69 protein-coding genes and 3 riboswitches (2 of these 72 only partly in view) are annotated in these 56,975 nt (G+C 31.3%); of the genes, 18 read left to right on the top strand and 51 right to left on the bottom strand.

Annotation, left to right across the window (positions count from 1 at the left end):
- The 11 genes from HALHA_RS06515 to HALHA_RS06465 all read right to left on the bottom strand — a co-directional run.
- On the bottom strand, positions 1–73 hold the 5' end (the start) of the coding sequence (locus HALHA_RS06515) for an MFS transporter (RefSeq protein ID WP_015326991.1). It extends 1,217 nt beyond the left edge of the window; 73 of the gene's 1,290 nt are visible here — the first part of the coding sequence; it begins with the start codon at positions 71–73; its stop codon lies off the left edge, out of view.
- Positions 74–190: 117 nt separating this feature from the next.
- The gene (locus HALHA_RS06510; RefSeq protein ID WP_015326990.1) at positions 191–1,021 is read right to left on the bottom strand and encodes a carbohydrate ABC transporter permease; all 831 of its coding nucleotides are present in this window, start codon (positions 1,019–1,021) and stop codon (positions 191–193) included.
- Positions 1,022–2,002 (bottom strand): carbohydrate ABC transporter permease, encoded by a 981-nt coding sequence (locus HALHA_RS06505; protein ID WP_015326989.1) that lies wholly within the window; start codon positions 2,000–2,002, stop codon positions 1,022–1,024.
- Positions 2,003–2,062: 60 nt separating this feature from the next.
- Positions 2,063–3,361, bottom strand: a complete 1,299-nt coding sequence (locus HALHA_RS06500) for an ABC transporter substrate-binding protein (RefSeq protein ID WP_015326988.1) — start codon at positions 3,359–3,361, stop codon at positions 2,063–2,065.
- A gap of 367 nt (positions 3,362–3,728) precedes the next feature.
- Complete coding sequence (locus HALHA_RS06495; protein ID WP_015326987.1) at positions 3,729–4,754, bottom strand: aldose epimerase family protein; 1,026 nt, start codon at positions 4,752–4,754, stop codon at positions 3,729–3,731.
- Positions 4,755–4,825: 71 nt separating this feature from the next.
- Positions 4,826–5,887, bottom strand: coding sequence for a glycoside hydrolase family 43 protein (locus HALHA_RS06490; protein WP_015326986.1), 1,062 nt, complete (start codon positions 5,885–5,887; stop codon positions 4,826–4,828).
- A 26-nt stretch (positions 5,888–5,913) separates the two neighbouring features.
- The gene (locus HALHA_RS06485; RefSeq protein ID WP_015326985.1) at positions 5,914–8,571 is read right to left on the bottom strand and encodes a glycoside hydrolase family 2 protein; all 2,658 of its coding nucleotides are present in this window, start codon (positions 8,569–8,571) and stop codon (positions 5,914–5,916) included.
- Positions 8,572–8,599: 28 nt separating this feature from the next.
- A complete protein-coding gene (locus HALHA_RS06480) occupies positions 8,600–9,430 on the bottom strand; it encodes a carbohydrate ABC transporter permease (RefSeq protein ID WP_015326984.1) in 831 nt (276 codons plus the stop codon).
- Between the two features lie 13 nt (positions 9,431–9,443).
- Positions 9,444–10,334, bottom strand: a complete 891-nt coding sequence (locus tag HALHA_RS06475; protein ID WP_015326983.1) for a carbohydrate ABC transporter permease — start codon at positions 10,332–10,334, stop codon at positions 9,444–9,446.
- A gap of 65 nt (positions 10,335–10,399) precedes the next feature.
- Positions 10,400–11,722, bottom strand: coding sequence for an ABC transporter substrate-binding protein (locus HALHA_RS06470; protein ID WP_015326982.1), 1,323 nt, complete (start codon positions 11,720–11,722; stop codon positions 10,400–10,402).
- A gap of 489 nt (positions 11,723–12,211) precedes the next feature.
- On the bottom strand, positions 12,212–13,144 hold the full coding sequence (locus HALHA_RS06465) for an ArsR/SmtB family transcription factor (protein ID WP_015326981.1): 933 nt from the start codon (positions 13,142–13,144) through the stop codon (positions 12,212–12,214).
- A gap of 159 nt (positions 13,145–13,303) precedes the next feature.
- Positions 13,304–13,424: riboswitch (SAM riboswitch) on the top strand.
- Positions 13,425–13,464: 40 nt separating this feature from the next.
- Here HALHA_RS06465 and HALHA_RS13025 point away from each other — a divergent pair.
- The 3 genes from HALHA_RS13025 to HALHA_RS06450 are packed head-to-tail and all read left to right on the top strand — an operon-like array spanning position 13,465 to position 17,515.
- Positions 13,465–14,160: a vitamin B12 dependent methionine synthase gene (locus HALHA_RS13025; RefSeq protein WP_015326980.1), complete on the top strand. Its 696-nt coding sequence runs from the start codon at positions 13,465–13,467 to the stop codon at positions 14,158–14,160.
- A gap of 47 nt (positions 14,161–14,207) precedes the next feature.
- Entirely contained in the window at positions 14,208–16,622 is a 2,415-nt protein-coding gene (locus tag HALHA_RS06455) for a homocysteine S-methyltransferase family protein (protein ID WP_015326979.1), read from the top strand.
- Positions 16,623–16,654: 32 nt separating this feature from the next.
- On the top strand, positions 16,655–17,515 hold the full coding sequence (locus HALHA_RS06450; protein WP_015326978.1) for a methylenetetrahydrofolate reductase: 861 nt from the start codon (positions 16,655–16,657) through the stop codon (positions 17,513–17,515).
- A 70-nt stretch (positions 17,516–17,585) separates the two neighbouring features.
- On the opposite strand, the gene thiE is transcribed toward HALHA_RS06450, so the two are convergent.
- The 5 genes from thiE to thiS are packed head-to-tail and all read right to left on the bottom strand — an operon-like array spanning position 17,586 to position 20,917.
- The gene (thiE, locus tag HALHA_RS06445; RefSeq protein ID WP_015326977.1) at positions 17,586–18,215 is read right to left on the bottom strand and encodes a thiamine phosphate synthase; all 630 of its coding nucleotides are present in this window, start codon (positions 18,213–18,215) and stop codon (positions 17,586–17,588) included.
- A complete protein-coding gene (gene thiF / locus HALHA_RS06440; protein ID WP_015326976.1) occupies positions 18,212–18,826 on the bottom strand; it encodes a sulfur carrier protein ThiS adenylyltransferase ThiF in 615 nt (204 codons plus the stop codon). Before thiF ends, thiE begins: the two co-directional genes overlap by 4 nt.
- A 13-nt stretch (positions 18,827–18,839) precedes the next feature.
- A complete protein-coding gene (gene thiH / locus HALHA_RS06435) occupies positions 18,840–19,940 on the bottom strand; it encodes a 2-iminoacetate synthase ThiH (protein ID WP_015326975.1) in 1,101 nt (366 codons plus the stop codon).
- A gap of 2 nt (positions 19,941–19,942) precedes the next feature.
- Positions 19,943–20,713 (bottom strand): thiazole synthase, encoded by a 771-nt coding sequence (locus HALHA_RS06430; RefSeq protein ID WP_015326974.1) that lies wholly within the window; start codon positions 20,711–20,713, stop codon positions 19,943–19,945.
- Positions 20,714–20,716: 3 nt separating this feature from the next.
- The gene (gene thiS, locus HALHA_RS06425; protein WP_015326973.1) at positions 20,717–20,917 is read right to left on the bottom strand and encodes a sulfur carrier protein ThiS; all 201 of its coding nucleotides are present in this window, start codon (positions 20,915–20,917) and stop codon (positions 20,717–20,719) included.
- An 87-nt stretch (positions 20,918–21,004) separates the two neighbouring features.
- A riboswitch (TPP riboswitch) is annotated at positions 21,005–21,106 on the bottom strand.
- Positions 21,107–21,228: 122 nt separating this feature from the next.
- Between thiS and HALHA_RS06420 the strand changes: the two genes are divergently transcribed.
- Positions 21,229–21,876 carry an undecaprenyl diphosphate synthase family protein gene (locus HALHA_RS06420; RefSeq protein ID WP_015326972.1) on the top strand — a complete coding sequence of 216 codons (648 nt, stop codon included), beginning with the start codon at positions 21,229–21,231 and terminating at the stop codon, positions 21,874–21,876.
- Between the two features lie 20 nt (positions 21,877–21,896).
- On the opposite strand, the gene HALHA_RS06415 is transcribed toward HALHA_RS06420, so the two are convergent.
- Positions 21,897–23,210, bottom strand: a complete 1,314-nt coding sequence (locus HALHA_RS06415; RefSeq protein ID WP_015326971.1) for a cation:proton antiporter — start codon at positions 23,208–23,210, stop codon at positions 21,897–21,899.
- Between the two features lie 371 nt (positions 23,211–23,581).
- Between HALHA_RS06415 and HALHA_RS06410 the strand changes: the two genes are divergently transcribed.
- Both HALHA_RS06410 and HALHA_RS06405 read left to right on the top strand, forming a co-directional pair.
- On the top strand, positions 23,582–23,797 hold the full coding sequence (locus HALHA_RS06410) for an alpha/beta-type small acid-soluble spore protein (protein ID WP_015326970.1): 216 nt from the start codon (positions 23,582–23,584) through the stop codon (positions 23,795–23,797).
- Between the two features lie 58 nt (positions 23,798–23,855).
- Positions 23,856–24,071, top strand: a complete 216-nt coding sequence (locus tag HALHA_RS06405; protein ID WP_015326969.1) for an alpha/beta-type small acid-soluble spore protein — start codon at positions 23,856–23,858, stop codon at positions 24,069–24,071.
- Between the two features lie 47 nt (positions 24,072–24,118).
- Here HALHA_RS06405 and HALHA_RS06400 read toward each other — a convergent pair whose 3' ends face one another.
- The 6 genes from HALHA_RS06400 to thiT form a co-directional block, all read right to left on the bottom strand.
- Positions 24,119–24,346 (bottom strand): hypothetical protein, encoded by a 228-nt coding sequence (locus HALHA_RS06400; RefSeq protein ID WP_015326968.1) that lies wholly within the window; start codon positions 24,344–24,346, stop codon positions 24,119–24,121.
- A gap of 92 nt (positions 24,347–24,438) precedes the next feature.
- Complete coding sequence (locus tag HALHA_RS06395; RefSeq protein WP_015326967.1) at positions 24,439–25,788, bottom strand: FAD-dependent oxidoreductase; 1,350 nt, start codon at positions 25,786–25,788, stop codon at positions 24,439–24,441.
- A 128-nt stretch (positions 25,789–25,916) separates the two neighbouring features.
- Complete coding sequence (locus HALHA_RS06390) at positions 25,917–26,096, bottom strand: hypothetical protein (protein WP_015326966.1); 180 nt, start codon at positions 26,094–26,096, stop codon at positions 25,917–25,919.
- 63 nt (positions 26,097–26,159) lie between these two features.
- On the bottom strand, positions 26,160–26,351 hold the full coding sequence (locus HALHA_RS13925; protein ID WP_425402048.1) for a 4Fe-4S binding protein: 192 nt from the start codon (positions 26,349–26,351) through the stop codon (positions 26,160–26,162).
- Positions 26,352–26,474: 123 nt separating this feature from the next.
- Positions 26,475–27,125, bottom strand: a complete 651-nt coding sequence (locus tag HALHA_RS06385) for a thiamine diphosphokinase (RefSeq protein WP_015326965.1) — start codon at positions 27,123–27,125, stop codon at positions 26,475–26,477.
- On the bottom strand, positions 27,125–27,691 hold the full coding sequence (gene thiT, locus HALHA_RS06380; protein WP_015326964.1) for an energy-coupled thiamine transporter ThiT: 567 nt from the start codon (positions 27,689–27,691) through the stop codon (positions 27,125–27,127). The genes HALHA_RS06385 and thiT overlap by 1 nt, the downstream gene beginning before the upstream one ends.
- A gap of 56 nt (positions 27,692–27,747) precedes the next feature.
- Positions 27,748–27,856: riboswitch (TPP riboswitch) on the bottom strand.
- Positions 27,857–27,986: 130 nt separating this feature from the next.
- On the opposite strand from thiT, the gene HALHA_RS06375 reads away from it, so the two are divergent.
- Complete coding sequence (locus tag HALHA_RS06375) at positions 27,987–28,370, top strand: hypothetical protein (RefSeq protein WP_015326963.1); 384 nt, start codon at positions 27,987–27,989, stop codon at positions 28,368–28,370.
- A 25-nt stretch (positions 28,371–28,395) separates the two neighbouring features.
- Here the strand turns inward: HALHA_RS06375 and lnt are convergent, their stop codons facing one another.
- The 8 genes from lnt to HALHA_RS06335 form a co-directional block, all read right to left on the bottom strand.
- A complete protein-coding gene (lnt, locus tag HALHA_RS06370) occupies positions 28,396–29,868 on the bottom strand; it encodes an apolipoprotein N-acyltransferase (protein ID WP_015326962.1) in 1,473 nt (490 codons plus the stop codon).
- Positions 29,869–30,351 (bottom strand): ECF transporter S component, encoded by a 483-nt coding sequence (locus HALHA_RS06365; RefSeq protein ID WP_015326961.1) that lies wholly within the window; start codon positions 30,349–30,351, stop codon positions 29,869–29,871.
- A gap of 84 nt (positions 30,352–30,435) precedes the next feature.
- The gene (locus HALHA_RS06360) at positions 30,436–31,098 is read right to left on the bottom strand and encodes a cell wall hydrolase (RefSeq protein WP_015326960.1); all 663 of its coding nucleotides are present in this window, start codon (positions 31,096–31,098) and stop codon (positions 30,436–30,438) included.
- 135 nt (positions 31,099–31,233) lie between these two features.
- The gene (locus HALHA_RS06355) at positions 31,234–32,037 is read right to left on the bottom strand and encodes an esterase/lipase family protein (RefSeq protein WP_015326959.1); all 804 of its coding nucleotides are present in this window, start codon (positions 32,035–32,037) and stop codon (positions 31,234–31,236) included.
- Complete coding sequence (glgB, locus tag HALHA_RS06350; protein ID WP_015326958.1) at positions 32,018–34,237, bottom strand: 1,4-alpha-glucan branching protein GlgB; 2,220 nt, start codon at positions 34,235–34,237, stop codon at positions 32,018–32,020. The genes HALHA_RS06355 and glgB overlap by 20 nt, the downstream gene beginning before the upstream one ends.
- Positions 34,238–34,392: 155 nt before the next feature.
- Complete coding sequence (locus HALHA_RS06345; RefSeq protein ID WP_015326957.1) at positions 34,393–34,656, bottom strand: zinc ribbon domain-containing protein; 264 nt, start codon at positions 34,654–34,656, stop codon at positions 34,393–34,395.
- A gap of 44 nt (positions 34,657–34,700) precedes the next feature.
- Entirely contained in the window at positions 34,701–35,696 is a 996-nt protein-coding gene (locus tag HALHA_RS06340) for an AIR synthase family protein (RefSeq protein ID WP_015326956.1), read from the bottom strand.
- Positions 35,697–35,713: 17 nt separating this feature from the next.
- Positions 35,714–36,232, bottom strand: a complete 519-nt coding sequence (locus tag HALHA_RS06335) for an ECF transporter S component (protein WP_015326955.1) — start codon at positions 36,230–36,232, stop codon at positions 35,714–35,716.
- Positions 36,233–36,461: 229 nt separating this feature from the next.
- Between HALHA_RS06335 and HALHA_RS06330 the strand changes: the two genes are divergently transcribed.
- The 3 genes from HALHA_RS06330 (at position 36,462) to HALHA_RS06320 (ending at position 37,613) form a co-directional block, all read left to right on the top strand.
- On the top strand, positions 36,462–36,707 hold the full coding sequence (locus HALHA_RS06330; protein ID WP_015326954.1) for a DUF1657 domain-containing protein: 246 nt from the start codon (positions 36,462–36,464) through the stop codon (positions 36,705–36,707).
- Between the two features lie 20 nt (positions 36,708–36,727).
- A complete protein-coding gene (locus HALHA_RS13715) occupies positions 36,728–37,255 on the top strand; it encodes a DUF1657 domain-containing protein (protein ID WP_015326953.1) in 528 nt (175 codons plus the stop codon).
- Between the two features lie 145 nt (positions 37,256–37,400).
- Positions 37,401–37,613 (top strand): hypothetical protein, encoded by a 213-nt coding sequence (locus HALHA_RS06320; protein WP_015326952.1) that lies wholly within the window; start codon positions 37,401–37,403, stop codon positions 37,611–37,613.
- A 23-nt stretch (positions 37,614–37,636) separates the two neighbouring features.
- Here the strand turns inward: HALHA_RS06320 and HALHA_RS06315 are convergent, their stop codons facing one another.
- From HALHA_RS06315 to HALHA_RS06295, 4 genes are all read right to left on the bottom strand, one after another.
- Positions 37,637–38,008: a hypothetical protein gene (locus HALHA_RS06315; protein ID WP_015326951.1), complete on the bottom strand. Its 372-nt coding sequence runs from the start codon at positions 38,006–38,008 to the stop codon at positions 37,637–37,639.
- 130 nt (positions 38,009–38,138) lie between these two features.
- Entirely contained in the window at positions 38,139–38,720 is a 582-nt protein-coding gene (locus HALHA_RS13710) for an alpha-helical endospore appendage domain-containing protein (protein ID WP_015326950.1), read from the bottom strand.
- A 35-nt stretch (positions 38,721–38,755) separates the two neighbouring features.
- Positions 38,756–39,040 carry an alpha-helical endospore appendage domain-containing protein gene (locus tag HALHA_RS06300; RefSeq protein ID WP_015326949.1) on the bottom strand — a complete coding sequence of 95 codons (285 nt, stop codon included), beginning with the start codon at positions 39,038–39,040 and terminating at the stop codon, positions 38,756–38,758.
- Positions 39,041–39,201: 161 nt separating this feature from the next.
- Positions 39,202–39,486 (bottom strand): alpha-helical endospore appendage domain-containing protein, encoded by a 285-nt coding sequence (locus HALHA_RS06295; protein WP_015326948.1) that lies wholly within the window; start codon positions 39,484–39,486, stop codon positions 39,202–39,204.
- 188 nt (positions 39,487–39,674) lie between these two features.
- On the opposite strand from HALHA_RS06295, the gene HALHA_RS06290 reads away from it, so the two are divergent.
- The gene (locus tag HALHA_RS06290) at positions 39,675–40,955 is read left to right on the top strand and encodes a glycosyltransferase (RefSeq protein WP_015326947.1); all 1,281 of its coding nucleotides are present in this window, start codon (positions 39,675–39,677) and stop codon (positions 40,953–40,955) included.
- A gap of 43 nt (positions 40,956–40,998) precedes the next feature.
- Here HALHA_RS06290 and HALHA_RS06285 read toward each other — a convergent pair whose 3' ends face one another.
- Positions 40,999–41,913: an NAD-dependent epimerase/dehydratase family protein gene (locus HALHA_RS06285; RefSeq protein ID WP_015326946.1), complete on the bottom strand. Its 915-nt coding sequence runs from the start codon at positions 41,911–41,913 to the stop codon at positions 40,999–41,001.
- 34 nt (positions 41,914–41,947) lie between these two features.
- Entirely contained in the window at positions 41,948–42,616 is a 669-nt protein-coding gene (locus HALHA_RS06280; protein WP_015326945.1) for a galactosyltransferase-related protein, read from the bottom strand.
- A 176-nt stretch (positions 42,617–42,792) separates the two neighbouring features.
- Here HALHA_RS06280 and HALHA_RS06275 point away from each other — a divergent pair, with 176 nt between their 5' ends.
- Entirely contained in the window at positions 42,793–43,524 is a 732-nt protein-coding gene (locus HALHA_RS06275) for a protein kinase domain-containing protein (protein ID WP_015326944.1), read from the top strand.
- 42 nt (positions 43,525–43,566) lie between these two features.
- On the opposite strand, the gene HALHA_RS06270 is transcribed toward HALHA_RS06275, so the two are convergent.
- Together HALHA_RS06270 and HALHA_RS06265 are read right to left on the bottom strand one after the other, a co-directional pair.
- Entirely contained in the window at positions 43,567–43,932 is a 366-nt protein-coding gene (locus HALHA_RS06270) for an alpha-helical endospore appendage domain-containing protein (protein ID WP_015326943.1), read from the bottom strand.
- 12 nt (positions 43,933–43,944) lie between these two features.
- A complete protein-coding gene (locus HALHA_RS06265) occupies positions 43,945–44,430 on the bottom strand; it encodes an alpha-helical endospore appendage domain-containing protein (RefSeq protein ID WP_015326942.1) in 486 nt (161 codons plus the stop codon).
- Positions 44,431–44,542: 112 nt separating this feature from the next.
- On the opposite strand from HALHA_RS06265, the gene HALHA_RS06260 reads away from it, so the two are divergent.
- Complete coding sequence (locus HALHA_RS06260) at positions 44,543–45,001, top strand: DUF3794 domain-containing protein (protein WP_015326941.1); 459 nt, start codon at positions 44,543–44,545, stop codon at positions 44,999–45,001.
- Between the two features lie 30 nt (positions 45,002–45,031).
- Here the strand turns inward: HALHA_RS06260 and HALHA_RS06255 are convergent, their stop codons facing one another.
- Positions 45,032–45,580 (bottom strand): hypothetical protein, encoded by a 549-nt coding sequence (locus HALHA_RS06255; protein WP_015326940.1) that lies wholly within the window; start codon positions 45,578–45,580, stop codon positions 45,032–45,034.
- Between the two features lie 19 nt (positions 45,581–45,599).
- Positions 45,600–45,824 (bottom strand): hypothetical protein, encoded by a 225-nt coding sequence (locus HALHA_RS06250; RefSeq protein ID WP_015326939.1) that lies wholly within the window; start codon positions 45,822–45,824, stop codon positions 45,600–45,602.
- A 355-nt stretch (positions 45,825–46,179) separates the two neighbouring features.
- Here HALHA_RS06250 and HALHA_RS06245 point away from each other — a divergent pair, with 355 nt between their 5' ends.
- The 4 genes from HALHA_RS06245 to HALHA_RS06235 all read left to right on the top strand — a co-directional run bounded on the left by HALHA_RS06245 (position 46,180) and on the right by HALHA_RS06235 (position 48,373).
- Positions 46,180–47,178: a hypothetical protein gene (locus HALHA_RS06245; RefSeq protein ID WP_015326938.1), complete on the top strand. Its 999-nt coding sequence runs from the start codon at positions 46,180–46,182 to the stop codon at positions 47,176–47,178.
- Between the two features lie 123 nt (positions 47,179–47,301).
- Positions 47,302–47,454, top strand: coding sequence for a hypothetical protein (locus HALHA_RS13460; RefSeq protein WP_015326937.1), 153 nt, complete (start codon positions 47,302–47,304; stop codon positions 47,452–47,454).
- Positions 47,455–47,520: 66 nt separating this feature from the next.
- On the top strand, positions 47,521–48,024 hold the full coding sequence (locus HALHA_RS06240) for a hypothetical protein (protein WP_015326936.1): 504 nt from the start codon (positions 47,521–47,523) through the stop codon (positions 48,022–48,024).
- A 1-nt stretch (position 48,025) separates the two neighbouring features.
- The gene (locus tag HALHA_RS06235; RefSeq protein WP_015326935.1) at positions 48,026–48,373 is read left to right on the top strand and encodes a hypothetical protein; all 348 of its coding nucleotides are present in this window, start codon (positions 48,026–48,028) and stop codon (positions 48,371–48,373) included.
- Positions 48,374–48,424: 51 nt separating this feature from the next.
- Here the strand turns inward: HALHA_RS06235 and HALHA_RS06230 are convergent, their stop codons facing one another.
- The gene (locus HALHA_RS06230) at positions 48,425–48,739 is read right to left on the bottom strand and encodes a hypothetical protein (RefSeq protein WP_015326934.1); all 315 of its coding nucleotides are present in this window, start codon (positions 48,737–48,739) and stop codon (positions 48,425–48,427) included.
- A 145-nt stretch (positions 48,740–48,884) separates the two neighbouring features.
- Between HALHA_RS06230 and HALHA_RS06225 the strand changes: the two genes are divergently transcribed.
- Positions 48,885–49,943: a hypothetical protein gene (locus HALHA_RS06225; protein ID WP_015326933.1), complete on the top strand. Its 1,059-nt coding sequence runs from the start codon at positions 48,885–48,887 to the stop codon at positions 49,941–49,943.
- Positions 49,944–49,981: 38 nt separating this feature from the next.
- Here HALHA_RS06225 and HALHA_RS06220 read toward each other — a convergent pair whose 3' ends face one another.
- The 9 genes in view from HALHA_RS06220 to hemC are tightly spaced (at most 46 nt apart) and all read right to left on the bottom strand, a layout consistent with a single transcriptional unit that may run on beyond the window.
- Positions 49,982–50,236 (bottom strand): hypothetical protein, encoded by a 255-nt coding sequence (locus HALHA_RS06220; RefSeq protein WP_015326932.1) that lies wholly within the window; start codon positions 50,234–50,236, stop codon positions 49,982–49,984.
- A 46-nt stretch (positions 50,237–50,282) separates the two neighbouring features.
- The gene (locus HALHA_RS06215) at positions 50,283–50,648 is read right to left on the bottom strand and encodes a hypothetical protein (protein ID WP_015326931.1); all 366 of its coding nucleotides are present in this window, start codon (positions 50,646–50,648) and stop codon (positions 50,283–50,285) included.
- A 10-nt stretch (positions 50,649–50,658) separates the two neighbouring features.
- Positions 50,659–51,333 (bottom strand): Crp/Fnr family transcriptional regulator, encoded by a 675-nt coding sequence (locus HALHA_RS06210; RefSeq protein WP_015326930.1) that lies wholly within the window; start codon positions 51,331–51,333, stop codon positions 50,659–50,661.
- A 24-nt stretch (positions 51,334–51,357) separates the two neighbouring features.
- A complete protein-coding gene (locus HALHA_RS06205) occupies positions 51,358–52,080 on the bottom strand; it encodes a class I SAM-dependent methyltransferase (RefSeq protein ID WP_015326929.1) in 723 nt (240 codons plus the stop codon).
- Positions 52,081–52,091: 11 nt separating this feature from the next.
- Positions 52,092–52,451, bottom strand: a complete 360-nt coding sequence (locus HALHA_RS06200) for a sirohydrochlorin chelatase (protein ID WP_015326928.1) — start codon at positions 52,449–52,451, stop codon at positions 52,092–52,094.
- Between the two features lies 1 nt (position 52,452).
- The gene (gene hemL / locus HALHA_RS06195; protein WP_015326927.1) at positions 52,453–53,748 is read right to left on the bottom strand and encodes a glutamate-1-semialdehyde 2,1-aminomutase; all 1,296 of its coding nucleotides are present in this window, start codon (positions 53,746–53,748) and stop codon (positions 52,453–52,455) included.
- A gap of 28 nt (positions 53,749–53,776) precedes the next feature.
- Complete coding sequence (gene hemB, locus HALHA_RS06190) at positions 53,777–54,754, bottom strand: porphobilinogen synthase (protein ID WP_015326926.1); 978 nt, start codon at positions 54,752–54,754, stop codon at positions 53,777–53,779.
- A gap of 1 nt (position 54,755) precedes the next feature.
- Entirely contained in the window at positions 54,756–56,270 is a 1,515-nt protein-coding gene (gene cobA, locus HALHA_RS06185) for a uroporphyrinogen-III C-methyltransferase (RefSeq protein ID WP_015326925.1), read from the bottom strand.
- Positions 56,270–56,975: the 3' portion of a hydroxymethylbilane synthase gene (hemC, locus tag HALHA_RS06180; protein ID WP_015326924.1), read on the bottom strand. 221 nt of this gene lie beyond the right edge of the window; only the last 706 of its 927 coding nucleotides appear in the window; its start codon lies beyond the right edge, outside the window; the stop codon is at positions 56,270–56,272. Before hemC ends, cobA begins: the two co-directional genes overlap by 1 nt.

Here is a 56,975-nt window from a genome sequence, read left to right as displayed (position 1 = left end):
TGCTCATTCTAGAATTAAATTTATAGTTCTTTTCTATTTTTTCTTTTATTTCTTTGCGGTTAGTGTCAGTCATTTCTATGCTCCTTCTATAATATGATTTGCCATTAGTTATCTTTATAGTTTTTACCACTACTTATGCAATGATTTCAAATAAAAAACCACCCCCTTTTAAAAGGAGTGGTTTGAAGATTTAACCTTTAACAGAACCAGCTAAAAGTCCTTCAATAAAGTATCTGCCAAATAATATATAGATAATTAATGTAGGAAGAGCTGCTACTAATGCTCCACTCATTTGAACATTCCATTCTACGACTTGACTTCCGGCTAGATTAACTAAAGCTACAGTAATTGGTTGGTTAGCAGGACTATTGGTTATAGTTACTGCAAATAAAAACTCATTCCAAATATTTGTGAATTGCCAAATAACAACTACTACAAAACCAGGTAGAGAGATTGGAAAAAAGATATGTCTATAGATACCTACAATTCCTGCCCCATCTACTTGAGCAGCATCAGTTAAACTTGAAGGAACTTCGGCATAATAATTTCTAAACATTAAAGTAGTTATTGGAATTCCATAAATAACATGCACAAAAATAAGTCCTGGCATGGACCCATAAAGATTGATTTCCTGCAAAAACTTCACTAAAGGTATTAAAATACTTTGGTAGGGAATAAACATTCCAAATAACAATAAAGCAAATAAAGTATCTGATCCTTTAAACTTCCATTGGGATAGAATGTAACCATTAAATGAACCTAGTATAGCTGAAAAAAAAGTAGCCGGAATAACCAAATAAAAACTATTTAATAAGTGAGGACCTAGCTTTTTTAATGCTGTCATAAATCCTTGCCAAGAAAATTGGGTTGGTAAATCCCACATATTGCTAATAGAGGCTTGACTAAAAGATTTTAAACTAGTTGTTAATAGTATATAACCAGGAAGTAGAAAAAAACAAGCAAATAAAACTAAGGTTGTATAAGCTATAAATTTATTTTGTTTAGATTGAATTAGGGTCATTTAATTCTCCCCCCTATTGTAATTATAAATTAGATACGGAATGATTAGGACACCAACTAAAGCTAGTAAAATAATAGCTATACTAGCTCCTGCAGAGTATCGATTAGCTTGAAAGGTAGCTTCAAACATGTAGACTGCAGGAATATCTGTTACATTACTGGGTCCGCTTCCTGTCATAGAGTAAATCAGCGCAAATGCTTTTAGAGAAATATGGGCCAAGACAATAATAGCCGATAAAGTAACTGGACGTAACATAGGAAATAATATTTTGGTGAAGATCTGCCATTTAGAAGCACCATCAATTCTAGCAGCTTCTATTAACTGCTGGGGAACTCCTTTTAATCCTGCTAGCCACATAGCCATTGTATAACCAGAAAATTGCCAGATAGCAGCAATTAAAACAGGAATTAAAGCTATATTAAAACCAAATAGATTAGTAGTGCTAGTAAACCACCCCCACTGTAAATTGCTTAGACCTAGATTTTCTAATAATAGATTTAAGCCATAAGGATTATCAGGTAAATTACCAGGAGCAGTAATCCATCTCCAGACAGTACCTGTGACCACAAAAGATAAGGCAAAAGGGTATAAATAAAGATTTTGAAAAAAATATGCCCCCTTAGGAATATTATCCACTAAGACTGATAAAAGTATTCCAACGAATAAACAACCTAATATAAAAAATAAGGTAAAATATAATGTATTCCATAAATCAGTCTGAAATCTAGGATCCTGAAATAAATTTATGTAATTTTTCAAACCTATATAATTTTTCTTTCCTTGTAATAGCTTTGCAAAAGTATTCCAATTTAAAAAAGAAACTTGAATTGTACGAGCAATAAAGCCATAAACAAATATAAAAACTGCAATTATTGATGGGGCTAAAAAGCCTAAAGAAATAAGCGTTTGTTTGGTTTTTCTGTTAGATAATGATGAAAGTGTAGGCAAGAAAGCAAGAGATTCTTTGATTTTTCTTTTCACTTTTACTTCACCTCCGGGGTTTAAATCTAGCCCCTCACTATATCATGAGGGGCTAGTGAATTATTTTAGATATTTATTAGCAGCATCTTGAATTGCTTTTAGTGTGGCATCTACATCTTGGACAGTTACAAAGGCATTAATAGCATCATTTAAAGCAGTAACAAATCCAGGAGCTGCTGCTGAACCATGTACTATAGAAGGTGCTAGAGTAGTAGAAGCAAAATCTTTCATTGAATCAGTTAAATACGGATCAAAATTACTTCGGTCAGCATCAATTCTAGCTGGGATAGCTCCTTTGATTTTATTGAAGGTAACTTGGCCCTTAAGTGAAGCAACTGTTTTTAACCATGCTTTAGCTCCTTTAGGATGAGGAGCTTTTTTAGGAAGCCCAAAGGTATCTGTAACTACCATGAAATTACCTTTACTACCAGGAGTAGTTAGCCAACCAAAATCTTCATTTGGTTTCCAACCCAGTGTTTTAAAGTAGCCTTCTGCCCAATCTCCCATCACATTAAAGACGGCTTCTCCATCATAAACACGTTTAGTAGCATCTTGCCAGGTCAAAGCAGCATGATCATCATTAACATAATCCATTATTTTACCAAACTTTATAAGAGCCTCTCTAACTTTAGGATGATCAAAACTTGTTGTTCCTTCCCATAAACCATTATATTTTTTAGCTCCTAATGTAGCAAGTAATACATCCTCAAAAAGATGAGTTGCTGTCCATTTATTCTTATCTCCTAAAGCTAAAGGAGTATGATTACCTTGTTTATCTATTTTCTCAAGAGCAGCTATGAAAGAAGAAAGAGTTGTAGGGGGTTGGATATTATACTTTTGTAGTAAATCCTTGTTATACCATAACACATTCCCACGGTGTACATCTAATGGAATAGAATAAATTTTTCCTTTATAACTACACATTTCAAGAATTTGTTGATTAAATTTATTTTTGACCCCCCATTTTTCTAGCAAACCAGTAAGTGGCTGCATCAATCCTGTTTTAACATAGTTTTCAATCAATTCTGCTCCACCATGAACTTGGAAAGAATCAGGAGGGTTGCCACCAACCATTCTGGTTTTAAGTACAGCTTTTGCATTAGAACCAGCTCCACCAGCTACTACTGCATTAATGATCTTGATATTAGGATTCTTTTTCTTAAAAACATCATACAAAGCTTGTAGTCCTTCTTCTTCTCCTCCTCCAGTCCACCAACTGAAAATCTCTACTTTTTTTGCTGTTTCTTTTTCATCATCACCAAAAATCCACCAAGCATTTGCCTTACTATTAGTAAATACCAAACAACTTACCAATAAAACTAATGTCAATGTAATTGCAGTAATTTTTTTGTTAATCATTAATTTACCCCCTTTTATAATGGAAATTTGATTAAAACAGTTTAACAAAGACTGCTCTGTTTTTTATCACCCCCTTAAAAAGTAGAACCTGCTATACCTATCTTTTAAAGATAAGCAGTTAGCAGGCTTGTAGATTTATAGACTTATGCTCTATTTTTAGTTTTAAAATAAAAATAGCCAGAGAAAGACATAGTTATACACTAAAGGAGTTTGATAAACAGAATTTACTCTTTTAATGTGTTTCTATATCTTCCCCTGGCTAATGCCTAATCGAATTAGTAACACACCAGTTTAGATATTATGATTTTAATTAACTTATATATAAATTATACCATTAGATGCATTAAATTTCAAGTTATGTTTTTTATTACAAATCAAATTTATACTTTGTTCTAGCAGTATAAATTTGATTTGGTGTATAAGTTTTAGTAGGAAAATTATCCACATTTATTGCATTAGGATAGTCCTGAGTTTCCAAACAAAGGCCCAATCTTTTTCTTGCCTGTACTCCACTATTTAATAATCCTTCATTAGCAAGTTGATTTCCAGCGTAAAATACTGCAATTGGCTGATCAGTTGTGATACTTAAAGCTCTTTTAGATTCTTCTTCTTTAAGGATTATACTTTCTTTTGTATCTTTTAAAATAAAGGGATGATCATAACCATCTGTAAATGTAAGCTGTTTATAATCTGCTTTTATTTCTTGGCCAACTTTTTTAAAGTCCCTAAAATCAAAGGGCGTTTCTTTTACTTTTTTTACTTCCCCTGTAGGAATTGATTCTTGATTAAGAGCTAAAAATTCTTCAGCTTCTATCATTAATTGGTGACTTAAAATATCTTTTTTAGTATTCCCTGATAAATTAAAATAGGTGTGATTGGTTAAATTAATAATAGTTTCTCTATCTGGTTTAGCCTGATATTCTATGATTAATTCATTATCTTTAAGTAAATATTTAACTACAAACTCTACATTAGCTGGGAAACCTTCTTCTAAATGAGGACTAAAGTAGGTTAATTCAATCCCATTTTTTATTTCTTTGACATTCCAGATTTTTTTATCAAGTCCAATTTTTCCTCCATGCAAATTATTTTGACCATCATTGTGGGCCAACTCATAAGTTTTTCCTTTGAGAGTAAACTCTGCGTTGCCAATTCTACCAGCATGTCGACCTATAATAGCCCCAAAATAAGGAGACTTTTCCACATAGTCTTCTAGGTTGTCATATCCTAAAACTATATTCTCCATTCTTCCTTTTTGGTCTGGAGCATAAATTTCTGTAATAATCCCTCCATAATTAAGCACATTGACCTGTAGCTGATCATTAATTAATAGATACTTAATTACTTCTTGGCCATCTTTTAGCCTGCCAAAATTTTGTTCTTTAATTTTCATTTTATTCCTCCTCGTTTTAAAGTTGGATATTATATAGAACTACCCCTGCAATATATTACAGGGGAAAGTTTCTAATTGTTAGGCATAGGTTGAGGAGAGCGAGTTGGCCCATCAACCTTCAATATACCATCCTCAAAATACATTAAATCTATATTAACGGTCCTATTACCACTAGGAAACTTAGGGTAAGTATGAGTATGATAGACAATATACATTTTACTTCCATCTAAAGAAGTAGTGACACTATTATGACCGGGGCCTGATATACCTTTTTCCATATTTTTAGATAAAATTGGATTTTTATTATACTTTTTCCAAGGACCTAATGGAGAAGGAGCAGTTGCATAACCAATTGCATAATCAGAAGAACTATAAACATTAGCTGAATACATTAAATAATAAATCTCATTATGTTTTAAGACATAGGGACCTTCATTCCATTGCCAATCCTTTTTTATACCTTCCCAACTTTGACTAGGCTCAATAGCTAAAGTTGGTTCTCCTTTTAAAGTTGTTAAATCTTTGCTCATTTCTTGAACATAAATCTGGCTAATATGCTTGCCATTAATAATATTTTCTGAACAATCTTTTACATAGTATAAGTAAGGAGTTCCATCATCATCTACAAAAATATGACCATCAATATAAGACTTCCCTCTATTAAACAAAGGGGCTTTAACATTTTTAAATGGTCCTAGTGGATTATCACTAGCAGCCAATGCTATTTGCAAATGCCCCTTCTTATCTCTGGCACTATAAGTCATATAAAATTTACCTTGATAGTATTCTACTTCTGGAGCCCAAAAATCACCTCTACCCCACTTATTACCCTTCAAAGAAGAATCAAGGGCCAACCCTTTTTCTTTCCAATCCACTAGATTCTTTGAAGTCCAAACTTTAAATCCAATACTAGGAGCAGAAGTAGCGTATAAGTAATATCTCCCATTATACTTTAAAACATAAGGATCCCCAATATTTGTAATCCCTCCTACAGGATTAGTATAAGTTTTCTCCATTTTATCCCCTCCGGTAAATATATCAAATAACCAAAAACCATGTATTGTATTAGAAAAACTAAATACTAATAAAGTACAAATTACCATACTTAATTTAATAGTAAACTTTTTACTCATACTGTCCCCCTTTTAAATCAATCTAATTATATAATTTCTGTTAACTCATTAAATAATAAGGTACCAATAGGTTGGTTGTTATATTCTTTAGCCAATTTTAAAGTAGTAACGATTAAATTTCCTTTACCTACAGATCTTTTTAATAAAGAAGCACCAAATTGCCCAATCCATCCTTTAAATGATCCAGCTAAAACAACATCATATTTAATATCAGTTAAGTTATTGATTGTATAGCTAGGAAACAAATTTGCTAATTCCCAACCTGAAATTTTATTTAGTGGTAATTCGTTAAAATAATCTGGATTTATATAATTAAATGATGCTGCTTTATCCCAACTTTCACCATCTTCAAGCCTTTTAAAGTTAATCATTCCTTTTTCTTTGATCTTGGCCCCTTCTTCAGCTAAAAATATTACTTTCCCTCCTTGGCGCAAGTAATTAATAACTGCAGGAGTTAATTTAGAGGTAATACATAAAGAAGTAAAGTTTTCTTTGATTTGATAACCATTATCTCTTAAATTTTGTGTTAAATCCTGGTTTAAATTTACCGTACTAATTACTTTATCATTTACCTGAGTAGCATCTTTGTTAGTAAATGTTAATTCCTCTTGGTTTTTAGCAATTATTTTTTCGCCTACCTGCAAACTGTATTTTAATCTTAAGGCTTGAGATCCTTCTATTTCTGGAACCACAAATGATATCTGATTATTTAATTCTGTAACTGAATATTTATTTAAGTTAACTTTTAATTCGCCACTTATATCAGTCTCCTCCACTTTCCAAACTAAAGTTCCTTCTATAGGATTACAAGTGTTATTAACTAATTTTACTTCTGCAACAAACTTTTCAGCAGTCCACAAATTTCTTTTTTTGATATCTAACATAGCACTAATTTTCCCATTATAATCAACTATATTCTTATATTCTTGTTTTGGATTTCTAAAGTAATCTAAAAAACCATTTGTTTCCCATTCTATATCAGTTAATTCTGTTACAACATACCCTGCAATTTCCGCTCTTTTTCTTATTTCTTCAATAATATACTTAATGCCTCTAAATTCTCTTTTTTGGGTTAATCTCGCTAATTCATTAATATCAGTAAATATTTTATCTAATCCATATTTATTGAAATTCTTTTTAGCAGTTGCCGGTACTTTAAAATCTTCGGAGAAGAGTTTAGCACTACCATCATACCAAGTAGGCAAACCATTATAATAATCTTTAATTTGGTCAATCTCTGGTAGACCCCACATACCAAACTCAGAAATAACCAAGGGTTCATTGTTATATTTATAGCCATCAACAAAGTTATCATCTGGATCACCAATTACATAATCATCTAAATCATCTTGCCACTCCTGATAATTATCTGGTGCAGCAAAATAACGATGTAAATCACTAATATCAGTCTTAACATGAGCCCATCCTGAATTATCACAAATCAATCGGGTATTATCTAACTTTTTAGCATAATTATAAAATTCTATAACCCACTCTTGTTTTTTAGGATCATCATTTAAATTCCATTCTAAGCCCCATTCTTCATTATAGATACTCCAAATAATAATAGATGGATGATTATAATCTCTTGTTACCATCTTTGTATATTCATCTTTGAATCTCTTTTTTGCTTGTGGTGTCCATCTAGCATAATTAGGAGCTTCACCCCAAATTAATATTCCTAAATGATCAGCCCAATATAAATACCTAGGGTCTTCAGTCTTAATGTGCTTTCTTAATAAGTTAAAGCCCATATTTTTTGCCTTCATAATTTCATCTTTAATCATATCTTCAGTTTCTGCTCTATAGATTGTTTTAGGCCAAAAGGCTTGATCTAAAGCACCTCTAATGTATAATGGTTCATCATTTAAATAAATTTTACCATTCTTTTGTTCAACTTTTCTCATTCCAAAATAACTTTTGTAATTATCTACTACTTTATCTCCATCTTTTAAGGTAACTTTCACATCATAAATCCATGGGTTTTTAGGACTCCATAATAATGGGTTATCTATTTTTATTTTATATTCTTGATTAGTTTGATAATTAAATTCTTTTATTTGTGTTTTCTTTTCATTACCTTTAGGAGAAAAAACAGTTATTTCTAGTTTAGGTTGTGTTAGATTTTCTATATCTACAAGATCTACTATTAAAGAAGCTTCACTTTGATCAATATTAGGAGTTATTAAAACTTGTTCTATAAAACTTTCTTCATACCCTATAAGCCTTACATCTTGCCAGATACCACTAACCCTAGTGTACCAACTCCCTTGTTTTCCCCGTGGGATTTCACCATTATCTTGAGGATCAAAGACTTTAACTACTAATAAATTATCTTCTTCATAATTGATATAATCAGTTATCTCAAATTTAAAAGGAGTATATCCCCCTTCATGTTTACCTAAATATTGACCATTAAACCAAACATCAGTAATATAATCTACTGCATTAAACTCAATAAAAAATCGCTTATCTTGCTTATTAGAATTAATTTTTATTTTTTTACTATACCAAGCTGATCCAGTGTACGATGTTAATTTTTGATTGTAACTTTGCCATACTGCAGGCACTTTAACTTCTCTTCCTTCTAAATTATTTAAATACCACTCTTCTTTTTCCCCTTTTTCTATTGGATCTATCTTGAATTTCCAAATTCCATTTAAATTTTTAATTATGTTGCCCATTTATATCCCTCCAAAATTAAAAAATAATTTACCCTTTCATTCCTGTTAAAGAAATTCCCTGTACAAAATATCGCTGAACAAAGAAGAAAATAATTATTACAGGAATAGCAGAAATAAAGGCACCAGCCATTAATTTACCATATTGTGTAGCATAATTATCTTGTAATAATGATAAAGCAGGAGTTAAAGGTCTAATTTTTTCTGAATTAGTAACTATTAAGGGCCATAGAAATGAATTCCAGGAGCCTCTAAATGTAAAAATCCCTAAGACTATTAAGGCCGGTTTAGTTAATGGTAAAATGATTTTATAAAAAGTTTGGAATTGATTACAACCATCTATTCGAGCGGCATCTTCTAGATCTTTAGGTAAGCCAATAAAAAATTGCCTTAATAAAAATACTCCAAATACTGAAGCAGTTCTAGGAAATATCATAGCATTATAAGTATTTATCCATCCAAACTTATCCATCATAATATAATTTGGGATTAAATTAGTTGTAGGTGGAATCATCATTGTAGCCATTAGTATCCAAAAGATCGTATCGCGCCCCTTAAATTTCATACGAGCATAAGCATACGCTGCTAAAGCATCAATAAATAATACTATTATTGTGGTCATAGTAGCAACAACTGTACTATTAAAGAACCAACGAAACACTGGAACATCTTTTCCTAATAACAGTTGTGAGTAATTTTTTAGTGAAAAGTTCTCAGGAATAAGATTAATAGGCCAACTAACAACTTGTGATTCTGGTTTAAGAGAAGTAGAAAGCATCCAAACTAATGGAACTAACCATATAACAGCAAATAAGATTGTGATTGATGATACTAAAAATTTTCTCCAATTTATATTCTTCACTGTGATTCCCCCTTTAGTACTCTACATCTTTAGACAGTAATTTAAATTGAATAACACCAATTACAATAACAAATAAAGATACAATTAAAGCCATAGCAGCTGCACTACCAATCCTATAATTAGCAAATGCTACTCGTTTTATATACATAATTGCAACTTCAGTTTCTCGTCCTGGCCCTCCTTGAGTCATCATATGAGGTTGCCCAAAAACCTTAAATGAAGCAATAGTTGATGTCACAGTAACAAAAAGAATGGTTGGCTTTAGACAAGGTAAAGTTATATGCCAAAACTTATCCCAAATATTAGCTCCATCAATTTCTGCTGCTTCGTAATAATGCTGAGGAATATCTTGTAGTCCAGCTAATAAGAGTAACATATTATGTCCAGCCGTCCACCAAACTGTAGTTACAACTAATGAAACCCAAGCCCACTCTGTTGTAGATAACCAAGCTATAGGTTCAACACCAAATAAATTTAAAATATAATTAATCAATCCACTTTGAGTATCTAACATCCACATCCAAATTAAAGTAACACTTGTTACAGATAAAATAACAGGAGTATAAAAAATACTACGCAAGATCCCTGTTCCCCGAATATTTCTATTTACTAATATTGCTAAGATTAATCCGATTATAACTAGTATAGGTACACTAAAGATTACAAATTGAAATGTATTACCTAAAGCATTCCAAAAATACTGATACTGAAAGGATTCAGGATTAAACAACCTTGTATAGTTTTTAAATCCAACAAAGGGGTGTTGAGCACTCAAAAGATTCCAACGATGCAAACTAATATATAGACCAAAAAGAGCAGGAAAAGCTAAAAATATTGAAAATATAAATAAATGAGGAGTAATAAATAAATATGGGATTATTTTTTGAAATTTATTTTTAAACATAATATAACACTCCTTTTAAATGAAATTAAGCAAAACGGGAGGATTTTCTCCCGTTTTGTTTAAATTTAATGTCTCTTATAGTATTGATCTAAAGCTTTTTGAGCTCTTTTAGCCGCTTTATTCAATACTTCTTTAACAGGTTCTTTATCCAATAACGCTAAATTGATTGCATCATAAAGGGGTCCCATAATCTTACTAGTTACTGGATGTGCAGGTGGGAAAACAACATATGGAACTTCTTTAGCAATTGAAGACTGGTGCTTAAGTTGTTGGAACTTATCACTTTTTCTTACAGAGTTGCGTGCTGGTATTTGCCCAAATTTGGCCCATTTAGCACTTCTTTTAGAGATATACTTGATAAATTCAGCTGCAGCTTCTTTTCTTTTTTTAGTCATTTCATCTTTATTAAAGATAACAAAGTTATGAGAGTTACTCATTACTGCCATTTTTCCTCCTAAGTTAGGTACTGGATAAGACATAAAGTTTAATCCTTTTTGTTTTTGGAAAGCTCTTATCATCCAAATTCCGTTAAAGTGAATACCTAATCTGCCTTGTTTAAATAAGGTCACTTCGCCATCTTGCTGAATGTTTGCTGGAGATACCTTGTGTTTATAAATCAAACTTTTAGCAAATTTTACAGCTTTAATTGCTTCTGGACTATCGAAAGTTACTTTTGTAACTTCTTCATTAGTGATAGAACCACCAAATTGATGAATTAAAGTAGGAACAATAAATTGTTGCCCTGGCCATAACGGAGGAATTGCAGTTCCATATTGATCTATTTTTCCGTCTCCATTAGTATCTTTAGTTAGTTTTTTAACCACTTTCATAAACTCTTCTCTAGTTTGAGGGGGCTTATTTGGATTTAAACCTGCTTTCTTGAACATATCTACGTTAATGTACATTGTTAAAGGATGCATATCTAAAGGAATACCATATCTGGTTCCTTTATATTTTCCTGCTTGCCAGACTCGTTTAGCAAACTCATCTGAATCCCAGCCTAAGTCTTGAACTATACTATCTAAAGGCGTCAAGACACCTTTAGAAGAGAATTCAGGTAATCGATCTATATGCATTACTCCAATATCAGGTGCATTACCACTACTTAATGCAGTCACAACTTTTTGGTAATATGTTCCCCAATTCATTGTTTGCATTGTTACTTTAATTTCGCCCTTGTGAAGCTTATTAAAATTATTCACCATCTTCTGCATACCATCACCATCAGCTGCTGTGAATCCATTCCAGAATTTTAACTCTATTGTACCTGTTGCTTTTTTATTTTCACCACCAAAGAATAAATCAAAGAAACCTGCCTCTGCTGTACTAGGAACTAATAAAGTGACTACCAACATTAACATTACTACTTGGAAAAATTTCTTTTTCATATTAATCCTCCTCCTTAAAATTTATCCCCTCTTTATTTTAATAATTATTGTAATCAATTATTAATTACTAAAATAATGTTTAAAAAATAAAACAGAGGGGTAGATAAATTAATTAGACAGGTTTATTAACTTATTAACTTATCTTCTAATCAATTTCTTCGCTTTGATTTAATATAATTTGTTAATTTAATATAAATCTTAAATCTTTTGTTTCAAAAAAACAGATTTCACCAACTTTGTAGGAATAAACATCCCTAGAACAGTGAAATCTTATTAAAAATTATATATTAGCAACTTATAATCACTTATTATTTTCTTAACACTCTATTTATAGTATAAAACAAAGACTATAAATAGTCAAGTTTTTTAAATATTATATAAAATTGGAATTGTTACTATAATAATTAGAATCTTATTATCTAATTATTATTTTCTTGGATAGATTTAGTATTCCTTCTTTTGATTATAAATATTTTAAACTTTATAGTCTTATTCCCTATGGTTATATTTAAATCTTAATATTATATCTTGTTCATAATTGCCAAACTTATGGCCAAAGAGATTTATTCCTCCTATATTTCTTGCTTCTTCTTTAATTCCTATTTTCACATCAATAAAATTGCTGTCAGAAATATTTAAGTCAGATAATGTTTTTTTAGATATCTGCTTCCCGTCAATATATGCTCCGTCATCATTTACTGTCCACATTTTCAACAAACCATGCTGAGTTTGATCATTATTCCACCATTCTGGATTTAGTTTCCCTCGTTGTTCACCAAAGTCACCCGGAGAAGTCCATGTTCCTATTTCTACATCATTAATCCAGACCGTAACATCTGAGGGCCAATCTTCGTTGTAATGAGGAGCTTCTGAGCATATCTCCATACTCAACTCTAACTCATTAACATAAGTATTAGCAGGGAGATTGTTAGGGAATCTATATTTAATATGACCTTGTTTAAACCAAAGTAATTGAGCATATATATGCTCAGGCTCAAGAAAAGATTGTTCATCATCAAGAATACCTATATATCCTTCTTCACTAGCTAATCCACAAGTTGGCTGAACAGCAAAATCTTTATAGTTTCCAATTGGCATTGACATTTCAACTAAGTTCATATCAAAGTTCATATTTGCTCCTGGAAATTCTAACAATAAACTATCATAAGTACGACGACATAATTTTTGTGATCCTCTATCTCCAGGTTGATAATTAGTTTCAATCAATCCTGCTTCCTCCAATTTTTTTACATTCACTGTTACTGAAGAAGCAGGCATGTCTAATTGTTCTGAAATCTTATTTAAATTCATTTCTTTATTATTTAAGGTCTCTAAAATTTTCATGCGGGATTCTGAAGCTAATGCTTTCATAACTTTAATAATGCTTTTATTGTTTTTAATCTTTAAAACTTTACCTTTCATAAAAACACCTCTTTTGTTTTAATACTAATTATATGTTTCTGCCTTTATTTTAAAATTCCTTTTATTAATTCATACAATTTAAAACTATTTTTTAATATTCCTTTAACTTTGACAAAAAGTATAATTGGTGTTATACTTATGCACAATAATTAAATATCATCCTTATTGAGAGTGGTGGAGGGACTGGCCCGATGAAGCCCGGCAACCAGTAACAAGTTTGAGTTTAGATGTTACAGTGGTGCCAACTCCTGCAGAAGTTTTAACTTCTGAGAAATGAGGGAAGGTGATTTCCCCTCTTCTCTTAAGAAGAGGTTTTTTTAATGGAGGTGAGGATTATCATAATAAAAGATATTTCAATTGAGATTCCTAAATATGAAGTAAAAAAAGAATTAGGTTATCAAAAACAAACCGAATCTAATTCTAAAATAGAAAAGATGATCTCTGATACAATAAATTTAGCCACTTCCCTATTAGAACCTAAGGGAAAGTATGTTATCTTAGAAAAGATAGATATTGACCAAGATAGGATTAGTTTAGGAGCAGAGAAACTTACTTTTCAAAGTCAAGATATAGCTGATTTACTAGCTGACCAGGAAGAAGTAGCTCTTTTAGCAGTAACTATTGGAGGTAAATTAGAAAAGAAGGTCAATCAACTTTTTACTGAAGGTGAATTAACTAAAGCAACTACTTTAGATGCAGTAGGTTCAGCAGCAGTAGAAGAAGTTGCTAATAGGATAACTAAATTAATTAGTGAAGAAGCTTTAGCCAAAGGTTTATCTCATCTAACAATGAGATTTAGCCCTGGCTATGGTGATACTACATTAGATATACAACCTCAATTGTTGATTCTTTTGGGTGGAGAAGAGTTAGGTATTACTCTTAGTTCTGGTTATATATTAGACCCTCAAAAATCAATTACTGCTTTGATAGGATTAGGTAATGTTGAATCAGATAGACCAAGTTGTGACTTTAACTGTCAAAACTGCGAATTTGAAATTTGTGTATATGATAAATAGTTTTTAATTTATAGTTTAAAGATTAAAAAGAAAGGAGTAGGTAGTAGATGAGTAGTATAGTAGACAGATTAGAAGAAGAAATTTTAGTACTAGATGGTGCTATGGGTACAGAGTTACAAAAGAGAGGATTAGAGGTAGGAGACTGTCCTGAAGAACTTAACTTAACCCATCCTAAGATATTAAAAGAAATTCATAGTAGTTATGTTAAAGCAGGTAGTGATATAATCCAAACTAATACTTTTGGGGCCAATCGCCTTAAACTAGCTGAATATAATTTGGCCCATAAGATAGAAAAGATAAATCAACAAGCAGTAAAGTTAGCTACAGAAGTAGCAGGTGATGATGTCTTTATTTCTGCTTCTATAGGGCCAACTGGTAAGTTATTAGAACCGTTAGGTGACTTATCTTTTCAACAAGCTTATCATGTTTTTGGTGAGCAAGCTCAGATTTTAGAAGCTGCTGGAGCGGATTTAATTAATATTGAAACTATGACAGATTTACAGGAAGCTAGAGCTGCTTTAATTGCAGTTAAAGAAAAGACTTCCCTGCCCGTAATTATTAATTTAACTTATGAAGAAAACTTAAAGACGATGACTGGTACAGATCCTCAAACAGCAATTACTGTTTTTGAAGCTTTAGGGGCTGATGTTATTGGAGCTAATTGTAGTTTAGGCCCTAAGAAATTAGTAGAGATAATAAAGTTAATGGGCCAATATACTGCTACTCCCCTCTGTGTACAACCTAATGCAGGCTTACCAGTTTTAAATGAGAATAATGAAACTATCTTTCCTATGGAAGCTTTGGAAATGGCAAATTATATACCTCAATTTATAGAAGCAGGAGTTAATATTATTGGAGGCTGTTGTGGCTCTACTCCAGAGTATATAAATTTAGCAAAGAAAAAAGTAGTAGATATAACACCTGCATCTAGAATTAAGAAGAAAGAGACTACCCTAGCTAGTCGAACTAAGAGAGTAGTTATTTCTGATAACTTGCCAACACGAATTATTGGAGAGCGGATTAATCCTACTGGTCGAGAAGAGTTATCCCATCAATTAGCTGATGAAAAAATGGAGTTAGTAGCTAAAGAAGCAAGCAACCAAGTTCAAGCTGGTGCAGATATTTTAGATGTTAATGTAGGAGTTCCACAGATTGATCAAGCTCAGGCAATGAAGTTGGCCCTTAATACAGTTCATAATGTTGTAGATATTCCTGTTTCAATTGATACAACTAATCAGGAAGTTTTAGAGGCAGGCTTACAAACTATAGTAGGTAAACCTTTGATTAATTCTGTAACCGGTGAAGAAGAAAGTTTAAATACTGTATTACCTTTAGCTAAAAAATATGGAGCAGCAGTTTTAGGATTAACATTAGATGAAGATGGTATCCCTGCTACTGCCCAAGGTCGATTAAAAGTAGCTAAAAAAATTCTTAATCGAGCTCAGCAATTAGGAATTAAAAGGGAAAATGTATTAATAGATACCCTTACTCTAGCAGCTAGTGCAGAACAAGATAAAGTATTAGAAACTATTAAGGCAATTGAACTAATCAAAGAAGAATTAGGATTAGCTACAGTATTAGGGGTTAGTAATATTTCTTATGGTCTACCGGCCAGAGAAGAAGTCAATACAGCCTTTTTAGCTATGGCTATCCAAGCAGGACTTAATGCTCCAATTTTAGATCCTACTAACAAGGCTATGCAAGCTACTTTAAAAGCAAGTGATTTGTTAGTTAATCGTGATCTCCAGGGCCAAAATTACTTAAACCATTATAGTAATCAAGAAGAACGAAAAAAAGAAGAAAAAGAAGAAAAATTGGAAACTACAGACTCATTAACTAAACTTTATCATTTAGTTTTAGAAGGAGATAAAGATAATATAATTTCAGAGATTGAACAAGCTTTAACAGATCACCAAGCTTTAGAAATTATCAACCAAGCTTTAATCCCAGGGATTAAAGAAGTAGGAGCTAAATATGATGAAGGAACTTATTTTTTACCCCAATTGATGATGTCGGCAGAAACTATGCAAGAAGCATTTACTAAATTACGCCCTATTTTACAAGAAGAAGATAATCAGCAAACTATAGGTCGGGTTTTATTAGCTACTGTTAAGGGAGATATCCATGATATTGGTAAAAATATTGTTAAGGTAATGCTAGAAAATAACGGATTTGAAATAATTGACTTAGGCAAAGATGTAGCTAACGATAAAATAATTACTAAAGCTATTGAGCAAGAAGTAGATTTAGTAGGTTTAAGTGCTTTAATGACTACTACAATGCCTAATATGGAGAAGATAACAATGATATTAAAAGAAAAAGCTCCTGAAATTAAAATTTTATTAGGTGGAGCTGTAGTCACAAGAGATTATGCTAACAATATTGGTGCGGATGGTTACGCTCAAAATGCTGTAGAAGCAGTAAAAAAAGCAACCGAGTTAATTAATAATAGCAAAAACTAAAAATTACTACATTTGCGAAGGGAGAATTGAGAATGTTACTACAAGATAAATTAAAAACTAAAGATTTTATAATTACCGCAGAACTTACCCCACCAAAAGGAACTGACTGTCAAACAATGTTTCAAGTAGCCCAAGATTTAAAAGAAAAAGTTGATGCAGTTAATGTTACTGATTCACCAATGGCTAAGATGAAGATGAGTTCAATTATGGCCGGACACTTTATTCAAGAAGAGACTGGCTTAGAAGTTATACCTCATGTTACCTGCCGAGATAAAAATATCATAGCTTTACAAGGTGAATTATTAGGCGCCTCAAAATTAGGGATCAATAATATACTAGCTATTACAGGAGATGATCCAACAAGAGGAGACCATCCCCAAGCTAGCCCTGTCTTTGATACTAATTCTATAGGAGTGATCAAAACAGTTCAGAAGCTAAATCAAGGCTTTGATACTAATGATAACCAACTAACTGGTACTACAGACTTAACAGTAGCTACAGCTGGTAATCTAGGAGCTGATGATTTAGATGAAGAAATTGCTAGATTAGAAACCAAAGTAACAGCTGGAGCAGATTTTATTCAAACCCAACCAGCTTATGACTTAGACTTATTAAAGAAATTTTTAGATAAGACCAATCATTTAGATGTACCAATCTTAATTGGAGTATTACCTTTAACTAGTTATAAAATGGCTCAATACCTAGATCAGAATGTACCAGGAGTAGAAATTCCTACTTCTATTCTAGCTAGAATGAAAGGTAAAAAAGCAGCTGAAGGAGTCAAAATTTCTAGTCAATTTCTAAAGCAGGTTAGCGATTTAATTAATGGAATTCATATTATGTCGGCTAATAGGTCTGATATTTTATTAGATGTTTTAAATGAAGTTACTTAAATAAGTTATTAATACAGGTAGGGCTCAGAAACCCCTTTATGTTTGTTTAGGGGATGAATGAGCCTTTTTATTATATCTTTTCTCTAATCCTTTTAATTTTATTTGTTATATCTTTAGCACCAACGATTTCTGTTATCATTGCAATACAGTTAGCCCCTTTTTCTTTAACTAAGGTTATATTATCCTCTTTAATACCTCCAATTGCTACAAAAGGAAGATCAATATTTTCTGCTACATACTCTAAATAACCCAGTCCTACTGGTTGACAAACATCTTCTTTAGTATTTGTTTTAAATATAGGGCCAACTCCAATATAATCTGCTCCTTTTTTTACAGCATTATTAGCTTGAGCTGGTGAATGAGTAGATAACCCAATAATTTTATCCTCCCCTACTATCTTTCTTACCTCTTTAATAGGTAGGTCTTCTTGGCCTATATGAACTCCATCTGCATCTAAAGCTAAAGCTAGTGCTATATCATCATTAATTATAAAAGTTATCCCCGCTTGATCAGTTAACTCTTTTATTTTTTTACACTCTTGATACTTATAAAGCATCTTTTTATTCTTTTCTCGGTATTGAATTACTTTTATGCCCCCTGCAATCATTTCTTTAACAACTCTTATATTGTCACGTCCTAAAGAATACTTCTCGCCAGTAATACAATATAGATCACCGTTTAAAAGATCTCTTTCTTTCATTCTTGTCCCTCCAACACATGATTTAATACAATATCTGCTTGTTTAGCAGCAACAATATTAACTTTAGGGGATATAGGGGGCAACTTAGCACTTACTTCAGTCTTAAAATCTCCTACTAAATAGAATTTATTCTTGATTTTTTTAATCCTTATTTGATCAGAGTTACCCCAACCAGCTAGGCCTGTTGCTGAAACTAATAACTTATTAGAATTTATAAACTCCTCTACAATTAATTTCTTGCTAGCAACTTGATCAAAAGCCTCGATGATAATATCACACTCTTTAAATAACTCTTTAATATTATCTGTTGTAACTTTTGTATCTTTTATTTCAATCTCTAAGTCAGGATTGATTTTAAGCAAGTTTTCTTTAAGTGCTTTGGTCTTTTTAACTCCTATTTGATCCTTAAAATAAAACTGTCGGTTTAGATTAGAAAACTCAATTTTATCAAAATCAATAATTACAAATGATTTAAAACCAGACCTAACTAAATTAACAGCACAGTTTGAACCTAAGCCACCTACCCCACCTATTCCTATAGTTAAAGATTGAATTTTAGCCAATTTTTTTCTTCCTAAAGATTGAATTAATTCTTCTTCAAACTGGTTCATTATATTTCCTCCATTAGATTCGTTGCCAACTTTTAAATACTGGTTGATATCCCTTATTTAAAAGTACTTGCTTTACTGTATTAATTTTTCGCTTATCTGAAATATCAAATTGTTTTTCATTATTGCTACTAGTATAACCTCCAACTGCTGTAGATGACTCAGCAGATAATTTAGTAACTCCTAAAGGTAGTAGATTATCTCTTAATTGAGCACTTTCTCTAGTTGATAAATTAATCCCAACCCTAGGTAAAAACAGCCTAAAAGCAAGCATAATTTGAACTAAGTTCCTATCATTTACAATAGAGTTAGGTTGAAAAGAACCTAAGTGAGGCCTTAATCGAGGCAGAGATAGACCGATTTGGGTTTCTAAATATTTATTCTGTAAATAATAAGCATGTAATCCAGTAAAAAAGGCTTCTTCTCTCCAATTATTAAGTCCTAATAAAGCTCCTATATTAACTTTTCTCATCCCTGCTTGACAACCTCTTTCTGGAGCATCTAATCTAAAATGATAATTTTTCTTAGGCCCCTTAAGATGTACTTTATCATAGATCTGTTGGTCATAAACCTCTTGGTAGATTGTAAGCCCATCTATCCCAGTAGCAATTAACTCTTTATATCCTTCAGTTGTTAGAGGATAGATTTCAATAGCTAAGGAAGGAAAATAGTTCTTTAGCACTTTAATAACTTTTTTTAAATAGGAAATTGATGCGTGTTTTCTAGATTCTCCAGTTAGAATTAATAAATTTTTAAACCCCTTCTTAGCAATTACTTGAGCTTCTTTTTCTACTTCTTTTAAACTAAGTTTACTTCTTTTAAAGTTATTCGTTACATTAAAACCACAATAACTACACTGGTTAACACAATGATCTGTTATGTAAATGGGAGTGTATAAAGAGACTATTTTACCAAAATGTTGAATAGTTAATTTATGAGCCCGCTGGGCCAACTCCTCTAAATAATTACTAGCTACTGGTGCTAATAAGGTTAAAAAATCTTCTTTAGCTAATTTTTCTTTAGTTAAAACTTTTTTTACATCTTTAGCTGTTACTTGCTTGAAGAAATTGTTAAAATCAATATCTTTAAATTTAGTATATTTATTATAATAACTCATCACTAGTCCCCCAAAAAGCCTGTTAGTGGTGATGAAGCTTGGGCTTTATCATTTGTTCTTCCTGTTCCTGCTAGATATGCTTGTCTACCTGCTTTTACAGCTTGATTAAAAGCTTGGCCCATAGCAACAGGATCATCTGCAGTAGCAATAGCAGTATTTACAAGTACAGCATCAGCTCCCATTTCCATAGCTTCAGCTGCTTGTGATGGTTTACCAATTCCTGCATCAACAATAATTGGTAAATTGATTTCATCAATTAAAATTCTAATTAACTCTTTAGTTTTAAGGCCTCTATTAGAACCAATCGGTGCTCCCAGAGGCATTACTGCTGCTGCACCAGCTTCTTCTAACTTCTTAGCTACCATAAGGTCAGGACTTACATAAGGTAGCACCACAAAACCTTCTTTAGCAAGCATTTTTGTAGCTTTTATTGTTTCTTGATTATCTGGCAATAGATACTTATTGTCAGATATTACTTCTATTTTAATCCAGTTTCCACATCCAGCTGCTTGAGCAATTTTCGCTATTCTAACTGCTTCCTCAGCATTTCTAGCTCCAGAAGTGTTAGGTAATAAAGTACACTCATCAGGAATATAATTAATTACATTTTTCTGTGGTGTATCAAAATTGACTCTTCTTAAAGCCATAGTCACTACTTGAGAATCTGTTGCTTTGATCGTTTTAGGAATTACTTCTTGGTTAGAAAACTTGCCTGTGCCAGTAAACAACCTATTATCTAAACTTTTATCACCTATAATCAATTTATTGGTCATATATCATCCGCCTCCTACAAATCTTAGTATTTCTAATTGGTCGCCATTTTTTAAAGTGACATTGGCCCATTCCTCTTGTTGTATAACCTCTTGGTTATACTCTATTACTAGTCTTTCTAACTCTAATTCTTTAGTAGTTAAAAAATCAAGCAAAGCAATTTCTTCTTCTAACTTTTCTTCTGCTCCATTTAAGATTACTTTCATTTTTTCCTCCTTTCTTCCGATTTTAATAAGTCACAAAATTAAAAAGACTTCCCTGCAAACGCAAGGAAGTCTTTTTATATGTACTGATAAATTATCAGTTCGCTTCCCTACGCTAGTATTACCTAGGTCAGGTTATAGGGTTGAAGTTTAGCTTCTCTCAGCCTAATTAAGGCACCCCTAGCTTTATATTCTATTTTGTTTATATTATATAGTATTCTTTTAGTTATTGCAATCTTTTAGCGAGATTTTTAAAAATTAGAATAATTAAGGAAATCGCTGAGAATAATACCATTAGTGAGGAGGAGTATAAAATGAGAATTCCACGACATATTGGAGTTATACCTGATGGTAACAGAAGATGGGCCCAAAAACATAATTTAAATAAAGAAGAAGGATATACTTATGGCCTTGGCCCAGGGTTAGAACTATTTAAGTTATGTCAAAAAGAAGGGGTTGAAGAATTAACCTTTTATGGCTTTACTATGGATAATACTAAGCGTCCTGCTGTACAAACAAAAGCTTTTTCAAAAACATGTGTAGAAGCAGTTAAAATGATTTCTAGAGAAGATGCTTCAATTTTAGTAGTTGGTAATACAGAAACTCCTATGTTTCCTAAAGAACTAATCCCTTATACTAAAGAAAGAAAAAAATGTGGTACAGGAGGACTTAAAGTTAATTTCTTAATTAATTATGGCTGGCATTGGGATTTAAGTAATTTAAATCAAAATGAGAGCAGATCAAAAAAAGGTATTATATCTTCTTTAAAATCACAAAATGTATCTAGAATTAATTTGATAATTCGTTGGGGAGAAAGAAGAAGATTAAGTGGTTTTTTGCCCGCTCAATCAGTCTATTCAGATTTTTACGTTGTAGATAGTTATTGGCCAGACTTTAAAAAAGAAGATTTTTATGATGCTCTAAGATGGTATGCTAAACAAGATGTTACTTTAGGAGGCTAATGATTGCTCTAGAGCAATCATTAGCTATGCATTTCTCCAGTTTTACTAAGTGCATATTCAGTTAATAAAGGGCCAATAATTTCTGTAATAGCAGTAGTAAATAATAAAACATTAAAGACTAACACCCCAAATTTATAACCACCCACTGAAAAATGAACAAATTCTCGTTGTACAGTATACGCTAAATCAATCGCCAGTCCTACTTGTGGCAATAAACCTACTCCTATATACTTTATCACTTTATCAGGAGCATCCGATAGCCAAGCTCCTAAAGAAGCACCTCCAACTTTACCAATAATTCTAGCTGTAGCATAAATTGCAACTAGGATTAAAAAAGACTCTGATGTTACACTATTAAAACGTATGTGAGTTCCTGCTAAAATAAAGAAAATAGCATATAAAGGAGTAGTTAAAGTATCCATATATTCAGCAATACCTAGATGTTTTTTAGAAAAATTACGATAAGCAAAACCTACTGATAAATTAGCAATTAAAGGTGATATATGTAAAGCAAGTGCAAGAGCTGAAACCCCTAGTACACTAGATAATAATAATAGTATTTTTTTAGATTTATTATGATAATAGCTCATAAGCTTTTGTGAAAAGTACCCTATATTTAACCCCAAAATCACTGCCCCTATTATTTTTGCTAAAGGAATAAAAAAGGCATTAAAGATTGTTAATTCAAGTTTTGGAGCAATATTAATTAAAGCAATTGGTTCTGCAAAACTAAAAATTATAAGGGCCAATGCTTCATCAATAGCCAATACAACTAATAATGTAGCTGCTAACTCCCCTTTGGCTCTATATTCTTTAATTACTAGAACAGTAGCAGCTGGAGCAGTAGCAGAGGCAATCGCTCCTAAAATAAGAGCTAAAGATGTTGGCTTTCCTAATGCTAGTAAACTAATAGTAACTAATGAGAAAGCACCTAAAGACTCAAATAATACAATTAAAGCAAATTCTAATTCTAATTTTTTTAGAATTCTAATTGATAGTTCACTACCAATAGTAAAAGAAATAAATGATACCGCTAAAACTGTTATATAATTAAAAGAATCTATTAAATAGCCATACCATTCTTTTTGCATTACTGAAAAAACTGGTAAATTATTAATGACACCTGGACTAAATAAAATACCTATAAAAATATATCCTACTACCCCCGGGATTTTTAGCTTTTTAGTAATAGATAGTACCAAAAAAGAAACTACTACTAAAGCCCCTATGATATAGATTACTTTATGACTTAACTCATTTGTTAAAGACCAATATTGTAAATCAGTTAAGGTATTAACAGTATCTAAACTCATCTTTCCTGTATTTAAACTCATTTTTCCCCTCCCAATGTTATATTAATTAAAAACATAAGTTATATTATTTTAAAAATAATAATCATTATCCATTATAGATGCATTTATTTATGTCTATTTTATCTAAACAAAGTATATATTATGCAATAAAAAAAGTAAAGTCTCTTTTATTATTATAGAACTATATTATTATAGAACTAATTGAATTTAATGTCATAGGTACATATAAGTTAGATATAGTACCTATTGGTGTTAATCTTATTACTCCTCACCATCATTATATTTTATAGACAATTTTAGATTTTTTACTTAATTTATAAAAAAACTAACTCGTATTAATTTTGATGTAGCACAAATAATAGTAATACAAAAGAATTAAGGAGGTGAAAGAGATGAGTATTAGAAATAATAGTAACAGATTATTAAACCCAGAGGCTTTAAAAGCAATGGATAAGTTTAAATTAGAGGCTGCAAAAGAGTTAAATGTTTCCCAAGATTATAAATCTGGCTACTGGGGAAATATGACCTCTCGTGAATGTGGTGCAGTTGGTGGTCAAATGGTTAAGAAAATGATCCAAGAGTATCAAAACAATATCGCTAACAAATAAAAAATCCCCCACCTGTGAAGCTTCTTTGTAATACTAAAATTATTGAGGAGGTAAAATAATGAGTATTAGAAATAATAGTAACAGATTATTAAACCCAGAGGCTTTAAAAGCAATGGATAAGTTTAAATTAGAGGCTGCAAAAGAGTTAAATGTTTCCCAAGATTATAAATCTGGCTACTGGGGAAATATGACCTCTCGTGAATGTGGTGCAGTTGGTGGTCAAATGGTTACGAAAATGATCCCAGAGTATCAAAACAATATCGCTAACAAATAAAAATATAATAATAATTAAAGCCCTGGTTACCAGGGCTTTAATTATTATTATGATTCTCTTTTTAAAAAACTAATAATGATTTTGATAATTGTATAGTTGGTTAACCAGGTAGATTCGTCATTATCTTCAACGATTTCTGTAGGGACTTTTAATTTTTTTAGTGCTTTTAAAAAGTCTGAATTACATTTAATTTTATCTTCATCTTTTGCTCTAGTGTATTCTTGATTTTGTATTTTTTCTAAATTATTTAAAAAACTAGCTGAATTATACTGCATTGATTATATCACCTCTCTAATATAAATTACATATACTATTGTATCAACTACATCTATCATTAACAAAAGTAATTAATGTTAACTAATATAGATTATTCCCTTTTTTTATTAGCAATTAACCCAGCAATCATTATTCCATCTTTAGGAACTGAAAAAGGTGGAGCATATGCTAAATCTAAGTCAATTAATTCATCAGCTTTCATTTCATTATAAATTGCTGTTGCTAACACATCTATTCTTTTATCTACCCCAGTTTCTCCAATAATTTGTGCTCCCAAAATTTTACCTGTAATCTCGTCAACGATTAATTTAATATTAATTTTTTTATAACCTGGATAATATCCTGCATGGTTACCTGCTTTAATAGTAGAAGTAACTATTTGATATCCTTCCTTTTTAGCCTCTCTAGCTGTTAGCCCAGTTCTAGCTACAGCTAAGTTACATATCTTAGTAATTGCAGTTCCTAAAATGCCATCAAAACTGTCCTCTACTTCAGCTAAACTATTTCCTGCTACACGACCTTGCTTATTAGCTGTTGATCCTAAAGGAATCCAAACTGGATTATTAGTTATTAAATGATTATTTTCAACACAGTCTCCAGCAGCATAAATATCTGAAATTGAAGTCTCCATTTGCTTATTAACTTTAATTGCTCCTGTTGACCCCAATTCTATATTAGCATCTTTAGCTAATTTCACATTTGGTTCTACTCCAATTGCTAATAATACAAAATCAGTTTCAATTTCTTGGCCACTTTGCGTAACTACTGTATTAACTTTTTGTTCTCCTTTAAATTCAGATGCTCCATCATTAGTTATGATTTTAATTCCTTTGCTTGTTAAATTTTCTTCTATAATTTCTGCCATATCCCTATCGAAATTAGTTAATAACTGGTCTGCCATCTCTACTACTGTTATATCAAGTTCATACTCTAATAAACTTTCTGCCATTTCTAAACCTATATACCCTCCACCAATAATAACTGCTTTTTGTGGTTTATTAGCAGTAATAAATTCTTTTATTCGATCAGCACTATTTACATTACGTAGGGTAAAGATATTATCCAAATCAACTCCAGCTAAACGTGGAACAATAGGTTTAGCCCCTGTAGCTATTACTAATTTATCATAAGTAATTTTCTTTTCTGTATTTTGGAGAACATTTTTGACAATTACTTGTTTTTTATCAGGGATTATTTTTTTTACAGTATGTTGAGCTTCTACTCTTGGCCCTTTTCTAGCTTCAAATCTCTCTGGTGTATAGACTATTACATCTTCTCTTTTTTCTATTAAATCTGAAATATAATAAGGAAGGCCACATCCTGAATAAGAAATATCACTATCTTGCTCAAAAATTGTAATCTCTGCTTTAGGTAATTCTCTTTGAGCTTTAGCTGCTGTACTAGTTCCTGCAGCAACACCACCAATTACAATAATTTTCATATTTACCAGCTCCTAATAAGGATTAAATCAATTTGATCTCTTCTGTTATTACTATTGGTAAAAGGGGAGTTTAATATTGATATATAAGAAAAATTGGCCCATAAATTTTCAGGGCCAATAAATCACCATTATTGATTTTGCTCATCATAATGAACCTCATCAATCTTAATTCCTCTAAATTGACTATCCCCTTCAATACACTCCATGCAATTATCACACTCTTTGTTAGGGTCTAGATCACAAAATAAACAGTCATTACAGTCGTTACAAGCATTACTAGGTTCTAATATGCAGTTTTTTCTATCCATAGATTTCCCTCCTGATATAATACTATAACCGTTAGTTTAACATATAATTTTACAAAAATAAAATTAAGGGTAATTAAAGATTAAAGCATCAGTGGGACATAATTGATAACAATGTTTATCTCCTAAACATTTATCTGTATCTATTACTTGAGCTTTAACTCCTTGGTTTGTATTAATTAATTGCAGAATATGACAACCGCATGCTTTAACACAGCAGCCACACCCAATACATTTTTCCCAATCAACTTGTTTAATATAAGCTAATTTATATTTTTTACCATCCTTTCTTTGGCCCCAGCGATGATCTATAATATCACCTTCTTTAAGAATTAATCTATGCTTCCCTTTGATGTAGATATATGTATTAAATTATTGGATTTATGTCTTTAAATAATTATTAATAATTATTAATAACTTTCCGGTCTTAACTTTAATCTGAGCTTGATTGCTTTGAATAATATTACTAATTCCTAAAGTAGAACCTCGTTTTAATGTAGCATTATTTAGTACATACTTAAATCCTGATAAAGTAACTCCTGTTACTTTATCAGTTAAAGGTACTAAAGAAATTGTTTTATTTTTTTTATTATTGAGTTTTATTTTATTAGTAATTAATTCGATTCTCTCTTGTGGAGTTACAAATCTAACTCTTGTTTTAAAATCAGTGTACTTTTCTAACAAATAAATATTAGCCAAAGTATGATCGAATCTATCGCCTAGACCAGCAAAAATAATTAGCTCATCATAGTCTTTAGTTATTAATTTATCTAATAATAGTTCTGTATCTGTTTTATCTTTTTCGACTGGAAACTTTTCAAAATTAACTCCTTGGTTTTGATAATGTTTTATTATTTCACTAGATAATGAATCAAGGTCTCCTATTATTAAATCAGGAGTAATTTTTAATAGATAGGCATGTTTTGCTCCTCCATCTGCACAAGCAATCAGATCTTTAGGTTTAATATAATCTTGATAAAATTGTTTATCCTTGCTTAAAGTTCCATTAATAAAAATAATTGCTCGTTTCACTAGTTTTTAACCTCATTTAGTCTCATTGTTGGGTTATTAGCTATAGCTTTTATTAAAAGTAACATAACTATTCCTGTTATAATAGTTTCAGGTACTAAATAACTTGCATTATATACTAAAGAATAAACCCAGACACTTTGACCTTCAGGAGCATATTGACCAAAGAAAACTACTCCTGTTATAAAGTGGGCCAAGAATCTAAGAAATCCAGCTACTAACACACCACTACTAATTATTAATGACTTCTTCTTTAAATCATTTGTTTGATATAAGTTTCCTACTAATCCTGCTAAACCTAATAAACCATAGGCTAGCGGGTAGTCAAGAATTAATTGTGCCCAATGAACAATATAGCCGCCGAGCATAGCTTGTAAAATACCATATCCAGTTCCTACTAAAAATCCTTCACGCCACCCCCAACGTAAAGCAATAAATATAATTGGGATCATTTCTAAAGAAATGGAGCCACCTTGTGGCAATTGATAAATTTTCAAGTAATTAAATATAGTAGCTAAAGCTAAAGCTACCCCCATTTCAGCTAACTTTTTTACTTTTGATCCTTTCATTTTTTCTCCTCCTTAATAATTAAAAAAGCACAATCCTAGCTAGGATTGTGCTTTAAAGTTTAAAGCAACAACTTCCCTACGCTAGTATTACCTAGATCAGGTACAAAGGGTCAAGAATTATTAATTCTTTCTCAGCTCTTAAATAAAGCTCCCCTAGTGAGTGTAATTTTCTTTTGTCTACTAGAAATTATAACAAAACAAATATTTTTTTGCAACTTTAACCAATAAAAAATTGATTTTGAAATACTTGATATGTTAAAATGTTAATAACATTAAATTAAGGAGTGATAATTAAATGAATCCAGAACTAATTATATCTATTTCATTTATGGCAGCAGTTATTATAGAAGGAGTGATTCTTTTAAAGAATTTCTTCTCTGCTAAGGTAGAGACTGAATTTTCAAAATTATTATTTAGGTTTTTATCGAATAGTTTTGTCTATGCAGCTGCTTTATTAATCTTCATCTCTTCTTTTAGTAACAATAATGGTTTAGAGATTATTAATTTCCAAGATTTAAGTCACCTTAGTTTAGGACAAACTACTATTTGGGTTATCTTAATTGCTGATGCAATTACATTGTTAATTTTAAGCATTGGCTTAGTTTCTAAACTATTAAAAAAGGATAACAAACAAGAAGAAAAAATTATTGATCAACAAAAAGCTAAAAAATTAATCTAGTACATATAAAAGGGAGTAGCTTAAGCTACTCCCTTTTATACTTTGTGTAGGTTATAACTGTTAGTATTAACAAACAGTTAAAAATAATCTTCCCAAACAAATTACCTAACTTTTGATATACAGTTATTGCTTTAGAGGTTAACTTTAGATTATAACTTAACGAAGTAGTTTTAAACAACTTAGTCCTAACTAAAACTTGCCCTTGATTATTAATTACACTACTGATTCCGGTATTGCCTACCTTTATAACAGGTACTTGGTACTCTACAGCTCTAAAAATAGCTGCTTGTAAAATTTGCAGCGGTGCCTTACTCTTTTCAAACCAAGCTTCATTAGAGATATTAATAATTAAATCATTATTTTGATATAATTTTTGTACATACAATGGATTTAAAATCTCTGAACAAATAGGAGTAATCCAACTTATATTTTTTAACTTAAAATCTTGTAATTTATAACCTGGAGTAATTTGATTTAAATTAATTTCGATAAAATTAGGTACTAAATTAGGATAAGGGACATATTCTCCCCATGGTACTAATTTATTTTTACTATATTTAGTTATGATTTTATTATTTTTATTGACTAAAAAAGCTGTGTTTAAATAATCTCCTTCCTGATTGTCAAAACCACCGACTAATAATGATGTATCATCTGGAAATCTAAAAGGAAATTTTTTGGTTTCATCATAAGATCTTAAAATAGCTGTCTCAGGCCAAATTAAAAGCTCAGGGTCTTCTTTTACTATTAATTCTCTTGATAAATTAATAATTTTAGAAGTTATTGCTCCTTGTTTTGTAGGATTCATTTTTATCTTTTGAGGGATATTAGGTTGAACTAATCCTACTTCTAATTCTTTTTTTATAGGCCTTTTATTATTAATTTTTAATCTACCATAGCCATAATTTAAAGTAAAAATCAAACAGGCAACTAAAAAATAACTCATTCTTTCTTTTTTAGATTGGCCCTTTAATCCTAAATATATTATAGTATTAACTATTACAATTATAAAGCTTACTAAATATACTCCTCCATACTGGGCCAATTGGATTAATTCAGGAATAAATGCTTGACTATAACCTAAGAAACCAAATAAAAATTGAAAGGAAAAAATCGTTCTCAAAAATTCTATCCCTACCCAAGCTACTGGTATAACAATCAATATTGATATATTTAAGAAGTTATTTATTGATTTAGTTACCCAAGCAAATATTGCAAAATAAAAGCCCATAATTATAAATGCTACGATAACTAATAAAGCACAAACTAGCCAAGGATAACCACTAAATTTAAGCAAAGGATGAATTAACCATTTATTGCTACTTATAAAGAAGATAAAGCCCATTAACCATCCTAAAAGGAAAGCTTCTTTGCTTGTTCTTTTTTCTAGTGCAAAAAGAAAGGGGATTAATCCGACCCAACTAACTAAAGCTAACTTAGGAAATTGAAAAGGAAGGGCCAATAGCCCCCCAGATAAGATTGCTAATAGATATCCCATTTAGTTTTCCTCCAAATCAGTTCTATTCAATAATTTAAGTAAGAAGATAGCTAATAATCCTCCAGTTAAAGCAGTTAATAACTGTGGCAACTGCATAACTTTAGCAATTTTATTTGGTACATTAACTAATGAACTTACTGCCCAAGATAAGACTAGAAATTTCAGCCCGGCTGCTCCAGCAATAGCTAAGTACTTATTAATTCGCTTGGCAAAATAATAACTACTAACTAATATAATATTACCTAAAATAATAAAAGGAACTACAGGAGCTAAGGGAGCTGGTAAAATCCCTCGTAAAAAAGCTATGCCAGGAGTCAAGCCACCAACTAATACTCCTCCTAGTAATCCTACTAAATTGGTTGAAACAAATAACATCATATTAACTAACGGACCAGTAATAAATGGAGGAAACCCCATCATTTGAATAATTAAGGTTAAAGCTAATAGAATACTCGTTCTAGCAATCCATTTAGTATACTTCATATTATCACCTTTCTAATTAAATATTCTATAAGTTTATTCTCTATAATCAATTGTTTTCCTCCCTAAAATAAAAAAAGGACACATTTACTGTGTCCTCAATCTAGCAAAAACATGATTTCCTATTTCTTTAAGTGGTACTGTATTTTCAAAAATCCAGTCAGATGTAGCAGTTACAGGGTTATAATAATAGAGTGCCCCATTAGTAGGATCCCAACCATTTAAAGCTTGTTCTACTGCTTGATAGGCATAACTATTACGTAAATCATCTTCATCAGGCATATAAATTTGACCATCTAGTACTGCTGAAAATGCATAGCTACCATCAACTTTTTCAAAAATAACATCTTTAACCTTATTAGGAAACTGAGAACTCTTTACTCGATTAATGATAACTGCAGCTACTGCTACCTGACCAGTAGTTGATTCTCCTCTAGCTTCAGCCCACACAGCTTTAGCTAACCACTTCTTTTCCTCTGGAGTTACCTGTATTCTCTGATAAGAAGAGTTCTCTTGAGAAGCGGACTTATATGATTCATCTAAAATCCCATCATTACTTCCTTTATCACTGGATAAAAAAGATAAAAAGAATAAAGAAAATAAACTTTTAATTAAAGAAAAAAAACTATTTGTATCACCACTACTTGCATAAGCAGGAGGAATTAAAACAAAACCACATAAGAAAGGAAAAACTAAAGAAAAAACAAGCATATATATAATTAATTTATCATAAATAGCCTTTGTTTTCATTTTTATAACCCCTTTTATATTAATTGCTACATCTTTTATTTATAATAATTAGAATATATTTTCTCTTATCCGAGTATATTTTCTCTTATTTGATAGCAAATTGCAAAGGTAATTATTTGTATAAATAACAATAAGTTATTCTATTGTCCATTGAATTCCTTTAAAAGTTCCTTTATGAAATAGTAAATCTAAATGTGTAGCATCTACTGCTAATCTAAAGCCAAAGTGAGGAGTATTGTAATTAGCCTGGTTTAATTTTTTTATAGCATCTTGCCATTCATTATATGGAATTGATGAAGAAATTCTAACAAATCCAGGTCCTCCTGAATCAGTAGCATGAGGACTATTATTGCGATTGTAAAATTTGGTTTTATCTATAGCTCCTATTACTCCCCACTTTTTATTATTATTTATATATAATTTTTCCCAATCTTTTTTAAGCTCTTTAATAAATTCACTATTGCTTGCTAAATCTTTTAATTGGCCTACGATACCTACTGAAGTAATAACACCTTGGTGAGGACTCCCAACTGTTAATATTTTATGTACTGTTTCCCAGTTTTCTTCTTTTAATGTCATATATTTACGAGCTACTAATCCTCCCATACTATGAGCAACTAGAATTACTTTGTCCCTATTAGTTATTTTTTTAATCAAATCAATAATCTTATTTAACCTTTGTGCATATAAAGTTAGATCTCCAAATAAAGACTCTTCAATAGGATTAGTTGTGTAATAAGAGATACTCCAAATCCATTGTTGAGGTCTTTCACCATAGAAATTATGATAAACTTTATCTTCTTCAATATATCTCATCTCATAATAATTATCATTACTAATAATTTTAGCTGTTCTTTTCCACGCGTCTACTCCTTTAGCTATGCCATGAACAAATATAATAGGATAAGCAGTAAAATAATTATCTAGTTTTAAGTCCATCTTTTTTCTCCTTTTGTGACTGATATTTAAAGTAAAGCCCACTTAATGGAGGTAGAGTAATATTTATTGATTCCTTTCTTTGGTAGCATTCTATTGGTTCTGATTTAAGCTTACCTAAATTGCCTATATTTTGCCCTCCATAAATTTTAGAATCTGTATTTAATATCTCATTATAAGTACCTGCTTGAGGAACACCTAATTTATAATTTTCTCTTACAACTGGTCTAAAATTAAACACACAGACTATTATTTCATTTTCTTTTTTATTCTTTCTAATAAATGAGAAGATGCTTTTTTGATGATTATTACAATCTAACCATTCAAAACCTTGTGGATCAAAATCAACTTCCCATAAAGCATTATTTTGTTGGTAAATAGCATTTAAATCACGGACAAACTTTAATAATTTTTGGTGTGGTTTATAATTTAAGAGATGCCAATCCAAACTTTCAGTAGCATTCCATTCACTCCATTGACCAAATTCTCCTCCCATAAACAATAATTTTTTACCTGGATGGGCATACATATATGAATAAAACAGGCGCAAATTAGCAAACTTTTGCCATTTATCACCAGGCATCTTCTCTAGCATTGATTTTTTTAGATGTACTACTTCATCATGAGATAAAGATAATAGATAGTTTTCGTTAAATGCATACGTCAAACTAAATGTCAGATTATTATGATGGTATTTTCTATGTGTAGATTCTGCCTCTATATATTCTAATGAGTCATGCATCCATCCCATATTCCACTTCATAGAAAATCCTAGACCATCTGAATATGTAGGGCTAGTTATTCCAGGTCGTGAAGTAGCTTCTTCAGCAATAGTTAAAATTCCTGGGTAATATTTATGAGTAATTGAATTAAAATACTTTAAAAATTCTATGGCTGCTAAATTTTCTGTACCTCCATATGCATTTGTTCTCCAGTGTTGGCGCCCATGGTCTAAGTATATCATAGATGATACTGCATCTACTCTTAAGCCATCTATATGAAACTTATCTAACCAAAATAAAGCATTTGATATTAGAAAGTTTTTAACTTCATTTCTACCATGGTTAAAGATATAGGTTCCCCACTTTAAATGTTCTCCTAGCAACGGGTCTAAGTGTTCATATAGTGCTGATCCATCAAACCTTCCTAATCCATGAGCATCTTTAGGAAAGTGTCCTGGGACCCAATCTAAGATTACTCCAATATTATGTTGGTGAAATTGATCTATTAAATACATTAAATCTTCTGGTTTTCCAAATCTACTGGTTGCAGAAAAGTAGCCTGTAATTTGATAACCCCATGATTCATCAAGTGGATGTTCTGCTAGCGGCATAAGTTCAACATGGGTATAGTTATTCTGTTTTATATAGTTTACTAATTGGTCAGCTAATTCTCTATAAGTTAAAAATCTATTTTTTTCTTCTGGGACTTTGGCCCAGGAACTTAAGTTGACTTCATAAATTGATATAGGTTCCTTTAACCATTCTTTTTCTTTTCTTTCTTTCATCCATTTATCGTCTTTCCATTCATGTTTATTATTTATTTCGTATATGATTGAGGCCTTTGCTGGTCTTAACTCGCTGTAAAAAGCATAAGGATCAGATTTCATTAAAACTCTATCTGATTTTGTTTTTATTTCAAATTGATATAACTCTCCTTCTGTGATATTAGGAATAAAGATCTCCCAAACTCCACTAGCTCCTAGCATTCTCATTTGATGAACTCTACCATCCCAGTTATTAAAATCTCCTACAACACTTACTCGTTTAGCTTCTGGAGCCCAAACTGAGAAATGAGTTCCTGATACTCCTTTTTTAGTTGTTATATGTGCTCCCATTTTTTCATAGATTTGATGATGATTCCCCTCATTAAACAAATGCAAATCATATTCTGATATAATTGGTAAAAATGAATAAGGATCTTTAGTTATCCATTTCTCTCCTTGCTCATTCTCTAATTTTAATTTATAATTGAATAATTTTGATTTATTAATTACTTTCTCAAAAAATCCTTCCTTATTAATTTTATTTAGTTTAATATCATTTTCTAAGATATCAGATATAATGAAAGCTTTTTTTACTTTTGGTCTAAAGATTCTAATAATTACCTGTTCTTTATTTAATCTATGTATACCTAATATTTCAAATGGATCTTTACAGTTACCAGTTATTAGTTTATTGATTTTGTTTTGATCTGAAATTATTGTTTGTCCCTCCTTTTTGTTATTGTGGTATGGAATTATATTACATTCATTCTATATATATTATTTTCTATTTGTTTTTATGATTTCCTTTTTTTATTTTGTGTTCATAAGTGACTAAGTAATAACTGTATTATTAAACTAAAAAAACACAATGATTAATCTTCACTGTGTTTTACATTCAAATCGAAATATTTAGTTTCTACTTTCTTTTTTGACCTTAATTCGTTACAATTGTTACAAAAAAAGCTTATGCTTCCACATCCTTTAATTACTTCAACTTTTTCTCCGCATCTATCACAAAAATTTATCACATCTTTTATCTCATATGGAGTATATTCATCACAACACTTACAAAAATAATTACTTTCTCCTTTATCACGCATGATATTATTACACTTTTGGCAAATAGCCTTTTTCATTTTTAATCACTTCCTTACTAATGTTATGAAAAACCTGCTCTTTTCTACTTATTATTTTCCTTTAAAATCCGCCATAACTCATCTTCAGGAGCAGTTTCAATCTCTATTTTTCCCTCATTAGTTCTTACAATCTTATTTTTCGGCGTAATTTTACCAATTATACTAGCTTTAATTTTTTCTTTATTTAACTTTTTGACTAATTCACTACCTTTATCAGTTATAAGAATCATCATTCCTGAACCAATTAAAGAATACGGATTAATATTTAAAGCTGTCGTAATAATTTCAGTAACTTTATGAACTGGTAACTTTTCTTGTTCAATTTTAAACCCGACTTCTGATGCAGTAGTTAGTTCATATAAAGCACCATATAAACCACCTTCAGTAACGTCATGCATAGCATTAACACCTAAATTGGCCCCTAATAAACCTTCAGGAACTACACTTATATCTTTTGTTAAATTCAAAGCCTCATTTATTACTTCTTTTTTAACACCTAGTTTAAGTAATTTATCATTAAAAGTATTTGCTAAAATTGAAGTTCCTTCCAGGCCAGTCCACTTAGTAACTACAATGTCATCTCCTATTTGAGCATCAGAAGAAGTAATGAATTTATCTTTAGTTGTTTTGCCAATGGCCGTACAAGATACTAATGGTTGTTTAACTATATCAGTTACTTCTGTATGTCCTCCTAATACATCTATCCCTAAATTTTTAGTTGCTTGATTAATATCTTCTACAATTGCTACTACTTCTTGTTCACTCATATTTGGTGGGATTAATAAAGCTTGTTGAATTCCAATTGGTTGCGCACCATTAGCTGCAATATCATTACAAGATATATTAACTGCTAAAGTCCCCACCCCTTCTTTTATACCAGTAATTGGATCCGTGGACATTACAGCTACAAATTCTCCAAAGTCAATTACTGCTGAATCTTCCCCTAGTTTAGGGCCAACCAATACATCTGAATTATTAGATGATAATCTATCTAAAACTAAATTTTTTAGTTTACTAATCTTAACCTTACCTGCTTGCATAATATCACCTTTCTGATTTAATCAGTTACTATTTCTAATACATTAGCTCTTAATAAAGCAAAAATTATTGGAAAAGCAATTACCATCCCACCAATTGCCTGAGTTAAATTTCCTGGTATACCACCTAATGCAGCAGCCCAACTACCTCTCATAATAGTTCCTGCAATAAAATAACCAATCACCATCCATGTTCCTCCAATTGTAGTAGCTATTATATCTCTTAACCTGATAGAAGTTTCTGTATAATTACGCATAGCAATAGTACCAATAATAAGTCCTTCAATACCTTTAATAACAAAAGTAGGTATAGCCCAATGAGTATAACCACTAAATAAATCAGCCAATGCAGAACCTACTCCAGCTGCTATAAATCCTAATTTAGGACCAAATAAAATAGCAACTAAGTAGATCATACTATCACCAATGTGAATATAACCGTTTGTAGCTGGCATTGGTACTTTAATTACCATCGTTCCTATAGTTACTAATGTAATTAATAAACCTCCTAAAACTATTTGTCTTATATTTTGATTCATTATTATCCCCCTTTTTATTAACTTTTTGTAATGATAGCACATCATTAAAATTTTGTCAATATATCACTAAAAGTAGGAATAATAATTTTCTACTTTTCTTTCTTTTTATTATTGCCTAAATTACTCTGCATCTTTCTAGGAAATCATTTAATGCTTTCCCTAACTTTTCCTATCATATTTTATCAGCTACTGGTTATTATAATTGATGAGGTCGAAAGGAGGTAGTAATATGACAGTTGGTGATCAATTACACCAGACTTTGACTAGTTTAGAAGGTGCTAAAACTAATCTAGAGAAGTTTGCTTTAAGCACTAATGATAAGCAAGCTCAAAAAATGTATAATCAAGCTGCCCAACAAGTTAAAGGTGTAGCTAACCAATTACAAGGTAGGGTTAATTATGTTGAACAAGAAGAACCTGCTTATAATAAAAGAACAGGCGCTACTAACAAAGCCCAAAATAAAAATCAACAATAAAAACCTTAGGGGGTAATAATATGACAGTTGGTAAACAATTACACCAAACTCTAACTAGTTTAGAAGGCGCTAAAAATAATTTAGAGAAGTTTGCTTTAAGCACTAATGATAAGCAGGCTCAAAAAATGTATAATCAAGCTGCCCAACAAGTTAAAGGTGTATCTGACCAATTACAAGGTAGAGTTAATTATGTTGAGCAAGAAGAACCTGCGTATAAACAAGGAGCAGGCGCTACTAATAAAGCCGGTGGAGCTAATCAAGGTGCTACTAATAAAGCCGGTGGAGCTAATCAAGGTGCTACTAATCAAGTAGGTGGTGTAACCGCAAGTGGTACTAAGCAAGGTGCTACTAATAAAGCAGGTGGCGCTAATCAAGGTGCTACCAACCAAGTAGGTGGCGTAACTGCAAGTGGTACTAAACAAGGTGCTACTACTACTAATAAAGCAGGTACTACAGGCACTGCTAATAAAGCTGCAAAAGCAACTATTACTAATAAGACAACTAATAGTGTAACTAAAAATAAAAAGAAGAATAAAAAAAATAAGTAATAGCTTTTAACTTTGGCCCTAAGAGATCTCTCTTAGGGCTTTATCTTCATAATGCTCCTTAATACTTTTTATCTAAATTTCATACATAAATTATGATTAATTATTACAAAATATATAATACTAATTAACCTAAAGGAGAGTAAAGATGATTAAAGTAATTAGTACTTTTACTACTAAAGCAATTCATATTATATTATACTTACTTATCATGGCTTTCTTTTTAACTTTTATATATTCTTTTTATGATATTTTAATTGGAGCTGATTCCTGGTCACAATTAATTAAATTGATTACTAATTCATTAAAAAAACTATATCACTTAAATAGTTTAAGTCATTATCTATATAAATTGCTATAAAAAAAGGCCTCTTATAAAGGCCTTTAAAACTCATCTTTATATCTTATATTATATTCTTTCGTTTCTGGATCAAATTTCAGAGATAATCCATTTTCACGCTTTAATCTAGCCTTAAGTCTATTTTCTATTTTCTTTTTAGTTTCTAAATTAATCTTATATCCAGCTTGTTTTAGTTCAGATATTATCTTATCTAATAAATCATTTATTGTATTTAAAGCTCCATTACTAGGAAAAGTTACTAAAATAGCATCAATAATATCATCAATTTCAGCTAAAACAGGAGTTCCTTTACGAAAGTAATCATCTAAACCTGGTTTAAGTTTAACTAACACCATAACTACAGCAGATAACATACCTAAGACACTAATAACAGCATTTAAACTAATCCCTCCCATAGCATCTCCCTCCTTTCCTTTTAAAACTTTTCTACTAATATTATTTCTATTTTAAAAGATAATATATTATCCTTATTAATTCTATTCATTTATTCTAATAGCTAAAGCTAAATCATCATACTACTTTCTACTATCTAACTTCGGGAGCTACTGTTGTACTAGACGTTGTACTAGACGTTGTACTAGATGTTGTACTAGATGTTGTACTAGACGTTGTACTAGATGTTGTACTAGACGTTGTACTAGACGTTGTACTAGATGTTGTACTAGATGTTGTACTAGACGTTGTACTAGATGTTGTACTAGACGTTGTACTAGATGTTGTACTAGACGTTGTACTAGACGTTGTACTAGATGTTGTACTAGATGTTGTACTAGATGTTGTGCTAGATGTTGTACTAGATGTTGTACTAGATGTTGTGCTAGATGTTGTTTCAAGTTCCTTTTTAGCCTCTAAAACATCCTCTAATTTAAATTGTAATAACATCTCCTTTTTAATTGGTGTTCTCATTATTTTAGATACACTTCTTTGAAATTCAAGTACTTCAGTTGGATCCATAGTACCTTCTTCCATCATCTTGGCCACTGCTTGAACTTTTTCTGCTTCTGCATTCATAAAGTGGGCCAAGGCTGTTTCTTCTAATGCTATTGACTCCAATAAATCTGTTAAAGACTCCTCTTGCTCTTTATCTGGTATTTCTGGCATTGACATCCCTTTATCCCCCCTTTTTTCATTACTAATAATGATTATCCTTCTATTTCCCTTTTAGTCTCTAAAACATCCTCTAATTTAAATTGTAATAACATCTCCTTTTTAATTGGTGTTCTCATTATTTTAGATACACTTCTTTGAAATTCAAGTACTTCAGTTGGGTCCATAGTACCTTCTTCCATCATCTTAGCCACTGCTTGAATCTTTTCTGCTTCTGCATTTACAAAATGGGCCAAGGCTGTTTCTTCTAATGCTATTGACTCTAATAAATCTGTTAAAGACTCTTCTTGAGTTCTTTCTGGTATTTCTGGCATTGACATGTCTTTATCCCTCCTTTCTGCATTTCCATGTTTATTATATAATATTAGCCAACTATATATTTGTTACAAAAATAGAATAATATTACATAAAAATAAATAAAAAACCTTCACCCTGCGAAAGAGTGAAGGTTCTTATGAATAAACTAACTCACTTTTAATTGCTATTTTTCTAATTCCTTTTTAGCCTCTAAAACATCTTCTAATTTAAATTGTAATAGTATTTCTTTCTTGATTGGTGTTCTCATTGATTTAGATACACTATCTTGAAATTCAAGTACTTCTTTCATATCAATATCTTCTTCTTCCATCATTTTAGCTACTGCTTGAACTTTTTCTGCTTCTGCATTCATAAAGTGAGCTAAAGCTGTTTCTTCTAATGCTATTGACTCTAATAAATCTGTTAAAGACTCTTCTTGTTCTCTCTTAGGCACCTTCGGCATTGTCATTTTTACCAGCTCCTTGTTAATAATAAGTATTAAATTTACGATATATACTATGGGAAACTAAATTTAAATGTTACAGGAATCATTTTCCAATTACAAGTAGTCAACAAAAAACTATTAATACACACTAACCACTAATAAATAATATATATATATTGAAACACTATTAATTTATTTAGGAGGAATTACTAATGAAAGTAGGTATTCTAACAATGTTTAATGGTCTTAGTAGTACTTATTCACTAGTAAATGTAGTAGCAGAACAACTAAAAATGTTACTTAATAATAATATCAAAACCAAATTACTTGTTACTGAACATTGTTCTGCTAAAGAACAAGAAGGCATCTATAAGGATGAAAGAATTGAATGGGCCAAAGTAACAAACACACTTAATGGAGAACAAATCCACTGGCATGATTATACCCAAGCAAAAGGCGCAGTACATGATACTTTCTTTGCTGAAGCAGAAGTAATAGCTGAAGATTTAATAGAAAAACTAGCAGATGTAGATGTCTGTATTATGCATGATATTCATTACCAAGGTTGGCATCTAGTCCATAATGTAGCCGTTAGAAAGGCTCAAAAAGAGTTGCCTAACACAAAATTCATTGCTTTTACTCATTCTTTTCCTGCTAATAGACCTTCTAATCCTGAATGGCCATTTTCTGCTCGTTATACTCCTATGCCTAATACTATTTATGCTTATCCAACTTATTCTGGTATCTCAGCTTTATCTAAACAATATAACGTTCCCCAGGGTAAATGCCGGGTAGTTAATAATAGTCTCAATCTATTAGAAAATATGAGCCAAGAAACACAAACTATTGCTAAAAATATTGATATACTGTCATCTGATATTTTAATAGTTTATCCAGGGCGTCTAACACCAGGTAAGAGATTTGAAAGAGTTGCTGCTTTTGCTGGAGCAATGAAAAGTAAAACTGAACAAGATATTAAAGTAGTCTTCTGTGATTTTAAATCCAGTGATATTAAACCAGCCAAATATAAAAGAATCATTACAGAAGCAGGATATAATTTTGGGTTACAAGAAGAAGATATACTCTTTACCTCAGATTTAGGATATCCTGATGGTATTCCTAGAGAAACTGTACTAGAACTTTTTACTCTATCCAATCTGTTTATTTGTCCTTCTTTTTCTGAATCTTTTGGTTTAACAGTACTTGAAGCAGCAAGTAGAGGGAATTTTTTAGTTCTTAATGAAAGAGTCCCTGCTTTAGAAGAGCTAGGGAAGAAATTGAATGCTTATTTTATGAGATGGGATGCAAGAAACTATGGCTATAATACTAAAGAAGAATATCAACCTTCAGAAGAAGTATATTACCAAGAACATGGAGAAAATATACTTAATTTAATGCGAGAAAATAATGTATTACATGCTAAAAGTATGGTCAGAAAACGTTATAGTCCACAGTGGATTTGGAGAAACCAGTTAGAACCTTTATTAGATTAGATATTTTTCCATTGGCCCTACATTAATGTAGGGCCAAATTTTTCTATGACTTTTGATAGTAAGCTAAAGTTTCTTTTAACCCTCTTTCTAAATTATATTTTGGGCTCCAATCTAATAATCTCTGTGCTTTATTATTTAGCAAGTAATTATGCTTAATATCACCTGGCCTAGCTGCTTGATAAATTGGCTCTAAATTAATATTAGTTATCTGCTTTATCATCTTAAATAATTGATTAATAGAAGTTTGTTGATCACAGCTAATATTGATAGTTTCTTCATCACCTTTTTCTAAAGCAGCTAAATTAGCTCTAGCAACATCTTTTACGTAAACAAAATCCCTTGTCTGTTTTCCATCTCCATAAATGATTGGCTTATCTTCTCTTAAAATTTTATCAATAAAAACAGCCACGACGCCCCCTTCTCCTTTAGCTTCTTGACGTTCACCATAAACATTAGCGTAACGCAAAATTGTATAATTTAATTCGTATAATTGATTAAATATTTTAATATAATGTTCTGGTGTATGCTTTGCAACACCATAATATGATATAGGAGTAATGGGGTGTTCTTCATTAATACCCAGATATTGAGGTCGACCATAAACTGCAGCCGAAGAAGCATAAATGAATTTAACTATATCATAGCTACTAGCATACTCTAATAAGTTAACAGTTCCTACAATATTAATTTCACTATCTAAACTAGGGTTCTTTATTGAAGATTGAATATTACTTTGTGCTGCGTGGTGAATTATATAATCAATCTTATGTTTAGTAAAAATTTCTGTTAAATTATCTCTAATATCAATTTGATAAAATTTTGCTTTCGAATTTATATTTTCTTTTTTTCCGGTCGATAAATTATCAATTATAATCACTTGATCTCCTCTAGTTATTAATTTATCCACTATATGAGATCCAATAAATCCTGCTCCTCCAGTTATAAGTATTGTTTTCATTTACTCACCTCCCCGCTATAAGGACTTTAATCGACTAAGAATCTTTACGCTCTTTGATTATCTCATTTATTTTCTCTCCTCCCTGACAATAGCGATTTAATAGTTCAATATTATTCTTATAATTTGTACTTGCCGATCTAGGATGCCATAAATGATACAAAGTATGATCTAATCTTTTGGGTTGACCACACAATACCGTCATTGCAATAGTAAAAGCATCATCTTCTCCTCCCCATTCAATAAATCTTTCATCAAAGCCTCCTACAGTTTCAAAATTTTGACGAGGAATTAAATTTAACCCTCCCCCATTAATTGAATGTTTGTGATGACTCCCATAATTATCAACTATTGGCCACTTAGGATTTAGAGATAATAACTTCTCAGTATAGTCTTGATTAAATCTTACAATTTCCTGAAAAGGAAGAACCCAGGGATATTCATCCAATAAACTAATTGAATCAATTATTATCTGAGGGGCATATATTAAATCAATATCAGCAATTAAAAAGATATCTCTTGTAGCCTTTTGAGCAGCTAAATTTATAGCCTGTGCTCTTGAAAACTTCTCACAATTTAATTCTCCTATACATAATTCAGCTTTAGGCATCATCCTCTCATAAAATTTACTAGTCCATTTAAATATTCTTGCTCTTTGTTCACAATCGGGCCAATATGGAATCAAAACCGATACATTATCTAACAATATAATATCTCCTTTCTATAAAAAGTTAGCAATCAAATCAATACCATATTCTCTAATTTAATTTATGTGCTATAAAATGTAATTGTGAACCTAAAATAGAAAAATATTCAATAATGGTGGTTGAAAAATACTTTACACTTTTATTGAGTATAATCATTTAGAGAAAGGAGGATCTTATGAAGAAAAAAAAGTTAAAAAATTATGAGATTTATTTAAATCCTATTGGAAAAGGACGTTTTGGAAAGGTTTATATGGGCCAAGACCTTAAACACCAAAGAAAATATGCGATTAAAAAAACAACTAATATTCCAATGGCCAAACATGAAGCTTTTGTTATGCAAAATTACGGTAGCCACCCCTTACTCCCTAGCTTTTATAATTTCTTTATAATAGAGAATAAAGCTTATATTGTAATGGAATATTTTCCTGGGACAAATATCGGAGATCGTAAATTTAATACTATCAAAACAAGAAGCCCCCAAAAGGCTATCCATCTTACTTTAAAAATTCTAAAAGCTCTCCAACATCTTCATCAAAAAGGATTTGCACATCACGATATATTACCACAAAATATACTATTTAAGGAGGATAATCCAAATCAAATTAGAATTATTGACTTTGGACTAACAAAACAAATAAATAATTCTCAACAAAACAAGCAGTATAAAACTGGTGATTTATCTGGTGTAGCAATAATATGTCTTTATCTTCTGGTAGGCTTTCTTTTAGAAACCCCACAAGAAATAGATCCTTTTATTAATGGTATTAAATCAGAAACAAAAATTAAAGAATTAGATTTAATAACTCCACACTTAAAGAATATTCTATCTAAAGGGGTTCATCCTAATCCTAAAAAACGATATCACTCTGCTGAGGAATTTATAAAAAAATTAAAAGTTCTACTTTAATTTTTTAGTATTAACTTTTTCTGGGGATTATATTAAGATAAATTAATCTTCTAAATCATCTTCATAATAATCCCCTTTATAGTATCCTTCACTATCCCAATTATTATCTTTATCCTGGTGGTTATCAGTGCAAGATCTCACTTCTTTTTCTTGAGCTTCTAATACATCTTCTAGTTTAAATTGAAGTAACATTTCTTTTTTTATTGTTGTCTTTAAAACTTTAGAAACTTCCTTTTGAAAATTAATTATTTCCTGGGGAGTTACATTACAATCATCAATAATTCGTTCTATCTTTTCTGCCTCAGCATTTATTAAATGGGCCAAGGCCGTTTCCTCCAAAGCAATAGACTCTAATAAATCTACTAATGCTCCTTCTTGACTCTTATTTGGAATCTCTGGCATTGACATTCCTTATCCCTCCTAAAGATATAGTTGTAACTGATTTATCTCAGAATGTAAAACTTCTTTCATTCGCTCTCCAGCCTTCATGATTAAATTAAAATTCCTTTTAAAATTAGATAATTTTTCTTTAGAAAATTGGCAACTACACTTATGTTCTTGGAACAACTTATTCTCAATATCTAATAGATTATCTACTACTACCTCTAAAAAGATGATTACTTCTAAATTCTCTACTATAAGCTCTCTTAGCTGTAACTTATTGATAAGAAAAATTTCCTCTAACTTAGATTGTAATATTATCTGTATCTGAAGACTACTCTTTACAATAGAAACTAAATGTTGTTGCATAATCATTAGCTGTTTTATAGAAAAAGTCAGCTGGCTAATTTGTTGTATCTTTTGCACTTCAGTATTTAAAAGATGGGCCACAGCTTTCCTTTGCTCTATAATAGATTCTACTATATCAATTGTTACTTGTTTGTTTTCTTCTCTTGGCCCACACATCTATATTGCCCCCCCCTATTAGATTTAAACTTATTTATTTTTAGATTAATAAGAAAAAATCTCTATCACTTTGAATATAAATATAATAGTATGCTAAAAAGGAGGTTGTAACATGAGTCACTCTGCTAAAAAAGATAAATTATTTGAATTAATTACTATCGATGATAATTTTGAATCCTTACCATCCCAAAGTATCTGTAAAGAATTTTTAAAAGAACAAAATTTACTTATTCCTGACCAAAAACCAAATATAGAACAATTATCTAAAATTCTTATTAAACCAGAAATTAGCAATAAAAAAGTAATTGCAACTTTTGCCGGGAGAAAGATTATACTTCAAGGACACATCATGGAAAAAATCTTTTATATAGCTAATAGTCCACAGCAGTCAGTCAATACTGCTCAATACTCTTTTTCGTTTAGTAATTTTATTAAACTACCCCCCAAAACAAATATTAATAGTATAAAAGTACGTGTTGAAGATATTATACTAGAGATTAATAACCAAAAGATTAATCAATCTATCTTACTTTGTCTTTGTATAGTTCCTAAAAATCTATTTAATGATTAAAGGGAGCAAGCTCTCCTGTTAGTCGGTTAGTTAGGAATAATCTTTTTCCTGTTTATTAATTTTAAGTTTTTCATCTAATTCTTCTTCTATCTTCTTTGCTTGCTCTAAATAATATTGATCTTTATACTGACTAGATAAATTATTATTTTGACAATAATTATCTGTCTGCTTAGGAGATTCTATAACAGTAACAATTGCCTCCAGTTTGATTTTAACTAATTCTGTTTGGTCAACTACAGTAATAAAATCTTTTCCCATTTTACACAAAACACCACTTACTGAAGAAGATTCTCCATCTGACATTAATTTAAGAACTATAAACTCTCCTAGTTTATTTTGTAATAAAGACTTCATATTAGACTGGGCTTGTTTACTAACGGTCTTTTGTAATGTAGTTTCTCCTTTCGATTCTAACTTAGTCTCTTCTTTTGCTTTACTATCTTGTTGCTGCCTCTTTAATTGTTCTACTAAAAAATCAACTAACCCTTCTTCAATTTGGCTCATTGAATTATTAGCTTTTAATTTATTTAAGCGATGTAAAAAATAAGTGATCTCCTCTGAGGATAAATTATTATTCACAGCTATCCCTCCCCCTCTATTAATCTTTAACCCCCTTAATCTTCCACTTAATAGCTACAATAGCACTAATGGGTATCTGTATTCTAGAATCTTGATTAATTAAGACTAAAAAATCTTGTTCTACATTACATAAAATCCCTTGCTGTTGACAACACTTGGCCCCAGATTTAATAATTACTACTATAAATTCTCCTGTCTGTTTTCTAATTTGCTCTTTAAAAGTAACCTCCTCACTATGCTCCATTCTTACTCCCCCTTTTTAATTACTAATCTATAATTTTATAGTTTCTCTATTAAAATTTAATCTACAATAAATAAAAATATGCCCTGAATATTTTTTAATTTATGTAAAAAATTGAAGTAATTACTTTTTCACTATTACCATTAAAAATTCATATTATAAACTACTATAAAAAATAATTCTTCTTACAAAATTCTAATCACAGTCTGCTTCCTCTTTCATACTATAATAACAAATAAACCAAAATATAAAATAGTTTACATCATATACCATAAGTCTAGATTTCTGTTTAAATCTCCTTCTGAATAATCTATGTATAAGAGACTCTAATCATGCAGATTAAGGAAGGTGATTTTAAATGGATCTAGAGATATTAATTTGTGTGCTTGTTAACCTATTTTATATGGATCAAGAAGAATTGAAGCAAACAAGAGATTATCTACAACAATTAGTAAATATAAATCAAAAAAGAAAGGAGGAAAGACTGGTTATGGATTATTTTGAAGAAGAATTAAGTGAAGAGAAAGAAAAAACAATTACTGAAGAATTTGACGAGCCAGTAACTAAATCTGAAACTGCAGATAATAACCTAGGAGAAGATATCAAAACAGAGGAAACTAAAGCAAATGCAGCGACTACTAATAAAGTAATAGATCAAGCTGAAGGATCAATTGCAGACTTACTAAAAGATCAAACAAATGTATTAAAAGAATTAAAGTTAGAATTAAAAGATTTAATCAAAGAAGAATTAATAATAGAAAAAAATTTGAAAGGAGGTGAGAATATCATGGCGGAAGAAGAATTTAATATCCAAGAGACTAATAATGAGGACTGTCCAAATTGTAACTGTCCAGTACCAGATGTGACACCAGAAGAAATAGAACCAGACACTGAAATAGATTTTTGCTGTGTCACATCTGTCCCCGAAAACTTATTTGAGGAACCCCCACGTGGTATAGGAGCTGAAGATGTTAGTTTACCAGAAGTTAACTATCTACTAAATAAATTACGCTGCTGTGTAGAAAAAGTTAACGTGATTGATCAATTTGGATGTGAAAGAGAAGTATGTATAGGAAGAGCTGTTGGTTGTGTAAAACTAAGTTTAATTGCTTTCCCAGTTGATGAAGATGACAATAAAATACCCAGAGTTGATGGATCTGGTAATGTAGTTATCTGTTGCGAGAGCTGTATTTGTATTGATAAGATTATTGATGCTATTTGCTGTGAAGAAGAAGCAGACTGTCCATGTGATGGTATTGATGTTGAAGTTACTAATCTTGAAGTCACAGATATAGAATGTGGTGAAAATGAGAGAGAAGTTAAATTTACAGGTAAACTTGAATTAACTACTCCGTAACATTTCCTATCCCTAGAGTATACTCTAGGGATCTTTTAATTTATTCTCCCATAAAAAATAAACTATAATCTATTAACACAATATTAGAATAATGAATATTATAACCAAAAGGAGGTGACTATTATGTCCAAAGAAAAAACTAGAGGGCACTGCCGTACAACAAAAAAAGTTCCTCTCGAAAGACTAATTTGTATCAAATACGACTTAAAAATTACAGCTGATTGTGATATTAAAAAGATTGAAGATAAGGGGCCAGTTTGTGATACTGACTGCTAATTACAAGAATCACAAATTTAGGAGTGTAGAAATACACTCCTAATAAATAAGATCGGAGGTTAGAAAATGTCTAATGAATTCACAACAGTAATATCAGGTGAAACCTATCTTAAAGCTCTGTCGGATAAACCAATTGAGCCAGACGATATTTCAGTTAAAACAGAAGAAGCTAATTCAAAAGAACTTAATATGATCCCTTTATCTATACTATGGGCTTATTTCCAAGCGTATGAAGAAAATCTAATAACAGAGGGGGAACCGACCCCTTGGGAGGATTCTCAAGAAAATAGTCATTTATCTGATCAAGAAAAAAAAGCTTGGATTCAGTTTTTAGATACTATATTAACTGAAGACTGGGCTACTTGGGTTCAAGATATAGATGAAATTAAAAAGCGTAGTATTACTGCTTATAATCAATTGCAATATGTTGATAAAACCAACCAACATAAATCTAAGCAAACTATCTCACTTAAAGAAGCACTAAGTATTCAATTTGAATTAAATATTGACACTAAAATTGATAATTTTACCACTACTAAAGAAGAATCTAACATAGAAAGTGAGGGATAAAATGGGGGAAGAATATACTACAACTATCTCTTGTCAGACTTATTTAAAAGCTTTATCAGATGATCCGATTAACCCAGAGGATATTTCAGTGGAAATAGAAGCCAATAATTCTGCTCCAGAACTTAATACAGCAGTATTGGCTATTCTTTGGGCTCATTTCCAAGCCTGTCGACAAGGATTATTAAAAGAAAGTGAACAGACTCCTTGGAGTCAAATCGAAAAAGAAAGTCGTTGGACTTTATTTTTAAAAGAAGTTATTAAAGATACTAGCTGGGTAGAATGGATAGAGGATCCTATAGAGATAAGAGAAAAAGCAAAACAAGGTTATAGCCAAATTAAAAATAAATAATCACTCCAGACTTTACGTAAAGTCTGGAGTGATTATTTAATCCTAATTGATTTATAAATCTAAATTAAGATCCACATCCTTATTTTGTAACTGCTGTTGTAACTTATCAACTAACTTTGCTAATTCCTCTTCATTTTGAGGATTGGTACCATCAATATTATCTAGTTTCGTTAATAAATCATCCAAGCCACTTTCAGCTACAAAATCTTCAAACTCTGCTGGATTAGTTAAGTAAAGAGTTAAAATAGACTCTAATAATTCTTTCTTTTCTTGAGGTATATCCTCTGCCCCTAATTTATCGATAAATTCTTGGTCTACTCCTAGTACATCAGCCAATTGATTTACATTAAAATCTTGGTTAGTCACTCTATCCCCCCTCTTATTCACTACATCAATCTATACTTATGCCTAAAAAATAAAAACTTTACTGGGAAAATATTCAAATCAAAGTAATGCTTTTAATCTAATAAACATAGTTATTAGTAAAATATAATTTAAAGGGAGGAAAAAAATGAAGTTATCAGACTTTCTAACTAAAAGTACCAACCAACATCTAAATCAATTGGCCCAGCAACATCACATCTGCTATGAAGATGATTTCTCTAAATTATGGGTTCGCAATAAATTACAAAGAAAACTATTAAATAAAAAGTATCTATACAAGATAATTCAACAATTAGAACCAGCAGCTCAAGAAACTCTTAAACAATTAACAACTACTGAATTTATTAATAAAGAAACAACAAATCCTAAAACTTGTTACCAATTAAAAAAAGTAGGCTTAATTTATGAAAAGAATAACTTTTATTATTTACCCCAGGATATTAAAAAGATTCTATCTAATAAGTGGCAAGATAAAAAAAGAGAGAGCATACCTAAGTTAAAGCCTTTATCTATCAAATCTAAGGCTAAAACTACTTCTAAAATTAATGTTAAGCAACCAGTTGAATTATCCTTTTATCATTATTTGCTTTTAATCCTTAGTCAAATTAAAAAGAATAAAGATCAAAAAGAACTGCTATCTTACCTCGAAGAAATAAATTTTACTTCTTTTTCGAATAAAAAGTTACTTCAATATTTAATTAGGTATAGTAAGTATAATAACTTAGTGACTGCTGATTTAACCTTACAACCAAAGTTTAAAACTTGGTTACAGACAGACTATTCTAAAAAAATACTTCAAGGAATAGAAGCTTTTTTTCCCTATTCTAAGAATACTTTACGCCAAATAACAGCTGTATTAAGCCATAAATCTACTGCATCAAAACTTAATTTAGAGTTTATTGAAGATAATATAGAATTAAACCATAATAGCAAGAACTTATTAGAACTATTAGATATATTTCACTTTACCAAAGATAGTTTATCCCTAACATCTAAGGCCAACAAAGCCTTTGCTCCTGAAAATGATTTAGAATTTACTGCTCCGCAAATAAGTAAAGAAAAAATCATTATAGATTCTACGATCTCTTTATCAGCCCTATGGAAGATATGCCAATCATCCCAGTTAATTGCAATTAATAACCAACTTATCTTTACTTCTAACAGTGAAATTAAAAAATTCAGATAACAAAAGGCAGTAGTTCTTAAGAACTACTGCCTTTTGACTTAATGAAAACTTAAATTCATCGCCTTGTAACTTAAAGAATTAATATTATTCACTTCTGCTTTAAATTCAGCTAATGAATTAGATTGACCACTAAATTGTAGTAAAATTAACCCTTGGTCATCACTATAATTATGTAATCCAATTCTAGTCTTAATATTATCTCCATATTTAGTCAGTATCTTTTGCATATCAGGTGCAAAATCACCACGTTCATCTAACTGTAAAGCTACAATTGCATTTTCATTATTTGCCATAATCATTTCCCCCCTCTATCTATATTATTAATCTATTTTAAAGGGGTTATACAAAATAGACCACACTAATAAAAAATAAAATTAAACTAATTAAGGAAATTCCTTTACCTAATTTCCTATAGCCTAAATTAGTAACAATCAAAGCCGAAAATATAGCTAACTCCATTAAAATAGGGGTAACTCCTCGCAAAATCAAATTAGAATTAAGAATTAAAAATTCCATACCCCAAATATAAATTCCAAAACCTAATATAAACCACAACACTCTTTCTTTATCAATAGAAAAGATAACACTCTCCCTACTATCTTTTAAAAGTAATATTTGGCGTAATTTAGGTTGTAATTGTTTAGTAACTATTACTAGTATTAGATTAGCTGCTAAAAATAATAGATCAACACTACCTAATCTCATCTTGCTCCTCCTAAATTATTTTTTTAAGACCAATCAAATCTTTAATCACTATCTTCTCACGAGAAACATCAACCAAATCTTCTTTTTTTAACTTACTTAAAACTCTAGATATAGTTTCTCGTGAAGAACCAATCAAACCAGCTAAATCCTGTTGACTAAGGGATAAACTGATACTAGTTTTATTCTTATTATCCCAACCATGTTCTTGGGCCAAATGGACTAAAATACTAGCTGTTCTACTTTTAGTATTCTTTAGCCCTAAATTTCTTATCCGCTCCTGAGCTCTACGTAATCGTTTCCCCATAACCCGTAAAATTTTAATTGTGATTTCTGGATAATTTCTCATTATCTCTTCCATATCTTCTTTACTAATAACTCCAATTTCTGAATCATCTATAACTACTGCTGTAGCAGGATATTTTCCTTGATCAAATAAAACAACCTCGGCAAACATATCGCCTGCTTTAAATATATTTAAAATTTGTTCTTTACCACTTTCAATCATCTTTGTTAATTTAACTTTTCCAGACTTAATAAAAAATAATCCTTCTCCTACTTCACCTTCAAAAAAGATAAATTCCCCTTCCTGATACTGACGGGTAAACATTATTTCTTTGATTTTAGCTAATTCTTGGTCTGTCAAAGCTGCAAAATAAGAACTCTGCTTTAAAAGTTGCTCTTTCATATTAACACCTCTTTGTATTATTAATTATTTGCTAGCCTTAACAACTAAAGGAAAAGAAGTTAAAGGTTTATAATCTCTAAAATCAAAACTCCCATAAAAATTTATTTTTCTAAAGCCTACTTCTTCTAATATTTTTCTTAACTCTTTACTTTTTAGAGGGTATAATAAGACTGAATTATTAAATTCTCCCTCAGGTGTTTTCAATGTAGTTTTAAAATCAACTTTATTATCCTTAAATTCATACTGTCTAATTAATTTAACATTTGCCACTTGATTAGTAATAGTTGGCAATTCAGTTATCTCTTTTTCTAAAATTCGGTCATAATTTACAATTTGGAGTACTAATTTACCATTTGAAGTTAACAAATTAAATAACTTCTCTAAAACACTTTTAATCTCCACTTTATTATCTAAATGAACTAAAGAATTCCCAATACAACTAATTAGATTAAAATCATTTGCAAGAGATAAGTGGTCAACTTCCTTCATATCAGCTTGTTTAAAATCAACAGCTAACTTCTCTTTAGCTGCCTTTCGTTTAGCAATTTTAAGCATCTTAGAACTTAGATCTATTCCTGTAACTTGGTAACTTGCTTGAGCTAAGGCTAAAGCATATGTCCCTGTACCAGTTGCTACATCTAATACCTTACCTTGGTCGGGTAAATTACTCTTTAAAAAATTCAATTTTTCTTGCTTAAAAAAGAAAATATCATCATAATAGTGGCTAAATTGTTGGTAAAATTTCATTTTAAGACCTCCTATCTATCAATCTTTTCTTTAATTATTTCTTTAAACAAAGTAGTTTCAGCTGCTAGATGACTAGTCAGCTGAAAATCAATCTCTGGATATTCGTCCTTAGCATCTGCTATTAATCGAGGGATTCCCTGACTAACATGATAACCAGTAAATAAAAATAAAGGCACAATGATGATCTTATTTATTCCTTGGTTAATTAATTTTTTTGCAGCATCCCAAAAATTTGGCTTAGTAAGCTCTAAATTAGCTTCTTCTATGGGATAGGATATTTCTTTTTTTAGTTGGGAGCTTAAAGTAGATAATTCCTGCTGAGCAGCAGTTGATCTACTACCATGGCCTAATAAAATAACCCCTTGCTTCATTCTATCCCTCCTGCTTTTTCTTTACTTTAGCTAATGCATTATAATTTGCTTCTATAGTAGCATCTAAATCAGCCTCTACATGGGCCAAGGAGACAAAATTAGACTCAAACTGAGATGGTGGCAGATAAATTCCTGCTGCTAACATTTGCTTAAAATAAGTAGTAAAAGCATCTGTATCAGATTCTTTAGCTGTCTTATAATCAATAACTTGCTTATCTGTAAAGAAGATACTAAACATTGAACCTACCCTAGAGACATCAGCTGCAACTTCTAATTGCTTAATATTATCTTTAAACCCTTTTTCTAATTTAGCCGCTTTTTCCTCTAACATACTATAAACACCAGGCTGTTGTAATAACTTTAGTGTTTCAATACCTGCTGCCATTGCTAATGGATTACCTGATAAAGTACCAGCTTGATAGACTGGACCTGCTGGAGCTACATACTCCATAATCTCTTTTTTACCACCATAAGCACCAACTGGTAATCCTCCACCAATAATCTTACCTAAAGTAGTTATATCAGGTTCAATTTCATATAATTCTTGGGCTCCTCCATAAGCCAATCTAAATCCCGTCATTACTTCATCAAAGATTAGTAAGCTATTATTAGTAGCTGTAATCTCTCGTAAACCTTCTAAGTAACCTACTTGCGGTCGAATTACCCCCATATTCCCTGTCACCGGTTCTAAAATAACAGCTGCAATTTGACCTTGATATGTATTATATATCTCCTCTATAGCTTCTAAATTATTATAAGGTGCTACAATTGTTTCTTCAGCAATCTCATCTGGTACCCCTGGACTACCAGAAATACCTAATGTAGTCACCCCAGAACCAGCTTCTACCAATAAACTATCACCATGGCCATGATAACATCCTTTTAACTTAATAATCTTATCCTTTCCTGTATAACCTCTAGCCAGTCTTAAAGCACTCATTGTTGCTTCAGTTCCTGAATTGACCATTCTAACCTGATCAATTGAATCAACAGCTCCAATAACTAACTTTGCTAATTCAGTTTCTACTTCTGTAGGAGCTCCAAAACTAGTCCCCTTCATTAATTGCTGTTGTAATGATTCTATTACTTGAGGATGATTATAACCTAGAATCATAGGCCCCCAAGAACCAACATAATCAATATACTCATTTCCTTCAATATCATAAATTAAAGCTCCAGTCCCCTTTTCTATAAATAAAGGGTCACTATCAACAGCTGCAAATGCTCGAGCTGGACTATTAACTCCACCAGGAATAACCTCTTTAGCCTGCTTAAATGCTTCCTTTGATCTAGACATCTTTATCCCTCCCGAATATTTATTGATTTTAATTGTCCTTTGCCAATTTTTTGGCTATGTCCTTGGCCCAATAAGTAATAATAATCTCTGCTCCAGCTCGCTTAATACTAGTTAAGCTCTCTAAAGCAGTCTTTTCTTCATCTAACCATCCTTTTTGTGCTGCTGCCTTAATCATTGCATACTCACCACTAACATTATAAGCTGCTAAAGGTGTATTGAATTGATCCTTGGCCCGTCTAATAATATCAAGGTAAGGTAAGGCAGGCTTAACCATTACAATATCTGCTCCTTCTTCTAAATCTAATTTAATTTCCCGTAAAGCTTCATCACTATTAGCTGGATCCATTTGATAAGAACTACGATCTCCCTCTTGAGGGGCTGAATGAGCTGCTTCTCGAAATGGCCCATAAAAGGCTGAAGAATACTTGGCTGAATAAGCCATGATTGCTGTATCTTGATATCCTTCCTGATCTAACCTCTCTCGAATAGCTTTTACTCGTCCATCCATCATATCTGAAGGAGCTACCATATCTGCCCCTGCTTTAGCATGGGATAAAGCAGTCTTAGCCAAATTCTCCAAAGTAATATCATTTTGAACATAGCCATTTTTTATAGCTCCACAGTGACCATGACTAGTGTACTGGCATAAACAAACATCTGTAATTACTAATAAATCTGGATACTCCTCTTTAATCTGGCGACAAGCCTGCTGAACAATCTCCTCTTGGTCCCAAGCACCAGATCCTAGTTGATCCTTGATCTGAGGAATTCCAAATAAAATTATCCCTCCTATTCCTAGCTTAACTAAGTCAGCTATTTCTTCTAATAACAAATCTAAAGATAAATGATAATTCCCTGGTAAAGAAGAAATCTCTTCTTTTATCTCTATACCATGGACTACAAATAACGGATAAATTAAATCAGCAGCTGTTAATTTAGTTTCACGCACTAACTTTCTAACCGAAGCTGTCCGGCGCAATCTCCGTGGTCGATGAGTTAGATTCATTTTAATCCCTCCTATAATATTTCTTGATTGCCTCAGTTAAACCTGCAATGGTATACTCATTAGCTATTATCTCTACTGTTAACCCATACTTTCTAGCCGTACCAGCTGTAATTGGGCCAATACAAGCTATATCAACACCCCGTAGCAATTTTTTATAATTACTTCCTAACCCGTTCATAAAATTACGGACTGTAGATGAGCTAGTAAAAGTTATTAAGTCAATCTCCCCTTCCTTTAACCTCTTAATTACCTGGTTATTTCCACTACCTTCTACTGTTTGGTAAGCCGTTATATTATCAACTTCTGCCCCTAAATCGAGCAATCCTTCTTTTAGAGCTGCTCTAGCAAGGTTGGCCCGAGGTAATAAAAATTTCTTACTTGTTAAATCTTGCTCACTAAATCCTGCTAAAATTGATTCACTTACATAATCTTCAGGAATATAATCAACTCTTAAGCCATAGGATTTTAGCTTGGCAGCTGTCTTAGAGCCAATAGCACATAACTTTACTCCAGCTAAAGCCCGTACATCCTCTCCTAAACTAAATAATCTTTCTATTACATATTTAACCCCATTAACACTGGTAAAGATAACCCAATCATAACTTTTTAATTGCTCTAACTTATTATCTAATTCTTGATAATCAACTGGCGGTTTAATTTCGATAGCAGGAGCTTCAATTACCTTGGCCCCTGCTGTAGCTAATGATTGGCAAAAATCTTGGGCCTGCTTTTGAGGCCGAGTTACTACAATACTCTTCCCAAATAATTCTTTCTTTTCAAACCAGTTTAACTTTTTTCTTAGTTTAACTACTTCACCAACTATTATAATTGCTGGTGGCTTAAAGTTAGCTTCCTCTACTTTACTAACAATATTCTCTAAAGTACCAACTAAAGTCTCTTGCTTAGCTCTAGTGCCCCATCTAACTAGTGCAACTGGTGTCTGTCGATCTCGACCTGCATCTATTAATTGGGGTACAATCTGAGGTAGCTTCCTTACCCCCATTAAGATTACTAAACTACCTACTCCTGTTGCTAACTGGCTCCAATTAACCTGAGATTGATCTTTAGTTGGACTTTCGTGTCCTGTGACAAAAGCGACAGATGAATTAAAGTCTCGGTGAGTTAAAGGAATCCCTGCATAAGCAGGTACTGCAATAGGAGAAGTAATCCCAGGAATAATTTCAAATTCTATTCCTGCTTCAACTAAAGTTGTAGCTTCTTCTCCGCCCCGACCAAAAATAAAAGGATCTCCACCTTTTAAACGAGCGACTAATTTTCCTGCTTGAGCCTGCTCAATTAATAGTTGATTAATCTCTGTTTGAGTTCGATAATGCTCCCCGGCTTTTTTACCTACATAAAATAATTGAGCTTCTTCTTGGGCCTGATTTAATAATTTAGGATTTGCTAATCGATCATATAAGATTACATCTGCTTGTTTAATTATCTTTAGTCCCTTAGCAGTAATTAAACCTTCATCACCTGGACCTGCTCCAATGATATAGACCTTACCTAACATTAATTCTCCTCCTTAATTTCAGCCAATATTTCTTTTGCTCCTTGGTTAAGTAATTTCTCTCCTAATTTAGCCCCTAACTTAGCTACATCTTTTCGTAAACCTGTCACTTGATCTTTAATTAATCTACTACCATCTAACTTAGCTACCATTCCTGCAATAGTTAATTTATCACCTCTAATTTGGGCCAAGGCCCCTAATGGCGCTTTACAATCTCCATCTAAACAGGCTAAAAAACCACGCTCAGCTGTGATAACATCATAAGTTGGTTGGTGATTAATTGCACTTAATATCCTCTTTATCTGCTGGTCATCCTTTCTTACCTCTAGGGCCAAAGCCCCTTGACCAACTGCAGGTATGAAGGGAGGAAAATCTAAATACTGGGTGATTTTATCCTCCCAACCCATCCTTTCTAATCCAGCTGCTGCTAATACAATAGCATCTAAATCTTGGTTAGCTAATTTATCTAATCTCGTATTAATATTACCTCTGATTGCTACAACCTCTAAATCAGGTCGGTAATTTAATAGTTGACTCTTTCTTCTTGCACTACCTGTTCCAATCCTAGCTCCTTGCGCTAGTTGGTCTAACAACTGCCCTTCATTAGAGATCAATACATCATAGGGGTTGGCCCGTTTAGGACTAGCTACGATTTCAAATTGATCTGTTACTGCTCCTGGAACATCCTTTAGACTATGAACAGCTAAA

It is taken from the genome of Halobacteroides halobius DSM 5150, from assembly GCF_000328625.1.
GTDB lineage: Bacteria > Bacillota > Halanaerobiia > Halobacteroidales > Halobacteroidaceae > Halobacteroides > Halobacteroides halobius.
The sequence above is the reverse complement of the archived record's forward strand: the minus strand, read 5'-3'. Positions and strand labels throughout refer to the sequence as shown.

Coding starts and splice junctions, on each gene's coding strand:
- thiE (WP_015326977.1), bottom strand. CDS start 18,215: ATGAAAGAAAGAGATCTTTTAAACGGTGATCTATATTGTATTACTGGC.
- HALHA_RS06360 (WP_015326960.1), bottom strand. CDS start 31,098: ATGAAAACAAAGGCTATTTATGATAAATTAATTATATATATGCTTGTT.
- HALHA_RS06245 (WP_015326938.1), top strand. CDS start 46,180: ATGGATCTAGAGATATTAATTTGTGTGCTTGTTAACCTATTTTATATG.
- HALHA_RS06235 (WP_015326935.1), top strand. CDS start 48,026: ATGGGGGAAGAATATACTACAACTATCTCTTGTCAGACTTATTTAAAA.
- HALHA_RS06265 (WP_015326942.1), bottom strand. CDS start 44,430: ATGTGTGGGCCAAGAGAAGAAAACAAACAAGTAACAATTGATATAGTA.
- HALHA_RS06390 (WP_015326966.1), bottom strand. CDS start 26,096: ATGGATAGAAAAAACTGCATATTAGAACCTAGTAATGCTTGTAACGAC.
- thiH (WP_015326975.1), bottom strand. CDS start 19,940: ATGAGTTATTATAATAAATATACTAAATTTAAAGATATTGATTTTAAC.
- HALHA_RS13025 (WP_015326980.1), top strand. CDS start 13,465: ATGGAGGTGAGGATTATCATAATAAAAGATATTTCAATTGAGATTCCT.
- HALHA_RS06375 (WP_015326963.1), top strand. CDS start 27,987: ATGAATCCAGAACTAATTATATCTATTTCATTTATGGCAGCAGTTATT.
- lnt (WP_015326962.1), bottom strand. CDS start 29,868: ATGGGATATCTATTAGCAATCTTATCTGGGGGGCTATTGGCCCTTCCT.
- HALHA_RS06210 (WP_015326930.1), bottom strand. CDS start 51,333: ATGAAAGAGCAACTTTTAAAGCAGAGTTCTTATTTTGCAGCTTTGACA.
- HALHA_RS06490 (WP_015326986.1), bottom strand. CDS start 5,887: ATGAGTAAAAAGTTTACTATTAAATTAAGTATGGTAATTTGTACTTTA.
- HALHA_RS06395 (WP_015326967.1), bottom strand. CDS start 25,788: ATGAAAATTATTGTAATTGGTGGTGTTGCTGCAGGAACTAGTACAGCA.
- HALHA_RS06365 (WP_015326961.1), bottom strand. CDS start 30,351: ATGAAGTATACTAAATGGATTGCTAGAACGAGTATTCTATTAGCTTTA.
- HALHA_RS06495 (WP_015326987.1), bottom strand. CDS start 4,754: ATGAAAATTAAAGAACAAAATTTTGGCAGGCTAAAAGATGGCCAAGAA.
- HALHA_RS13460 (WP_015326937.1), top strand. CDS start 47,302: ATGTCCAAAGAAAAAACTAGAGGGCACTGCCGTACAACAAAAAAAGTT.
- HALHA_RS06465 (WP_015326981.1), bottom strand. CDS start 13,144: ATGAAAGGTAAAGTTTTAAAGATTAAAAACAATAAAAGCATTATTAAA.
- HALHA_RS06420 (WP_015326972.1), top strand. CDS start 21,229: ATGAGAATTCCACGACATATTGGAGTTATACCTGATGGTAACAGAAGA.
- HALHA_RS06410 (WP_015326970.1), top strand. CDS start 23,582: ATGAGTATTAGAAATAATAGTAACAGATTATTAAACCCAGAGGCTTTA.
- HALHA_RS06270 (WP_015326943.1), bottom strand. CDS start 43,932: ATGTCAATGCCAGAGATTCCAAATAAGAGTCAAGAAGGAGCATTAGTA.
- thiT (WP_015326964.1), bottom strand. CDS start 27,691: ATGAAAGGATCAAAAGTAAAAAAGTTAGCTGAAATGGGGGTAGCTTTA.
- HALHA_RS06295 (WP_015326948.1), bottom strand. CDS start 39,486: ATGACAATGCCGAAGGTGCCTAAGAGAGAACAAGAAGAGTCTTTAACA.
- HALHA_RS06300 (WP_015326949.1), bottom strand. CDS start 39,040: ATGTCAATGCCAGAAATACCAGAAAGAACTCAAGAAGAGTCTTTAACA.
- thiF (WP_015326976.1), bottom strand. CDS start 18,826: ATGAACCAGTTTGAAGAAGAATTAATTCAATCTTTAGGAAGAAAAAAA.
- HALHA_RS06345 (WP_015326957.1), bottom strand. CDS start 34,656: ATGAAAAAGGCTATTTGCCAAAAGTGTAATAATATCATGCGTGATAAA.
- HALHA_RS06470 (WP_015326982.1), bottom strand. CDS start 11,722: ATGAAAAAGAAATTTTTCCAAGTAGTAATGTTAATGTTGGTAGTCACT.
- HALHA_RS06330 (WP_015326954.1), top strand. CDS start 36,462: ATGACAGTTGGTGATCAATTACACCAGACTTTGACTAGTTTAGAAGGT.
- HALHA_RS06415 (WP_015326971.1), bottom strand. CDS start 23,210: ATGAGTTTAAATACAGGAAAGATGAGTTTAGATACTGTTAATACCTTA.
- HALHA_RS06250 (WP_015326939.1), bottom strand. CDS start 45,824: ATGGAGCATAGTGAGGAGGTTACTTTTAAAGAGCAAATTAGAAAACAG.
- HALHA_RS06200 (WP_015326928.1), bottom strand. CDS start 52,451: ATGAAGCAAGGGGTTATTTTATTAGGCCATGGTAGTAGATCAACTGCT.
- HALHA_RS06260 (WP_015326941.1), top strand. CDS start 44,543: ATGAGTCACTCTGCTAAAAAAGATAAATTATTTGAATTAATTACTATC.
- HALHA_RS06285 (WP_015326946.1), bottom strand. CDS start 41,913: ATGAAAACAATACTTATAACTGGAGGAGCAGGATTTATTGGATCTCAT.
- HALHA_RS06510 (WP_015326990.1), bottom strand. CDS start 1,021: ATGACCCTAATTCAATCTAAACAAAATAAATTTATAGCTTATACAACC.
- HALHA_RS06475 (WP_015326983.1), bottom strand. CDS start 10,334: ATGTTTAAAAATAAATTTCAAAAAATAATCCCATATTTATTTATTACT.
- HALHA_RS06315 (WP_015326951.1), bottom strand. CDS start 38,008: ATGGGAGGGATTAGTTTAAATGCTGTTATTAGTGTCTTAGGTATGTTA.
- HALHA_RS06205 (WP_015326929.1), bottom strand. CDS start 52,080: ATGAAATTTTACCAACAATTTAGCCACTATTATGATGATATTTTCTTT.
- HALHA_RS06500 (WP_015326988.1), bottom strand. CDS start 3,361: ATGATTAACAAAAAAATTACTGCAATTACATTGACATTAGTTTTATTG.
- thiS (WP_015326973.1), bottom strand. CDS start 20,917: ATGAAAGTAATCTTAAATGGAGCAGAAGAAAAGTTAGAAGAAGAAATT.
- HALHA_RS13710 (WP_015326950.1), bottom strand. CDS start 38,720: ATGTCAATGCCAGAAATACCAGATAAAGAGCAAGAGGAGTCTTTAACA.
- HALHA_RS06225 (WP_015326933.1), top strand. CDS start 48,885: ATGAAGTTATCAGACTTTCTAACTAAAAGTACCAACCAACATCTAAAT.
- hemL (WP_015326927.1), bottom strand. CDS start 53,748: ATGTCTAGATCAAAGGAAGCATTTAAGCAGGCTAAAGAGGTTATTCCT.
- HALHA_RS06275 (WP_015326944.1), top strand. CDS start 42,793: ATGAAGAAAAAAAAGTTAAAAAATTATGAGATTTATTTAAATCCTATT.
- HALHA_RS13715 (WP_015326953.1), top strand. CDS start 36,728: ATGACAGTTGGTAAACAATTACACCAAACTCTAACTAGTTTAGAAGGC.
- HALHA_RS06320 (WP_015326952.1), top strand. CDS start 37,401: ATGATTAAAGTAATTAGTACTTTTACTACTAAAGCAATTCATATTATA.
- HALHA_RS06240 (WP_015326936.1), top strand. CDS start 47,521: ATGTCTAATGAATTCACAACAGTAATATCAGGTGAAACCTATCTTAAA.
- HALHA_RS06455 (WP_015326979.1), top strand. CDS start 14,208: ATGAGTAGTATAGTAGACAGATTAGAAGAAGAAATTTTAGTACTAGAT.
- HALHA_RS06430 (WP_015326974.1), bottom strand. CDS start 20,713: ATGACCAATAAATTGATTATAGGTGATAAAAGTTTAGATAATAGGTTG.
- HALHA_RS06450 (WP_015326978.1), top strand. CDS start 16,655: ATGTTACTACAAGATAAATTAAAAACTAAAGATTTTATAATTACCGCA.
- HALHA_RS06220 (WP_015326932.1), bottom strand. CDS start 50,236: ATGGCAAATAATGAAAATGCAATTGTAGCTTTACAGTTAGATGAACGT.
- cobA (WP_015326925.1), bottom strand. CDS start 56,270: ATGTTAGGTAAGGTCTATATCATTGGAGCAGGTCCAGGTGATGAAGGT.
- HALHA_RS06400 (WP_015326968.1), bottom strand. CDS start 24,346: ATGCAGTATAATTCAGCTAGTTTTTTAAATAATTTAGAAAAAATACAA.
- HALHA_RS06485 (WP_015326985.1), bottom strand. CDS start 8,571: ATGGGCAACATAATTAAAAATTTAAATGGAATTTGGAAATTCAAGATA.
- HALHA_RS06355 (WP_015326959.1), bottom strand. CDS start 32,037: ATGGACTTAAAACTAGATAATTATTTTACTGCTTATCCTATTATATTT.
- HALHA_RS06215 (WP_015326931.1), bottom strand. CDS start 50,648: ATGAGATTAGGTAGTGTTGATCTATTATTTTTAGCAGCTAATCTAATA.
- HALHA_RS06290 (WP_015326947.1), top strand. CDS start 39,675: ATGAAAGTAGGTATTCTAACAATGTTTAATGGTCTTAGTAGTACTTAT.
- HALHA_RS06405 (WP_015326969.1), top strand. CDS start 23,856: ATGAGTATTAGAAATAATAGTAACAGATTATTAAACCCAGAGGCTTTA.
- hemB (WP_015326926.1), bottom strand. CDS start 54,754: ATGAATCTAACTCATCGACCACGGAGATTGCGCCGGACAGCTTCGGTT.
- HALHA_RS06335 (WP_015326955.1), bottom strand. CDS start 36,232: ATGAATCAAAATATAAGACAAATAGTTTTAGGAGGTTTATTAATTACA.
- HALHA_RS06340 (WP_015326956.1), bottom strand. CDS start 35,696: ATGCAAGCAGGTAAGGTTAAGATTAGTAAACTAAAAAATTTAGTTTTA.